A 42,042-nucleotide genomic window follows, 5' to 3' on the forward strand; every position below is an offset into this window, starting at 1 on the left:
ACCTTGCACGGTGTGCTGGCCGCGGCCGGCTGCTTCATGCGTCAGCCGAGCTTGAGCGCCAGCTGAACTCCCTGGTGGACCGGGAGCGTTATGGAGAGGTATCCGTTGGCCGGGTCGTTGATGTAGTCGCGGAACTCCTCGTAGACTCCGCGGCCGATGTCGAGGTCGACGTCATCGACAACCACCAGGGCGCCCGGCCGCAGCCGGGGTTCCACGATCTGGAGTATGGGGAGCCGGAGATCGAGCCATCCGTCGAGCAGCAACAGATCGACCGGCTCGGGCAGTTCCCGCAGTGTCTCCCGGGCGTCACCGAGCCGCAGGTCGACGAGATCGCCGAGCCCTGCGGCGGCGAAATTCTCCGTCGCCCGTCGTGCCTTGTCCTGCTGCAGCTCGGTCGTGATCACCTGACCGCCGTCGTTGTCGCGCACCGCGGCCGCCAGATAGAGCGTCGAGATCCCGAAGGAGGTGCCGAACTCGACGACGGTCCGTGCCTTGACGGCCCTGGTGAGCAGGTAGAGCAGTCGCCCGCCCTCCCTGGACACGGACATGATGATGTCCTTCGTGCGTTCCGCCATCTCGGCGGCGCTCATCCCGACGGGAAAGTCACCGCCCAGATCCACGCCGGCCGCCGCCCATTCGGCCGCCAGATCCTGCTTGTCCTCGGCTGTCAGCAGCCGGTTCAGAGTTGATGCGACAGCGTCCGATTCCAACGTCGAAGACATGGGCACAATGCTCCTTGTTCTTGTGGCTGCGGCGGTCGCCGAGCCACCGGTTCAGGGGATCAGGACGGTCTTGCCGGGCAGCTTCTGGGCGGCGAGCTCCTCGTGAACAGCGCGCAGCTCGGTCAGGGGTCGCCGCTGGGCCACATGGATCTCCAGGTCACCGGCGTCGACCCGGGCGACCAGTTCGGCGAGTTGTCCCGCGTCGCTGCGCCCGAAGACCTGCAGGTTCCGCACCCCGCGCTCGGTGTGCGCCAGGCCCGGGGGAACGGTGTTGGCGAAGGCGCCGCCGTCGACGACCAGATCCACCAGCTGCGTGAGCTCTGCCGGGGCGAGGAACACCAGGTTCAGCACCACGTCGAACTGCTCGCCGGCCACCGCCTCCTGGAGCGGAGTGGCGGTGTAGTCGATGATCCGCTCGGCCCCGTAGGACCGGACGCGGTCACGGCTGCCGGCGCCGGCGGTCGCGGTCACCGACGCGCCGGCCTGTGCCGCGAGCTGGACGGCGTACCCGCCCACCGCGCCGCCGGCGCCGTTGATGAGGACGGTCTGGCCCGCTGTCAGTCCGACGTGCTCGAAAAGCGCCTGCCAGGCGGTCAGTCCGACGGACGGCAGTGCCGCTGCGTCGGACAGGTCCCCCGTACGCGGAGCGGCCGTCAGCGTCTTTGCGGGTGCCACGGCGTACTCGGCGGCAGCGCCGGGCCCGTCGATCGGCAGCCATGCCACCACCGCGTCGCCCACACTCCAGTCGCTCACACCGTCGCCGACCTCGGTGATGACACCTGCGACGTCGTAGCACGGCACGTGCGGCAGAGCCAGTTTGAACACCTCCCTGACGAAACCCGCACGGAGCGAGGCGTCAACGGGGTTCACCCCCGCGCCGGCGACCCGCAGCACGACCTGGCCCGCACCGGCCCGGGGACGGTCCGCCTCTTCGTGGACCAGAGCGTCGGAGTCGCCATAGGAATGGAAACGCACTGCCTTCATGATCAGCCTCTCTTCATCATTGTTCGAACTCGAGCAGCTCGCCGACGGCGTCGCCCATGACGGCCCGGCCTTGTTCCGCAGCCCCCGAAAACGTCATGCGAGCCGGACGTCCCGGGGCAAGGGCGCGTTGCGGGACCGGAATGCGTGACGATTCGAACCGGGCGCTCACTGGATCGCTGAGCACCCTCCACTTATTAGCATCCGAACCACGGCGCCGACCAGATGAATCAGCGGCATCCGAGCGCATTTCGAGGAGCGCTCAAGCGACTTTTGAACCGGTGTCCGTAGCGTCGGCCAACGATCCCTGATATCCGGGGTGGCAACGGGCAACAAGACGCTTTCTGGCCTGCGTTGCTGTGCAGAACCCGGTATACGGCTATCCGGAAGGGCTCATCATGACGAACACAATGCTCGTCGGAACCTCGCAGCGTTCGGGCTCTGTACGGTGACCGAGATATCGCTCACAGGCGCACGGGCCGGTCGCCGGACCATGGCGGAATTCCATGCGCTGGGCCCGGTGGAGGCGTCGGTATCCGGCCGGATGGTGGATCTGGGGGCACCCAAGCAACGCACGCTCCTCGCCCTGCTGGTGAGCCAGGCCGGCCGGACGGTGACAACAGACGTCATTCTCGAAGCCCTCTGGGAAGGGAATCCGCCGCCGTCGGCGATGACGTCACTGCAGGCGTATGTGGCCAAATTGCGCAAGGTCCTGGAACCGGGCCGTGCGCCGAGAACACAGGCGACGGTCCTGCGTACGTGTGCCCGGGGCTACGTGCTGGACGCCGGGGCAGTCGATGTCGACGTGCACAGGTTCGTCGCGCACGCCGAGGCGGGCAGGCAGGCGCGGGACCGACAGGATCCGCGGCAGGCGTTGCACGAGTTCGATGCGGGACTGGCGTTGTGGCGAGGGCAGCCCTTCGCGGAGGTGAGCGGTGTCCCTTGTGTCGTGCCGGAGGTGGCGCGACTCGAGGAGGTGCGGCTGTCCGTCGTCGAGATGCGGTGCGCGGCGCTGCTGGCCCTGGGAGCCCACGAAGTGGCCGTGGCCGAACTGAGGGCTTTCGTCAAGTCCAACCCGTTGCGCGAGTACGGCTGCGAGCTGCTGAGTCTGGCCTTGTACCGGGCAGGTCGGCAGGCCGACGCACTGGAAGTGCTGAGGACCGTCCAAGCGAGCCTGTCCGAGGAGTTGGGCGTCGATCCCACCCTGCGGTTGCAACACATGAGGCAGCAGATCCTGAACCAGGATCCGGCTCTGGACTGGCAGCCGGCATCAGCCCTTCCAACGCGGTCGGCAGCCGTCGGGGCCGGGGGTTCGCTCTCGCCGCACGCGGCCGCCCCGTCACCGCCGACGGACGACACCGCCGAGGACGTCTTCGTCGGTCGTGAGGCAGCGGTCCGGCAACTGACCGAGGCACTGGCCGCGGCGGAGGCCTGCCGGGGGCAGGTGGTGATGGTGTCCGGGGAACCGGGGGCCGGAAAGACCAGCCTGCTGCGGCGGTTCGCCGAGCGGTCGGGCGTGCCGGTGTTCTGGGGTACCTGCGCCGAGCACATCACCGCACCGCCGCTCTCGCTGTGGGAGCAGGTGCTGCGTGCGGCCGACGCCGCCTTCCCGCACCGCCCGGCACCGGGACCGGTGGCCGAGCTGCTGAACGGGGCCGCCCAGCAGCCGACGGTCGGCATCGAGGCGGCGGATGGCAACCCGCGGCTGTTCGACGCCATCGGCCGGTACCTGACCGGTCTGTCCAGGACCGGAGCGCTGGTGGTGATGCTCGACCACGTGCACCGAGCCGACCCGGCCTCCCTGCGGATGCTGGTTCACCTGGCGGAATCCGTGCCCAGGAGCCGGCTCCTCCTGATCGCGTCCTATCGCTCGGACGAGGCGCCGATCCTGGCCGGGACCCTGGCGGCGCTGTCCGGTGCGGAACCGACGCGGATGGAGCTGCGGGGGCTGACTCCCCGGGACACCCGGGTCCTGGCCAGCGCCATCGTCGGCAGCGAAGTCAGCAGTCGCACAGTCGAAGGGCTATGCGCCAGGTCCGGGGGCAACCCGTTCTTCCTGCGCGAAATGATCAAACTGCTGGCGGGCGAGCAGCGCCTGGACGAACCCCACACGGCGCCGGTCCCGGCCCCCGTCCGTGAGCTGGTGCTGCACCGCGTCGAACGGCTCCCGGAACCCGCGGCCGAGCTGCTTGCCGTGGCCGCCGTCGCCGGCCGGCACTTCGACGTCGAGGTCGTCGCCGACGTGGCGTCGATCGAGATCGACACGGCGCTCGCGGTGCTCGACAGCGCGATCGCGGCGGGCCTGATCGATGAGGACAAGCAACGACTCGGCTGGTTCCGCTTCACCGACGCCTTGGTGGCGGAGGCACTGTACGAGACCACGGGACGGATGCGCCGGGGACGTCTGCATCTGCGGATCGAAGCGGCCGCCGGCCGTGCCTGGGCGACCGAGCGGGCGGCTGCCGGACCGGCCCCCGCCGCGACCGCCCCGAGGACATGAGTCCGCCGGGCCTGGACCAGCCGGCGGAACAACGAGGGTGATGGCCACCGGTGGCCGTCGCGGGCGGGGCGTCGAGCAACGGACGCCAAGTCGGCGACAACCCGTTGAAAAGCTCCAGCCAAGTCGCATGGCCGATGCTGAGGCAAGGCAGCCGCGACAAGGCATCGACTTTGCGCGACTTGAAGGGAATGTTCCATGACTGCAGAAGCCACGCTCGCCCGTTTCCGCGAGTACATGGTGGGACCCGCACGGTTCATGAACCTGCTGTCCTGCTTCGAACTCGGCCTCATCGACGCGCTCCGGGAGAACCCCGGCATGACCGCGGCCGAGCTCGGCGCCGCCGTCGGGGCCAAGCCGGATGCGGTGGAACAGCTCCTGAACCTTCCGGTCAAGGAGGGCTTCGTCGCACACGACGAGACGTCCGGAACGTACGCCCTGGACGCACTCGCGGACGTGGCCGACGTCGACCTCCACCGGGTGCTCGCCTTCATGGACAAGATCAAGGTCACCACGCTCAGGCAGCTCTACTACCTCACCGACAGCGTGCGGACCGGCACCATCGTCGGGCTGAAGGAACTCTACGGATTCGAGGGGGACTTGTACGCCGCGATGGGCGTGCACGCGGATCTGCGCGACTCCTGGTCGCGGTTGATGGATTCGGTCACCGAGCGTATCGACCCCTGGTTCTTCGACAACATCGACATCCCGGCCGGCTCGCAAGTGCTCGACCTGGCAGGACACACCGGTCTCGGCGCGATTCACACCCACAAGTTCAAGGGCTCGTCCGGACTGCGGGTGACCACGTTCGACCTGCCGGACAAGCGCGAGGAATGTCTACGGAATTTCCGGGAGCACGGCGTGGACGGTACGTCGTCGTTCATCGGCGGAGACGTGTTCCAGGGCGTCCCCAAGGGCTTTGACGTCGTACTGATCAAGCACTTCCTGAACATGTTCGACAAGGATGACGTGCTCAAGATCCTCAACGGCGTCCACGAGTCGCTCGAGGTGGGCGGGCAGGTCAACATCCTGGTGCCGATATATGCCGAGAACATCAAGGAATCCTGGAGCGTCGACTACTACCCGTCCTTCTTCCTCGGCTGCGCCACGGGGCAGGGCGGCCCCCAGAAGCTGTCGACGTTCCGGAGCTGGCTGGAAGAGGCGGGGTTCACGGTCACGAGGGAGATTTCCCAGGACCCGGCGGAACTGCCGCCGGACGCACTACCGCTGCAGGGCATTTTGAGCGCAACGAAGAACGGCTGACCACTCGCTTCGGGCTCCTTGTCCACACCACTTGGGAGGGCCATGTCCAGCCGCCTGTTCACCTCGGAATCCGTGACCGAGGGGCATCCTGACAAAATCGCCGACCAGATCAGCGACACCATCCTCGACGCGCTGCTGCGCCAGGATCCCGCCTCGCGCGTGGCGGTCGAAACCCTGATCACCACCGGTCAGGTGCACATCGCCGGAGAGGTGGCGACCTCCGCCTATGCGGACATCGCCGATCTGGTCCGGGCGAAGATTCTCGACATCGGCTACGACTCCTCCGCCAAGGGCTTCGACGGCAACTCCTGCGGAGTGTCGGTGTCGATCGGCGCGCAGTCCCCGGACATCGCGCAGGGCGTCGACATGGCGTACGAGTCGCGGGGCGAGGGTGCCACCGAGGACGACGAACTCGCCCGCCAGGGCGCCGGCGACCAGGGCCTGATGTTCGGGTACGCGACCGACGAGACCCCCAGTCTGATGCCGCTGCCGATCGAGCTCGCCCACCGTCTCTCGCTGCGCCTGTCGCAGGTCCGCAAGGACGGCACCGTTCCCTACCTGAGACCGGACGGCAAGACTCAGGTCACCATCGAGTACCGGGGGAGCCGGCCGGTCCGCCTGGACACGGTGGTGGTCTCCTCGCAACACGCGAGCAACATCGATCTGGACTCGCTGCTCGGCACCGACATCCGCACGCACGTCGTCGAGCACGTACTCGCCCAACTGGCCGAGGACGACATCAAGCTCGACACGAACGGCTACCGCCTGCTGGTCAACCCCACAGGGCGGTTCGAGATCGGCGGCCCGATGGGCGACGCGGGTCTCACCGGCCGGAAGATCATCATCGACACGTACGGCGGCATGGCCCGCCACGGCGGTGGCGCCTTCTCCGGCAAGGACCCGTCCAAGGTGGACCGTTCGGCCGCGTACGCCATGCGCTGGGTGGCCAAGAACGTCGTGGCGGCCGGTCTCGCCGCGCGCTGCGAGGTGCAGGTCGCGTACGCGATCGGCAAGGCCGAGCCGGTGGGTCTGTTCGTGGAGACCTTCGGCACCAGCACGGTCGAGGAGGAGAAGATCTCCCAGGCCATCACCGAGGTCTTCGACCTGCGCCCGGCCGCCATCATCCGCGACCTCGACCTGCTGCGCCCGATCTACGCCCGGACCGCGGCCTACGGCCACTTCGGCCGTGAGCTCCCGGACTTCACCTGGGAGCGGACCGACCGCGCCGATGCCCTGCGCAAGGCCGTGGAAACGGGCTGACAGCAACGTGCCGCCAGGACCTGGCGCGACAAGCCAGTGGTGCGCGGTTCCCCCGCCGCGCACCACTTCGACCGACCGGCTGGTGGCGGCCGACGACACGACCTTGGACCGCACCCGAGCCGTCCATCGCGAACGAACGGAGGATCACGATGACGTCGCAGCAGGCGGGCCGCGTGCTGATAGTGGGTGCCGGGATCGCTGGCATGTCGGCAACCATCGCCTTGCGACGCACCGGGGTGGCGGTCGATCTGATCGACATCGAGCCCGACTGGACGGTGGTCGGTGCCGGACTCACGATCACCGGGCCGACGCTGCGGGCGCTCCGGCAGCTCGGCGTGTACGACGCGGTCGCCGCGCAGGGATATGTGGGCGAGGGCATCCGGGTGTGCGGGGTCGACGGCACGTACATCCGGGACATCCCGACGCCGATGCCGCCGGAGGCCGGGGTGTGCGGCTCCGGCGGCATCGGCCGGCCGGCGCTGTACAGGATCCTCTCCTCGCAGGTGCTCGCCAGTGGTGTGCGTCCGCGCTTCGGCATGTCCGTCGTGGAGATCGCGCAGGACACGGCCGGCGTCGATGTCACCTTCAGCGACGGCACCGCGGGCCGCTACGACATGGTGATCGGAGCGGACGGGATCTACTCGCGGACCCGCCATCAGGTCTTCCCCGCCGCCCCGGAACCGGAATACACGGGCCAGAGCGTGTGGCGCATGTTCGTACCGCGACCGCCGGGAGTCGACCGCCGGCACTACTTTCTCGGCGGAGAGGTCAAGGTCGGCTGGACACCGGTCTCGGCAACGCAGATGTACATGTTCGTGGTCGAGCGGACGCCGCGGAAGATCCGTGAACCTCACGAGCTGCCGGGCGGCCTCGCCGACCTGCTGAAGCCGTACGGCGGACACGTACGGACGTTCCGGGAGTCGATCCGCGAGGACACCGTGATCGCGTACCGCCCGCTGGAGTCGTTCCGCCTGCCCGGTCCATGGCACCGCGGGCGGGTGATCCTCATCGGTGACGCCGCCCATCCCACCACCCCGCAGCTGGCCTCGGGCGCCGGCATCGCGGTCGAGGACGCGTTGGTGCTCGCCGAGGAACTCGCCCACCACGGCGCGGTCCCCGCGACGTTCGAGGCATTCTCCGTCCGGCATGAGCAGCGGTGCCGGTTCGTCGTCGAGAGCTCCATCGAAATAGGCAGGCTCGAACAGGAGCAGGCACCACCGGAGGCCCAGACAGCCGTCGTGGAACGTGCGCTGGCCAGGCTCGTCGAGCCGGTCTGAGGTCGCTCGGCCCGGCCGGACGGAGTTCACCTGGGGAGCAACACCGGACCAACCGGCGCTCGCAGCATGGATGTTCATGTCGAGACAGCCAATCGGCCAAGATCGGCGCGGGGGTAACTGCCGAGGACGAACGCGGCGTGGCGCTGGGCGAGGGCGGCGACGACGAGGCCGACGGAGGGGTCGTCCACGTGTCCCTCGCATTCCAGGAGGAAGGAATAGGTGCCGAGGCCAAAGCCGCCGGGCCGGGACAGCACGGCTGTCAGGGGTACAGAGGAGCGGGTGAACTCCTCGAGCACCGCGTGCAGTTGCTGCATCTTGTCGGCCAGCGGCACGACCAGGCTGGTGCGGTCGACGCCGGTGGGCAGTGAGCCCACCATGGGCCGGGCGACCTTCACGAAGCGGGTCACCGCGTCCTGCCTGTCTCCGATGTCGGACGCGACGATGTCCAGCCCGTAGCGCCGGAGTGTGTTCGGTGCGGCGATGGCGGCACGACCGGGCACGGCTGCGGTGCCGACCTCTCGGGCGGCCTGTGCGGTGGAGGCCGCGGTGACCACGTCGGCGCTCGGCAGGTTGTCGTTGAGCCAGGTGCGGCACTGCGCGTGCGCGACGGGATGCGTCAGCACCTGCCGGATGGAGGCGAGGGCGCCGGCCGGGGGGACGGCGAGCGCGAATTCCACCCGCAGCAGCGTCTCGCCGACGATGCACAGGTCCCTTCCGGCGGCGAGCGCGTCGACGGACTCGGTGACGGACCCTTCGACCGAGTTCTCCCACGGGATGACGCCGGCCGTTGCCTCGCCGCGGCGAACGGCGTCGAGCGTCTGTCGGACCGTCGGACACGGCACCGCAGAGTCGCGCGGTACGTCCAGCCCGCTCAGAGCTGCTTCGGTGAACGAGCCGGGCGGGCCCAGATAGGCGATGGACATCAGGGGATACCTCCGGGCTCGACCGGTCAGACGGCACTCCAGGCCCCGGCGACGGCGACGGCCTGTCGGGGGTTGAGCCGTGGGTCGCACAGCGTGGTGTAGCGCCTGCCGACGTCGGCCGACTGGACCTGGCTCCAGACGCATTCGGTCACGTCGTCGGGCGTGGTCTCGAGGTGGAGGCCGGCCGCGATCCCACCTGCTCCGGCGACCGCCTGCTGGAAGGCCACCACCTCTTCGATGATGGTCTGCACCGACCGGGTCTTCAGCCCGGTGGGCGTCTTGATCGTGTTGCCGTGCATCGGGTCACACAGCCAGGACACCGGATGCCCGGCCTCGCGCACCGCCGTGACCAGCGCCGGTAGCCGTGCGGCGACCTGGTCGACTCCCATGCGTGCGATCAGCGTGAGACGGCCGGGCTCCCTGCCCGGATCGAGCCTGGTGCACAGATCCACCAGTTCCGCGGGGGGCATGGTGGGACCGACTTTGCAGGCAACGGGGTTGGCGACCTGAGCGAGCAGCCTGACGTGGGAGCCCTCCGGATCCCGGGTGCGTTCGCCGATCCAGGGCAGGTGGGTGGAGGCCAGGTAGCTCTGACCGCCCGCCGTGCGGCGCAGCAACGGCCGCTCGTAGTCCAGGACCAGCGCCTCGTGACTGGTCCACACAGGTGCTCCGGTCGGCGGCATCCAGGCGCCAGTGCGCTGGCGCAGCAGTGTGGTGGCCCGGTCCGCTGCCGCGTAGCAGGCGAGCATGCGCTCGGGGTCGGCGCGGCGCTCCTCGGGTGTGGCGGCGGGTCCGTTGACCAGATGACCGCGGTAGACCGGCAGTTCCCGCCCGTCGACGACCTCGGTGGGGGAGCTGCGCGGCTTGGCGAACTGTCCGGCTATGCGGCCGATCCGGATGACCGGCCTGCCGGTGTTGATCTTCATGACACCCGCCAGCGCGTCGATCAGACCGATCTTGCGGTTCACCGCCTGCGGTCCGCACTCGGCAGGGTCCTCCGCGCAGTCCCCGGCCTGGATGATCTGGTAGGTGCCGCCGGCCGCCTCGGCCATCAGCATGCGGAGCATCTGCACCTCCTCCCAGCCCACCAGGCCGGGCCGGGCGGCGAGTTCGGCCCGCACGTCGGCCGCGCGCCCCGGGTCTGCCCACACGGGTTGCTGTTCCGGAGCGACGAGCCGGCCCGGGGCGACGCCGGTGGCCGCCGGCGGCCGGAGATCGCGGTCACGAACGGGTGATGCGAGAGGCATCGCGGACATGGTCATGCTCCTTGGGGCAGAGGGGAGTCAGTTCCCGGGGGCGGGGCACTCAGGTCGGGGCGCAGCGCCGCCGCGGCACCGAGATAGACGTGGTGCATGGCGTCGCGGGGCCGCGGGCTGTGCACATGCGCCAGAATCCGGATGACACGATGCAGGGAGCCCGGGACCGCGATCTCGGCGGTGCACAACAGCGGTACATCGGTCAGGCCCAGCTTCCTGGCCGCGGCCGCCGGGAAGGCGGAGCGCAGGTCGTGGGTGGTGGTGAAGACGATGCTGATCAGGTCCGCATCGCTCAGGTCGTTGCGCCGCAGGATCTCGCCGAGGAGTTCGCTGGTGGCCTGTTCGATGAGCGCGGGGTCGTCGGAGGCGACCTGCGTGGCACCGCGCACGGCACGCACGGCGAGAGCGCCTGGCTCGAACGCCTGGCTGGTCGGGGTCGTCACTGGCTGGCTCCTGTGTCTCCGGAAAGGGCCGATACGGCCAGGTGATCAGGCCGCCTGCCGGGTCAGCAGGTCGTACAAGGCGGTGATGGTGCGCGCCTGCGGCAGTTCGTCCAGGGGCAGCACCACCTGGTACTGCTTCTCCACCTGCGCGACGATCTCGATGAGGTTGAGCGAGTCGGCCTGGTATTGGTTGAAGAGGTCCGCGCTGTCGTCGATCTCGTCCGGACTCAGCGCCAGGATCTCCGCCACGATCGCGCGGACTCTTGAGATCGAGTTGTCGGTGTCGTTCATCTGCCGTCCTTCTCTTGATGCGGTGCCGGTGTGGTGGGGAGCAGGCTTGAGGAAGGGCGCGAGACGACGAGGATCGAGCCCACGGTGAGGACCGTTCGGTCGGCTGTCCGTGTCTCACCGGTGAACTCACCGACCGCGCCGGAATGGTGGCTGAGCTGTACGTGGTGTTCCAGGACATCGCCGGGCACGGCCGGCGCGGCGTAGGCCAGGTCGCGGATGCCGACCATCAGCGGGACCTCGTCCGGCGGGCCGAGCCCGGCGAGCGACCACAGGAGGGACACGGCCTGGCCGAACGATTCGAGCAGGAGCACCGACGGATAGGCGAAGCCGTCGATGCCGGTTCCGTCCGCCATGTCCCGGTAGCAGTCCTCCCCACCGGTGATCGCCTTGGTGGCGACGAGCGAGGCGGGCGGCGAGAACTCCCGCACCGTGTCGAGCAGGAGCATGGGAGGGCGCTGGCGGAGCCGACCGCGCACCTGGCTGTGGTCAAGCATCGGCCACCACCGGTTCGAGCGTGACGGACAGCTCCGCCGCCATCTGGCCATCGGCACGCGCGCCTCGAGCCCGGACTCCGACCCGGCTGTTCGTCTCGGGAGTCACCAGCAGGGAGAGTTCCAGTTCGTCGCCCGGAAGCAACGGGCGGGCGAAGCGAGCGCGGTCGATACTGCACAGCCGAAGCTCGGCACCGAGGGCGGAACCGGCTGCCTGGCGCACACAGTCGATCAAGAGAACCCCCGGCAGGATCGGGAAGCCCGGATAATGGCCGGCCATCTGCGTGGTCGCCCGCTCCACGGGCAGCCGCACCGTGACCCGGGTGCCCTCGGGGGTCTGCTCGGTCTGCGGTGGGCGGTGCAGTGCGTCGAACACCTTCGCTGTTCGGGACGAGGCGGGCACGGCGCTTCTCAGCCCAGGCCCGGCTCGACGACGAGGCGCTGCGCGAGCTCTTCCACGTAATCGGTGATCGTTATGTCGTGGTCGAGGTAGGGGACCACCTCACGCGTCTGCTCGTAGAGCCGCCGGGTCGCGGGCGACAGGCCCTCCGTGCCCCGGATGTCGACGGCCTGGCACGCGCACAGCAGCTCGAAGGCGACCACATGCGCGACGTTGTCCAGGACCTCCGCGGCGCGCCTGGCCGCGACGAAGCCGAAGGACACGATGTCCTGGAAGTCCCCGGTCGAACTCAACGACTGGATGGAGATGGGCATGGCCTTCGCCCTGGTCTCCGCGGTCAGCGAGGCGGTCATGAACTGGCCGCCCATCAGTCCCAGGCGCAGGCCCGGGTTCTCCTGGCACAGGAACGCCGGCAGCCCCTCGCTGTTGCTCTTGTCGAGATACCGGTCGATGCGGCGGTTGGACAGGTTCATCAGCGTGGTCAGCGCGATCGCCAGATGGTCCATCGCCATGGACACGTACTGCCCGTGGAAGTGCCCGTTGTGGAACACCTCGGCCTCGTCGGGGTCGATCAGCGGGTTGTCGTTGGACGAGTTGAGCTCGTCCTCGACAACCTGCTCGATCGAGGCGAGGCTGTCCACGACCGGCCCGAGGATCTGCGGTGTGCACCGGATCGAGTAGGCGTCTTCGATGGACTGCGATCCCGCCTTCGCGGTGTCCCCCATCTCGCCCGAGAGAAGGTGCTCGGTGTCGAGTTCGTCGACCGCCAGAGTGGAGTCGGCCAGCGTGTCCCACAGGAACTTGGCGACGGCCTGCTGTCCCTTGTGCGGCTTGAGCGCGTGGACCCGCGGGTCGAACGGCTTGGTCTTGCCGGCGAGGGCTTCCACGGACAGGGCCGAGACCAGCAGATACGACTGCAGCAGTCGTCGGGTCCGCGCGATGTTGATGCTGCCCAGACCCACCATGCCGGAGGTGCCGTTGATCAGCGCCAGGCCCTCCTTGAAACTGAGTTCCATCGGTTCGATGCCGACCCGTCGCAGCGCCTCGGCACCCGGGAGGACCTCACCGTCCAGCCTCGCCTTCCACTGGCCGATGCAGACCAGCGCGATCGCGGCCAGCGGCCCGAGGTCGCCGCTGGTGCCCAGCGACCCCTTCTCCGGCACGCACGGCACGACACCTGAGTTGCGTACCGCGATCAGCTTGTCCAGGTTCGTCAGGGAGATGGCCGAGTTGCCGCGGGACAGTGACACGATGCGGGACGTCATGATCGCGCGGACCGTGGTGTCGTCGAGATGGTCGCCCACGTTGGTCGCCACGGCGTTGAGCAGATTCTCCTGGAGCTCCCGGGCCATGGAGACCGGCACCAGATAGTTGACGAACCCGCCCATGCTGGTGTTGACGCCGTAGATGACCCGTTCCTCCGCGACGAACTTCTCCAGCGTTCGGCGCGAGGCCTCCACGCGTGCGCGAACCGTGTCGTCGATGGCCACGGGGTCGGCTGAGACCGCGGTCGACTCGACGTCGGTCAGCCGCACCCGCTGGCCGATGGACAAGGTGTAAGTCACGTGTAGCTCCTAAGCGTTCGTAGCGTGTCGTACATCGGATGTCCCCCGGGGGGAGGCCAGCTTCTGCGTGAGCAAGGCGCGATCGACCTTGCCGTTCTCGGTCAGGGGAAGCTCCGGCAAGGTGTGGATCGACCGAGGCACCATGTAGGTGGGCAGCTCTCGCGCGCAGAACGCGAGTGCCGCACCGACGTCGAGATGCGCTCCCGGGCGGTCGAGGACGACGGCCGCCATCAGCACGTGGTCCCCCGATCGCGGAACCAACGTGACCGCGGCCGCCGTCACGGTGGGAAGGCGGGTCAGGGTGCCCTCCACCTCGCCCAGCTCCACCCGGTTTCCGCGGATCTGCACCTGGTAGTCGGACCGGCCCACGAAGGAGAGATCGCCCCCCGTGCCCAGGCGGGCCAGGTCGCCCGTGCGGAGCACCTTCTGCCCGTGCCGCGGCTCGACCGGGTCGGGCACCAGCACCGCGGCCGTGGCCTCGGGGTCGTTCCAGTAGCCGGTGAACAGCGCCGGGCTGCGCAGGTAGATCTCCCCGATCCGGCCCGGCTGGGTGACCACCTCGCCCCGATGGTCCACGAGGGTCATCTCGGCGCCGGCGTGGGCGTGACCGATCGACAGCCGTTCCTGCTCGGCCGGCAGCGGATTCGGGACCTCGGTGAACGAGGCGGCCATCGACTCCGTCGCTCCGTAGCCGTTGACGACGCGGGCGCCGGGAAGCGTCTCCTGCAGCCGGCGAAGTTCGGGGATCGGGAACTCCTCTCCCGCGAAGACGACCGAGCGCAGACGCTCCAACTCCTTGAGCAGGTCCGGGTCGTGGCGCAGGACCGGACGCCACAGTGACGGAACGCCGTGCACCTGGCTGACCTCGGCATCGCGCAGGAAACCGATCATGCGCCGCGGCGAGCCGAGATCCTCCCGCCGCACCGGGACGAGGGTGGCGCCACTGCTGAGCGCCACACCGATCCCGAACAGCGCGAAGTCGAACTGGAGCGGTGATGTGCTGGCCACCCGGTCGTCGGGTCCGGCCAATCCGTCCTCCAGCATCGCGCGCAGGAACGTCACGATCGCCCGGTGGCTCATCACCACGCCCTTGGGACGGCCGGTCGACCCGGAGGTGAAGACGATGTACGCGGTGTCGGTGGCGAGCACGTTCCGTCGCCGGCGCACCCGGCGCGCCGGCGGGCGCTCGACCACCAGGCCGCCCGGGCCGAAGTGCGCGCTGCCGTCCGCTTCCACCAGCTCCCTGCGCGCGAGGCCGTCGGCCCGGGCATGGAGTGCGGGTTCGACCGAACGCAGGATCGACAGCAGACGGGTGTCCGGAGTCTGCGGGCTCACCGTCACGAACGGCAGGCCCAGCATGGAGCAGGCGAGCAGCATGGCCACCGCCGCCGCCGAGGTGTCCGCCTCGACCACCACACGGTCACCGACATCGAGGCCGAGGCCGTCCAGAACGGCCGCGTACTCCTGGGTCAGAAGGTCGAGGCGGCGGTAGGAGATCTCGTGGAGAACTCCGCTCTCGTCCGCCTCCACCACCGCGGGCTTGTCCGGAGTGACGGCCGCGGGCCCCATGAGCAGCCGATAGAGGTTGTCCGCCGAAGGACGCGGGCGTTCCATAGCGTCTCCCTTGTCAGTTGAGTGACGGCGGCGAGCAAAGCCGCCGGTGCCGCCGTGTCGCTTCGGGGCCTTGGCACCAACCCTGGGACACCGGGATGGGCGTGGGACTGGAGCGTGTCTTGAGCGGCGGTGTATAGGCAGGTCGGCGCCCTTGTACGGACAGCTGCCCGAAGGGAACGAGCCCCCACGCCGCCCGCCGCTCGCGCACCGGCGGTGCTCGCTCCAGCGGGGTGCGAGGGACAGGCGAGGGAAGCGTCCTAGCGTCGCCTCCGAACCGAACCAGCCGATGTCTGAAGGAGCCCGCATGTCCACCGAGGAGCACGAGTTCAAGCTGCCTGGCGCGGATCTTCCGGCGCCCGACGCCGAGCTGCGCAAGAAGCGCGAGGCGGTCGTCGCGGAACACACCATCGCCGAGTCCGCCTGGGACATCGACGGGGTGCTCGCCACGTTCCCGCGCGGCGGCGTCTACCGGGTCATGGCGTACGAGGAGAGCCCGTTCATCGGTGAACAGGCCATCAAACAGGGTTACTTCGCCGAACTGCAGAAGGCGTTCCCGAACCCCGAGCACGACCTGTTCCACGTTCACCACACGCCGACGGCGGTGATCCTGGAGGCTCAGATGCGCGCCAAGCAGGAGGCGGACTGGCGCGGCATACCCAACCGCGGCAAGACCGTCGAGGCCCCCGTGGCCGTCTTCTTCCACTTCGACGGCGATGTCCTGATCGACGAGACCCTCTACTTCGACATGGCCACCTTCGCCCGTCAGCTCGCCTGAGCCCGGAGCGCCGGGGCGCGCGGATCCGGGCACCCCGGCAGCCGGCTCAGCCCATCGCCGACCGACAAGGACCACCACCCATGAGCGTGTCCAGGACGGACCGGAAGACGTCGTCGCAGACCCACTCGGCCGGGGTGCGCCCGCTCCTCCTCGATGTCGCGGGCCTCACCCTGTCCGGCCTGCTGGCCGAGCCGCCCGACCGGCCGCCCCGGGCGACCATCGTCGCCGTGCACGGCGGCGGCATGCGGGCGGGCTACTTCGACGGGCAGGCCGACGCCGACCTGTCCCTGCTCACGCTGGGTGCCCGGCTCGGCTTCACGGTGCTGGCCCTCGACCGGCCCGGCTACGGCCGGTCCGCGGCGCAGGTGCCCGAAGGCCTCACCCTCGACGAGCAGTCCGCCGTCCTGTCCGGGGCGCTCGACGCGTTCGCCCACCGGCACACCGTCGGGCGGGGGTTCCTGCTACTGGCCCACTCCTACGGCGGCAAGCTCGCCCTCACGACCGTCGCGCGCACCCCCGGCCTGCTCGCCCTGGACGCCTCCGGTGTCGGTCACCGCTACGGCATCGAGCCGGCCGAACGGCAGCGCCTGCGCCGCCACCTGGAGTGGGAGCGCAACTGGGGCCCGTTGGGGCTCTACCCCTCGGGTACGTTCCGCGCGGCCGAGTCCCTGGTCGCCCCCATCCCCGCCCGCGAGGCCGCCGAGGTGGCCCTGTGGCCGACGATGTTCGACGAACTGGCACCGCGGGTCGACATCCCGCTGCGGCTGACGTTCGCCGAGCACGAGGCCTGGTGGCTGCACGAGGAGCCGGATGTCGCCGATCTGACCTCCCGGCTGACCACGGCACCCGTCGTCCGGGTCGAGCGCCAGCCCGGCGCGGGCCACAACATCAGCCTCGGCCGGGCCGCCCGCAGCTACCACCTGCGCGCGCTCGCCTTCTTCGAGGAGTGCCTGCAATCCGCCGAGGACGACTCGGCCGGCGTGCGTCCCCGGAGCGGGAACATGACCAACGGAGGGGCACGATGACCCAGCCGTACGAACCGATGCCGGGCGACTGGCAGCGTGCGCTGTGCGTCGTGGCGCATCCCGACGATCCGGAGTGCGGGCCCGCTTGCGCAGTCGCCGAATGGACCGCGCGGGGCAAGTTCGTCGCCTAGAGGTTGTCCCGTAGCCAGTGGGACGGTTTTGGCCGGGCATGGGTCGGGTGATCTCAGCAGATGATCCGAAGTGGATTGAGCCGTTCTCGGGCCTGACCGAGGTGCAGTTCGCCACGCTGGTGGCGTTGGTCCGACGTCGGGGCGGTGACGTGCGGCGCGGTCGGCCGTGGCGGCTGCCGCTGGAGGACCGCGTGTTGCCGGTGGCGACGTACTGGCGCACGAACCTCACGTTGCGGCAGGTGGCGCCGTTGTTCGGGGTCTCGAAGTCCGCGGCCGACCGCATCCTCGATCACCTGGCGCCCTTCCCGGCCATCTCGCCGCCCCGCCGGCCGCGCAGGGACACCGTCCACATCGTCGACGGCACTCTGGTGCCAAACCGCGATCGCAGTCCGGCGTCGACCGGGCCTGCCGCGGCGCACCGACCATCGCCGACGGCGGCCGTCCACCGCCGGGCGCGAGCACGCGTGGAACACGCCCTGTCGCGGCTGAAGAACTGGAAGGTCCTGCGGGACCGCCGGCTCAAGAACAACGGCGGCCACCCGGCCATGCTCGGCATCGCCCGGCTCCACAACCCGGCCCTCACCGGATAACTCGCACCCGTACGGGACAACCTCCAGGACGCTCCCCTCGCCTGTCCCTCGCACCCCGCTGGAGCGAGCACCGCCGGTGCGCGAGCGGCGGGCGGCATGGAGGCTCGTTCCCTTCGGGCAGCCGTCCGTACAAGGGCGCCGACCTGCCTATACACCGCCGCTCAAGACACGCTCCAGTCCCACGCCCATCCCGGTGTCCCAGGGTTGGTGCCAAGGCCCCGAAGCGACACGGCGGCACCGGCGGCTTTGCTCGCCGCCGTCACTCAACTGACAAGGGAGACGCTATGGAACGCCCGCGTCCTTCGGCGGGCAACCTCTACGCCATCGCGAGCCGCGGCGAAGCCGGGATCGCCACCACGGACCCGGACGCCACCGGTGAGTTGCCGGCGAGGCTTTGGAAGCGCGCTTGATTCGCGATCTTCGGATTCACTGCTCGGCTGTGAGGATTTCACATATCTATGGCCCAACCGAGGCGGCAGTTTATTCAGCTGCACCGCTCAATGTTGACAGCACTAACGATAGTTCCCTGAAATCCATCTGGTCATTGCGGAAGGGTTGATTGTCAGTGCCTATAGGAATCCTGCGGTTGGGTTCGTACGTGCCGCCGACTGTTGTGAACAACGCCAGCATCGCGGCCTGGAGTGACACCACCGAGCAGTGGATCGACGAGCGTACGGGCATCGCCGCGAGGCGTTATGCGGACCCTGGGGTTGCCACCTCCGACCTCGCCCTGGCGGCGTCGCTGGACCTGCTCGGCGAAGATCGCACTACTTGGCCCGACATCGACGCCGTGATCGTGGCCACCTCGACCGCCGATCAGCCTCAGCCGGCCACCGCTGCGGCGTTGCAGCACAAACTGGGATTGCCGGGCGGCGGCTTCGCCTTCGACCTGAACGCGGTCTGCAGCGGCTTCCTCTTTGGTCTGGTCGTCGCCGAAGGGCTGCTCGGGCACCGGCCGAAGGACGGGGCCGCGCTGGTAGTGGCCGCGGACATGTACTCGCGGATCATGAATCGGGAGGACCGCAAGACGGTCAGCCTGTTCGGCGACGGGGCGGGCGCGGCCCTGATCGGTCCGGTACCCGACGGATTCGGGCTGCACGCGAGTCGACTGGTGACCGATGGAGAGCTGCGCTCGATCGTCCAGGTACCCGCCGGCGGGACCGCGCGTCAGCTCGATCCGGAAGCGTACGCGGCGGGGGCGCACCTGTTCCAGATGGACGGCCGGAGAGTACGCGACTACGTCCTCACCACCTTGCCGAAAATCGTCGGGGAGGTGCTCGACGAAGCGGGGTTGGCGCTGGAGGACGTCGACCGAGTGGTATTCCACCAGGCCAACCCGCGCCTGATCGAGCAGTGCACGCGAATGCTGGGCCTGGACCCCGCCCGGGTTCCGCTCACCGCTCCCCGGTATGGCAATACCGGCGCGGCCTCGATCCCGGTGACCCTGCACGACAGTCACCTGCGGCAGCCGCTGCGACGCGGCGAGCGGATCCTGCTGGCCGGTGTGGGCGGCGGCATGACCGCCGGCGCCGCCGTGCTGACCTGGTATTAGCCCGTACCGACCTGCTGTTAGGAGAGATGGCCATGCGTTTCCAAGGGCGAGTGGCAGTGGTTACAGGGGGGACCCGGGGGCTCGGGTTCGCGATCGCTCGGGAGTTCCTGGACGAGGGAATGTCAGTGGTCTGCGCGTCCCGTACCCCCGGTGACTTCAAGTTGCTCCAGGACGATTATCCCGACCGGGTCCGGTACTGGCAGACGGACGTCACCTCACCGGAGTCGGTCGCCGAGCTCATGCGCTCCGCGGCGGACCTCTTCGGCGGGCTGGACGTGGTCGTGGCCAACGCGGGCGTCAACCGTGACGGCAAGGTAGACCGGCTCGCCCCCGCAGACTGGGACGCCATGGTCGGTACCAACCTCACCGGTGTGTATCTGTGTACCCACGCCGCCGTGCCTTATCTGCGGGATCGCGGCGGGAGCATCATCAATGTCTCCTCCAGCATGGCCACCCGGGTCACCGTCGGCGCCGCCGGCTACTGCGCCACCAAGGCCGCGGTGGAGATGTTCACCCGCGTGACAGCGATCGAGCTGGGCCGATACGGCATCCGGGTCAACGCACTCGCGCCCGGGATCCTCACTGAAGGCATGGGCAAGGAATTGACCCGAAACGACAGGCTCTGGGAGACGTACCGCAAGCGTTTCGCGCTCGGGAGGGTCGGTGACGTGGCCGAAGCCGCTCGGGCGGCCGTCTTCCTGGCTTCGGACGATGCCTCATACGTCAACGGTGACGTCCTCGAAGTGAACGGTGGATTGCAGTGGGCGTGAGCGCGACTTCGACACGGACCGGTCGGTGCGACTGGTGGTCTCCGCCGGGGTAGGCGTCATCCGGCTCGACCGGCCGCGGGTGAATGCGTTGGATCGTTCCGCTCAGCACGGAGTGGCCGCTGCGGACGGCTCCGGAGCCGAACTCATACTCAGCGAGGACCTTGCGCAGGTGGCGGGCGTTCATGATGAGGATCCGGCCCAGGAGTTCACGGCGTACGCCCACCCAGCGTTCCGTGATCGCTTTCATCCGTGGACCCTGCGGAGCGGTGAGCACGACTCGCAATATGGACGCGGCGGCCGGCGTGCTCGACGACAGCGAAGCAGTACAGCCGGGCCAGGGTGATTCGAGGAGTGCCTGCAATCCGCCGCGGAAACCACGACTCGGCCGACGCGCACCCCAGGAGAGGCAACATGACCAAGCCGTACGAACCGATGCCGGACGACTGGCAGCGTGCGCTGTGCGTCGTCGCGCATCCCGACGACCTGGAGTACGGGCCCGCTTGCGCGGTCGCCGAATGGACCGCGCGGGGCAAGTTCGTCGCCTACGCCATCGCGAGCCGCGGCGAAGCCGGGATCGCCACCATGGACCCGGACGCCACCGGTGAGCTGCGCGCCGAGGAGCAACTGCGAGCCGCGTCCGCGGTCGGGGTGCGGGACGTGGACTTCCTCGGCCACCCGGACGGCATCATCGAGTACGGCTTGCCGCTGCGCCGTGACATCGCGCGTTCGATCCGCAAGTACCGCCCGGACATACTGGTCACCATCAACTTCTACGACCGGTGGCGCAGCGGAGACTGGAACACCCCCGACCACCGCAACGTCGGCGTCGCACTGCTCGACGCGGCAAGCGACGCCGGCAACCCCTGGATCTTCCCCGAACTCGTCGACGAGGGCTTCCCGCCGTGGTCCGGCGTGCGCTGTCTTGCGGTCGGCGGTTCCCCGGAGTCCGGGCACGCCGTCGATTGCACCGATGGCATCGCCGCCGGTATTGAGGCGCTGGCCGCGCACGACGGCTATCTGGCGTCGCTGCCGCCGGACAACCCGATGTCCGACGCCGCCGGCTACCTCACCACCAAGCTCACGCGCTTCGGCGTGCGCTTCAACAACGTGCCAACCATGCCGTTCGAGATCATCGGCGTCTGACCCGAATCCGCCGGCGTGCCGCTTGCGTAACTGACAAGCGAATTCCCAGGCGCCCCGGACCGGCGAGGCCCGGGGCGTCAAGGGGAACGAAAAAATGAGTGTGCACACAGAGATGACCGGTGCGCACACCGACGACGCGGCGGCTCTGATCGCCGATGCCCGCGAGCGGATCAACGCCCTGGTGCGTGAACGGATGACCGTCTCGGCCCGCATCCGGCAGGCACGGATCACCCTGCAGTCCGTCATGGCGACTGCCGGATGACTGGGCCTCGTCGGCCAGGAAGCCGACCAGCTCCGGCGTGAAAGGGCGCGACAGCAGCACCGTCCGGATTCGCTCCGGGAAACTCTCACCAGCCATGTGATCCCGTGGCACAGATTCAGGACTCCTGTCCCATGCGTACGCCTTTTCCATTCGGCTGTTCAGGAGATGCTTATGGAGCATGCTGTCGAACAGGCCGTACGGATCATCCGGGAGCGATACGCAGAACCGCTCAGCCTCGACGCCATCGCCTGTGCGGTCCTGGTAAGCAAATTTCATCTTCTGCGTGTGTTCAGGCAGGTTACCGGAGTGACCCCGGGGCGCTTTCTCAGTGCGGTGCGCATCAGTGAAGCGAAGCGCCTGCTACAGAATTCCGATCTCGCTGTGGCCGTCATATCCTCCATGGTCGGATACGACAGTACGGGTAGCTTCACCAGTCGCTTCACCGAATCTGTGGGAATCCCGCCCACTCAATACCGACAGCTGAGCCGGGGCGAGGGTGAGTTCACCGTGCGTTCCTCGGCCGAGGGTCAGGTCGACTTGACGCACTGCCAGTTGCGCGGTGTGGTCCGGGCCGTGGCGAAGCCCGTCTCCTCGATCTACATCGGTTCCTTCGACGGCCCCATACTCCAGGGGCATCCGTCCAGTTGGACCACGGCGGAGCACCTCGGCCCCTTTGTGCTGCAGCAGGTGCCGCGTGGGATCTGCTACCTGCACGCGACGATGCTCGCGGCGCGGGAGCAGTCGCTGGAGACCATGCTGCTGACGGCCACGCTCGGGCCCATGTGTATCGACCCGTACGTCGACTCCGAGGTGGAACTGGTGCTGTGTCCGCAGGTCTGGTCCAACCCGCCCGTCCTGTTCGCGGCCCCCGGTTTCGAGATGCTCGCCGAACAGGCTCCTCAGCCCGGATTCAAGCGGTTGTCGAGCGGGTTCAAGTAATTTTTTCGCTGCTTCAATCGGATTTCAAGGAGTAGTTCTCCACGCTCCTTGGGAAGGTTAGCAATTAGGGAGAAGACAGGTCGTGACTCAGGCTGCAACGCTCCTTGATGAGCGCGGTGAGGGCCGCGTCTCGGCGGTCCGACGGATCGCCTTCTGTGAACCTCCCGAAGGGATATCACATGCGCGACGTAGAGGTAATCCGAGTGGAGTCGGCCGACGAGTCCGGCGTGTGGGACCTGGCGGTCTGGGACCGGGCGGTCTGGGACCGGGCCGGCGAGGACCTGGCGGTCTGGGACCGAGCCGGGGAGGACCTGTCCGTGTGGGACCGGGCCGGAGAGGACCTGTCCGTGTGGGACCTGTCCGTGTGGGATCGGGCCGGCGAGGACCTGGCGGTCTGGGACCGGGCTGGGGAGGACCTGTCCGTGTGGGACCGGGCCGACGGGGACCTGTCCGTGTGGGACCTGTCCGTGTGGGATCAGGCACCGGTCTGGGACCGAGTGATGGAACCGCAGGCGGCCTGACGATCGTTCGACAGCCCCTTCGGCCCGGTAGCCGCGTGCACTGCCGGGCCGGACGGGCTTCGTGCATGTCCGGAAGGGAGTTGCCGTGACGACATACCGCCCCGAACCGGCGCTGGGCACCGCCCGGTTGCTGGTGCGTACCGATATCCCCGAGAGCTGGGACGGCTGGGTCGGCAGGGCGCCGGTCACCCTGCGCCGGCGCTGGATCTCTCTCGCCGAGGGCAGGATCCCCGGCGGCGTCCGCACCTTCGGGCTGCCGGGCCCGCAGGAGGAGCAAGTGGCCCTGGTCGGCGGCGTGATGGAGGCCCCCACAGGACATGTGCGGTTCGACCCGCAGCGGGTGCTGTCGGGCGGCTCGGTCGCGGACGGCGTGGCCGCCGACGGACCGCACCCGTGGAAGGGGCGCTCCGCCGACGAACTGTTCCCGACCTGTCTCCTGATGGGCCCCAACTACGAGTCGGCGCCGGTCGGCCCGGGCGCCCGCGATCCGCGGCTGCTGGGGGAGTACCTGGACGCACTGCTCGACTGGTGCCGTGACCAGGGGCTGCGCAGTGTCTCGGCGCTGTTCCTGCGCCCCGACCACCCCGAGTTCCTGGACGTGCTGCGCAGCGCGGGCTTCGATGTGGTCCCCATGGTGGACCGCAGCGACATGGAGGTCACCTGGGACGATCTGGACGGCTACATAGCCAGGCTGCGGCGCAACCAGCGCTTCACGGTGCGGCGCGAGCTGCGCGAGATCGCGGCCCGCGGAATCGAGATCAGCGAACGCCCGATCGGCGACGAGGAGCCCGAACTGCTCCCGCTGCGGGCCCAACTGATGGCCAAATACGGCGCCGTACCCGATGCGCAGCGAGAGGCGGCCTCGTTCCGGCATCTGCGCGAGCACTTCGGTCCGGAGAACGTCTGGATCGTCGAGGCCCGGCAGCGAGGTGCTCTGCTCTCCTTCACGATGCTGGTGCGGGACGGTGACCAGTGGACCGCGCTGATGAGCGGCACCGACTACGAGCATCCCGACGCCTCGTTCACGTACTTCGCCACGATGTTCTACCGCCCTGCCGAGCTGGCCCCGGGGCAGGGGATCACCACGATCTCCTACGGGCTCGGGACCTTGCAGGCCAAGCGGCTGCGTGGCTGCACCGTCAGCACGCTGTCCGCCGCGGGCCTGGTGCTCGACTGATCCGACAGAACCCGACCGAACCGGCTCAAGGAGTATGCCCATGTCGCCCGACACAGCCACCCCGGCCCCCCGGCACGACGGGAAAGTACTCCTTGTCGCCGACCAGGGCCTGCAGTCCGGCGAGCGGATGAGTGCCGCCCAAGTCGACCGGAAGGTCTCCGACTTCTGGACCGGCATCGGCGGCGCCGCGTTCTTCCAGGCGCTCACCACCCGCTTCTACGAGCTCGTCGCGCAGGACGAGCTGCTGTCCCCCCTCTTCGCCGTCCCCGACTGGAGCCGCCACGCCGCACGGCTGAACGAACACTTCTGCCGGATCTACGGCGAGAACGACCTGACCGCGGCCTGGGACCCGAAAATGCACCAGGCGCACGCGCACTTCCTGATCTCCCGTGAGCAACGGCTGCGGTGGCTCGCTCTGATGAAGGAGGCGGGCACCCAACTCGACGCACCCGAACCGCACTTCACCGAGTTCCTCACCATCATGAAGATAGCGAGCGGTGAGATGACCGCGGTGTCCCGGGGCGCCGCGCTGGCCCGCGGTGAGCGGTTCCACTGGGATGGGACCCCGGCATGAGCGGCACTCCTGTCCGTTCGGTGGCCGTGGTGGGCGGAGGCCCCGCCGGAGCCTTCTGCGCGCTGGAGCTGGCCCGGCTGCTGCCCGATACGGCCATCGAGCTCTACGACCGCGACGACCGGGGGCCGGGGGCCGGCATCGTACTGACGGACGAGTTCGCCGAGCGCCTCCGGGCCGACCACCCAGACGCGCTGCGGCTGCCGGAGTCCGCGTACGCCTCATGGGACAAGACGGTCACGGTGATCGACGACGAACGGATCCCGTCCGGTGCCTTCGGCATGTCGGGGATCTTCCGGCAGGTCTTCCACGCGCATGTCCGCGAGCTGGCCGCGCGGAACGCCAATGTGCGACTGATCAGACGCACCGTCACCGAACTGCCGGAGCAGGCGGATCTGGTGGTGCTGGCGGACGGTGCGGGCAGCGAGCTGCGCCGGGAAAGGGCCGACCGGTTCGGCACCTCCGTCTCTGCGGGCCGCACCCGCTATCTGTGGATGAGCACGCCCTCGGTCCTCGAACCGTGTTTCCTCCTCAAGGACCTGGGACCGGGCCCTTTGGTGGTGCACGCCTATCCGCATGCGGCCGACGAGAGCACCTTCATCGTCGAGGCCGATCCGGACACCCTGTCCGCTCTCGGCCTGCTCGACCTGCCGGCGGCCGAGGCGGAGCTGAGGCTCGCCGCGCTGTTCCGCAGTGAGCTGGGCGGTGCTCCCTTGAGGGCCCGGACCGCGGGCTGGCAGCCGTTCCGTACCGTCGTCAACCGTCACTGGTCCGACGGGCGGACGGTGCTGGCCGGGGACGCCGCCCACACGGTTCACTTCTCGACCGGCTCGGGCACCGCGCTGGCCATCGACGACGCACTGTGTCTCGCCCGATGTATCGCCGGACACGACGATCCGTTCCAGGCGGTGGCCGAGTACGAGAGCGTCCGGCGGCCGGTCGCCGAGCAGGCACAGGCGGAGGCGGCGGAGAGCACCGCGTGGTTCGAGCAACTGTGCCGCGGCGGGCGGCTGGAGGGGCACCAGACGGTGTTCGCGCTGCGCAGCCGCCGGGCACTGAACACCTACAGCCGACTGCGGGACCGGGACCCGGAGTTCGTCGCCCGCACCGTGGCGCGGCTGGCCGGCCGTCCCACCGACGCGGAGCCCGTCGACGTGCCGCTGACAGTGGGCCGGGTGCGCCTGGACCACCGGCTGGTCAAGGTGGAGCGCAGGGACGGCCGGTGTGTGCTGCGCGGCGCGGACGGGACCCGGGCGGTGGGGCTGCTCGTCGACCGGGTCCCCGACGGGCCGCTGCCGGGGATCGATTTCCTCGCGGTGCAGGCCCCGCCGGAGGGCGGCCGGGTGACCAGGAGCGCTGCCGCCGCGCGGATCCGCAGCGCGGCGGCGCTCCCGATCGCGCTGCTGGTCGACGAGGAGTTGCCCCGGGACGAGGCCAACACCCTGATTGCCTCCGCGCGTACGGACCTGGTGGCCGTGCCATGAGCCGCGGCGGCCCGACGGACTCAGAAGTAGGCGCGCATCAGCTCGCTGGACCAGGCCGGACCCCGCACCTCACCGCGCGGGGCGAACTCGGGCAGGTACGGTTTGACGTCGAGTACCGGGGAGCCGTCGATGGCATCGAGGCCGTGCACGGTGAGCGTCAGCCCGTCGACGGCCGCAAGGCTGCATACGGACACCCCGAGGTGGTTGGGCCGGTTGGGGGCGCGCTGCGCCAGGATGCCGGAGAGCGGCCAGTCGGTGTTGCCCCGGGGGTGCTGGGCCGCGGTGCAGGTCCGCGTCGCCAGATGGAACGCGAAGATCACTTCGATGTGTGAGTAGTCGTCGAGACCGGAGGTCGCCGACTCGTCGAACACGGCCGGGTCCAGTTCGATCCGCGAGACCACCGCCCCCCATCCGTCCTCGTGCACCTGTCGGCGTCCGCCGCGTACCACCCCGATCGGGCTGATCGGATTCATTCCATCCCCGCTTCCCGTCCAGTGGGTCCAGGTCGTCCAAAACCCACGCAGCATGTCCGCCCGCCCGCCGTAGCGTCAACCGCCACCCACCGAGTGAGGTGCCCACCATGGCCCGTGCGATGTCCCGCCTGCTTCCCGAACCCGGTGCCGGCCGGCTACTGGTCCTGTGCACCGCCGTAGCCAGCCTCGGGAACGGCCTCTACGTCACCGGCGGTGCCGTGTACTTCGTTCATGTCGTGGGGCTGTCACCGGGGCAGGTGGGCCTGGGCATGTCGCTCGCCGGGGTCCTGGCGCTGGCTCTGGGGGTGCCGACCGGGCAGCTCGCCGACCGGTTCGGGCCGCGGGGAACCACAGCGGTGTTCGCCCTGGGGAAGGCGGCGGCGCTGTTCGCTGCGACCTTCGTGCATTCCTTCCCGTCCTACCTGGTGATGGCCGTGGCCCTGGGGCTGTCCGAGCAGAGCGGTCATGTAGCCCGGGGCGCACTGGTGTCGGGAGTGATGGGCCGGGAGGGCCGGGTCCGGCTCTCGGCGTACATGCGCAGCGTGTTCAACGGCGGATTCTCGCTGGCCTCGCTGGCGGCCGGCCTGGTCATCGCCGCTGATTCGAAGACCGCCTACCTCTCGCTGTTCTGGGGCAATGCCATTGCCATGATGCTGGTGGCCGCGCTGTACATGCGGCTGCCCAAGGTCCCGGGCACCCCGCGCGAACCCCGAGGCAAGCGACCGCGCGGCGCGGTGCGCGACGTCCCCTATCTGGTGGTCGCCCAGGTTTCCGGGATCGTCAGGATCGGGCCGACCGCACTGGCGGTGGGACTGCCGCTCTGGTTGGTGGTGCACACCGAGGCCCCTCGTGCGCTGGCGGCATGGATCATGTTGGTCAACACGCTGATGGTGGTGTTCCTGCAGGTGCGGATGGCACGAGACGCGGACACCGTGCGTGGGGCGGCACGACTTCAGCGGGTCACCGCTGTGGTCCTGGCAGTCGCTTGCGCTGTCACTGCTCTGACCGGTTGGATGCCCACCTGGGCGGCCGCCACCGTCCTCTTGGCCGTTGCGGTGCTCTTCACGTTGGGTGAGATCTGGGGGGAGGCCGCCCGATGGGGGCTGCGGTACGAGCTGGCGCCCGCGAACGCCCAGGGACAGTACGGGGGCGTCTTCGCGACCGGCGACGCCCTCGCGCTGATCGCCGGGCCGACCCTGGTCACCGCGGTGCCCGACCGGTTCGGCGGCCTCGGCTGGCTGCTGATCTCCGTCCTGTTCCTCGGCGTTCTGTGCGCCGGCGGCCCCGCCGTCCGCTGGGCGGAACGGACCCGGGTGCCGGAGCGGGAGGCCGCGGGCGTTCCGGCAGATGAGGTGAACGCCCCATGATTTCCTCACGTATTCGGTGTGACTCCTTCGCTGCCGGAGACGCTGCACGCGGATTCATACTGGGGGCGCGAGCGTGTCCGCGGGGGAGGAGCCGGCCTTTCGGCCGGTTCCCGTAGCCCGAGGAGGTCTGCTGTTCGTGATTCCACCCCCGGAAGACTCCCCCCTGCGCCTGCACCACCTGTGGTCCCTGCGCGAGGACACGGCGGTCGGGTGGGACGAGGAGGGCCAGGCGCTGGTGCTCAGCGGTCCGCAGGGCACCGAGCGGATCGAGGCCCCCACGACCGTCGTAGCCGAGGCGCTGCACCGGATGGAACTGGGTCCCATCCGGCTCGCGAACCTGTTGCAGCCGAAGGATGAAGCGGCCGCCGGGCAGGACAGCTACACGGTGGTGCTGTCAGTGCTTCGCGAGATCTCCCACTTGGTGATCAGAACGCTGTCCCTGGAAGACCTCAAGGGGCCGGTGCTGTCGGTGGTGCCGGTGGGTCGAACCGCCCGCTTCGCCCTGGCCCGGGTGCCGGCGCAGCGCAGGGTGCGGCTGCGGCCCAACGTGACGATCACGGTGCAAGGGAACGCGTTCCTGTTGGAGTGCCGCGCCCTGGAGCACCGGGTGCAGATCCACCGCCCCGAGGCGATGTGGGTGGTGTCTCTGCTGGCCTGGCCCACGACACCGGACGCGTTGGTCGAAGTGGCCCCGCTGCCCGCCGAATTGACCCTGGCGATCCTCGGTCACCTGGCGGGGGCCGGCATGACGGTGGCCGCGGGCTGACCGGTCACAGCAGCCAGCCCGACTCGCGGGCGATGCGGATGGCGTCGACCCGGTTACGTGCGTTCAGCTTGGTCACGACCGTGGTGAGGTAGTTGCGTACTGTGCCCACCGAAAGGTGGAGTTGCGCGGCCATCTCCTGTGGTTCCGAGCCCTGCGCGGCCATTTGCAGTACCTCGGTCTCACGTATGGTCAGCGGGCTCTCGCTGCCGCCCCAGGCAGCCAGGGCCAGTTGCGGGTCGATCACTCGCTGGCCGGTGACGACCCGGCGGACGGCCTGGGCGAGATCGCTGGGCGGTGCGTCCTTGAGAAGAAAACCTGAGACGTGCGCGGACATCGCCCGACGCAGCGTGCCGGGGCGGCCGAGGCTGGTGAGGATCAGGGTCTGGCACTCAGGGAGGCGCTCGTGCAGGAGTTCGGCCGCGCTGAGTCCGTCCAGACCGGGCAGGTCGATGTCGATGATGGCCACGTCCGGCCGGTGTTCGCGTGCCAGGCTCAGGATCCGGTCGCCGCGCTCGAGTTCGGCGACCACTTCCAGGTCGTCCTCCAGATTGAGCAGAGCCACCAGTGCGCCGCGGACCATGTGCATGTCTTCGGCCAGGAGGATCCGAATCATCGTCGCCGTCCACCGTTCTCTCACATACGAGAATCTTGTTGGATCCTGTCCAGCGCCTCCGCCGTTGGAGTTTCGTCAACGGGAGAGCTGGTGCCAAGGTTGCTTACGCTACGTTGTCTGTCCGGCCGTACGGCTGTTCTTCGTTCGTGATCACGCTTGTGTGGTGCGGGTTGTCGGATCGTGCTCCCGGACCGGTGTCTCGGCCGTGAGCCGGAAGAGGTCCGTGTCGGAAGCGTCGGGGAGGTGTTGTGCGATCAGCCGGCCACCGATGCCCTCCAGTCGTCGTTCAAGGTTGCCCAGGCCGCTGCCGCTGTGCGGCGACCGGAGATGAGAGCCGAGTACCAGGCCGTCGTTGACGATCGTGAGACGGACGACATCGCCCTCGATCCGGGCGGAGATCCAGCAGCGCGAGGCCTTGGAGTGCCGCAACAGGTTGGTGACGCCCTCGCGCAGCACCGTGGCCAGCACGGTGGACGTCACCAGCCCCAGACGCTCGATGGCGTCCTGGGTGTCGACGGTGACCGAGACGTCGGCGGCGGCCAGCACCGATTCGGCGGAGATGAGTTCGGAACTGAGGGACATGTCCCGGTACCCGCTCGCGACCCGGCGCACATCGGCCAGTGCCTGGCGGGAGATGATAAGTACCTCGTCGACCTCTTCGCAGGCCCGGTGCGGATTGGTCGGGATGAGGCGGCGGATCAGCTCGTTCTTCAGGGACACGGCGGAGAGGCTGTACCCGAGCAGGTCGTGCAGGTCCCTGGAGAATCGTAACTGCTCGTTACTGACGGCCAGTCGGGCCAGGTCGGCACGGGCCCTGTGCAACTGGTCGACCAGGCTGGTCAAGCGGCTCAGGCCGTACACGACGAGACCCGTGAGCGCGGTCGTCTGGGCCAAGTACACCGTGTCGACGACACCCCGGTCGTGCAGGATGCCGGGGATGATCATGCTGAGCGCCGTCAGTCCGTACAGTGTCCAGCCTGCCGCGGTCGGCAGGACAAGCAGGAGGGAGCCGGCGAAGAAGCCGGCCATGGCGCCCCAGAACACCCCGAACCAGATCAACGGCAGGTAGGAGAGCACACCTTGGGCGGCCAGGGTGAGCATCTTGGTGCGCATTCGCGCCGTGGAGATGCCGGGTGCCGAGTGCACGAGTTGCAGCAGGAACACCAACGTCAAGCAGATCGCGGCGCGGGTCAGGTCGTATGCGTCGAGCGACAAGGAAAGGATGTTGAGGAAGGTGATGCCCAGATAACAGACAAGCGCGGCCAACAGAATGCCCCGGGCGGTTCTGGTGGCCACGCTCCCGTAGTCCTGCGATTGGCTGGCACGCGATGGGGATCTGTTCGGACCGGTGCAGTCCATCTCTCGTCTCCCAGCTCCCCTCGTGTCTCGATGCCGATTCGAACAACTGGGCCTCATTCTAAGCAGGTTGGCTGATGTTCGGTGGTCATCCTTGGAACCGGATGCGTCGCTGCAGCATCGCCTCGTCGATGGCGTCGACGCTGGTCTGGAGGGGGGGCAGTCCTACGGGACGACCTGTGCGGGGCCGTCGTCAGGTGGCCTACGGGGAGGCTGTGGAAGCTGTCGGAGGGAGCCGCCTGGCTGGATCTGCCCGAGCGCCACGGCCCGTGGAAGACGGATCAGGCGCGCGACAGCAGATGCCGACTCGACCGGGCGGCCCACCGTCGGCGCGCCGTCGTCGAATGCCGCTTCAACCAGCACATGACCCAGTGCCTGACGCCGGACCGGCTCGACCCCGACCTGGGCGAGCGGAGGCGAACGCCGTCAGAGCGGCCTCCTCTTCCCGGGCGTCCTGCCGGAAGCCATCGCGACGCGGCAGTTCTCACAGCCAGTGCGCTTCGGGCAGAGCGGCCGACTGGCCCTGCCCGAAGCGGTGGACCGCCGCACGCAGTCGCGTCATACGAACAGCGGGATCGGGTTGAGCTGCTCGTACGGGGTGGGCCGGGAGAGGCGTCCGAGCGTGACAGGTATGTCGAACAGCCTGCCTGGCGCGTACCGGGCCCAGAAGTGCCGGAGCCCCGGCACCATCACCTTGACCACCGGCATTCCGACGTCCGGCCGGGTCTGGTCGAGGGCGAGCAGCTCCAGGCCCTTGGCGGCGACGAGTTCGGTGATGGCCTTGACGTCGTCGAGCAGATCGTTGCGCACGACGTAGTTCCAGTGGCCGGGAGTCCGTGGCCGGGTGGCCGGGTCCGGCGCCAGGTATGGCTGGTTGGCGAGAGTCGCCTGCCGCCACCAGCGGACCGGGAGAGCATCCGTGATGCCGTATCCGCCGCCGGGGCGGTCCCTGCTCACGGCCGGCAGCAGCTGCCCCGTCTCGGTGAGCGCACGGCGCAGCGCGATGGCCGGGTCGAAGTGTGCGCCGAAGCCGAAGACGATGTCCTCGGTGGGTCCCTCCGTACGCCGGGACACTGCCACGACCGCGGGAATCCCGAGGTCCGAGGTGAGGTCAAGCGCCCACAGATCCCGGCCCAGCTTCCGGTATCCGTCGAGCAGCCGCCCTATGTACGGCTCGTGGAACGAGTCCAGGTCAATCGCGGGCTGCCGGGTGCGGTTGTACCACCACAGGGCGACGGCGTCCCGCTCCACCAGCTCCAGGAAACCCTGCAGCAGGGCGTCCTCCGGGCTGCTGCCCGCCGCGTTGCCGTTGGAGTCGGCGTACGGCCCTCGCGAACAAGGGGTGGAGGAGAAGTAGAGCATCGAGGTGGGCAGCAGCCGCTGGCGCTGCTCGGTCAGGGACCACACGGGTGTCCACTCCACCGGCCGGTTCTCGTCGAAGGGCTCGGGCACATGGTGGAAGGGCGAGCCCGAGCGGTTCCAGCGGTCCCGATCGCGGAACTGCTGGTCCGCGTACAGCTGGCAGGCGTTGGGGTGGACACCCTGGTCGCCGAGGGCGCGCAGGGTGTCCACCACGACCGGTTCGTCGCCGTGCCGAGTGCCGCAGTAGCGCTCCACCGCCTCGCACAGGGCGCTGGTGCGGGCCTCCGTGTCGGTCAGGCCCTTGCCGCCGCTCTGCGAGCGCAATCCGGCCGGACCGCGGTCCCGCATCGCCAGGTTGCGCCCCGACACGTAGATGGTGGCGAACTCCGGTGCTCCGGGGGAGGGTTCGAGAACCGGAACGATTCCGGTGATCGGGCTCACGAGGTGCGCGTGGCGCTTGAGCAACTGGTCGGGGCTGAGTGCCCGGTGGTCGCCGCCGTGTCCGGCCTTGGTCCGCGACACCGGGACGAACGGTGCGAGCACGCGCCGGCTCGTCAGGCCGGGTTCGCCGCAGGAGGGGCACTGGGGGATCCGGGACACGGCGTGGACGCGGGTGCGGAGGTTGAGGGTGTCGACCGTGCGGACGGAGCTCTGGTCGGCGTAGCGCAGCCCGGCCAGCCACTTGGCGGCCTCCAGGACCGCGCCCTGCGCGGCCATGACGCGTCCGGCCGAAAGCGAAGCGATCGGCCGGACGAGCGGGCGGTCCAGGCCCAGGGCCTGCTGGAGCGATCCCTCGTACCCGCGGTGCTGCTCCAGCCGGTAGGCCAGGCATGACCAGCAAGGTCCCTCGTCCGGCCGGAAGAACGGGCCGATCCAGGGTTCGTAGCCGCACAGCCGGGTGAGCAGCCACGGCCTGCCCGCCGCCCGGTGCTCGGCGTCGACCCGCTCCAACTCGGGGGAGAGGTAGTCGTCGCACAGGACCAGCGTGAGGTCCGTGTCCGAGTCGGTCACACTGAGGCCGGACTCCACGCTCGCCGCGAGTACCGGTCCGGCGTCGACGCCGCCGAGCGGCAGGACCCGTAGCCGGGAGCAGGTCAGGCCCGCCGCGGCCCGGGCGCCGTCCAGGCCGGCCAGGTCCCAGTACGCCTCGGCGACCGGGTCGGTCTCCGTCGCCGCCAGGGCGGGATTGCGGAAGCGGAGGAGCCCGGCTTCGCTGAGCAGGCGGAGCCCGTCCTCGGCCTCCTCGGTGGTGAGGGCGGGCGCGGCAGCGTGCAGGATCTCGGCGAGTGACCGGGTGCCGTCGAGCAGCGGGACCAGCACATCGGCGAGGAGGCCGTGCAGGGTGGTCACGCCCTGGCGGGAGACCAGATAGGTCGCCTCGCCGGGGACGGTCGCCGGGCGCAGGTGGTGCCTGAAACCCACGAGGGTCGAGCCGTCCCGCAGGGCGGCCGGTCCGGATCTCCGGGGGACTGACGGCTCAGACGTCATACCCATGCCCCCGCGTCACCCTCGACGGCCATGGGTGCCATGGTCTCCGCCCCGTAAGGGGCGGCGGGGGCGAGGTTCGCGGGGAACGGGCCTGCGCAGAGGGTGAACGCGGCGGCGTTCGGCGTCGCGGGGGACGGGCCCGCGCAGAGGCTGAACAGCACGGTGGAGCTGACGGTGTGGTCAAGGTGTTCGACCACGAGGAGCGGACGTGCGGGAGCTGCCTCGGTGATGCGCGCCGAGCGGGTGACGTGGGTGGCACTGGCGTGGCTCATCGGAGAGGTCCTCACTGATGTGGTCGGCTGGTGCTCCAATGGCCGGAATTCTTCGCGAGTGAGGGATGTCACCGACAGTGTCGGTTTCACCGGTGGCAGGTGAAGTTCTCACTCAACCGGAGTCCCCACCTCCGCCGGACGCCGCTTTGAGCGGTTCCCACCAACTGCGGTTGTCGCGGTACCACTGGACGGTTTCGGCCAGCCCCTCCTCGAAGCTCCTGCGAGGTTTGTACCCCAGCTCCTTGCGGATCTTAGTGCAGTCGACGGCATAGCGCCGGTCGTGCCCCTTGCGGTCCTCGACGTGTTCGACGCTGTCCTCCCAGGTCGCGCCGCACGCCGCGAGCAGCATGGCGGTGAGCTCCTTGTTGGAGAGCTCGGTGCCGCCCCCGATGTTGTAGATCTCGCCCGCGCGGCCCTTGGTGCGGACCAGTTCGATGCCCTGCACGTGGTCGTCGATGTGCAGCCAGTCGCGGACGTTGCGGCCGTCGCCGTACAGCGGCACCTTCCCGCCGTCGAGGAGGTTGGTCACGAAGAGCGGGATGACCTTCTCGGGGAAGTGGTGGTGACCGTAATTGTTCGAACAACGGGTGACCCGGACGTCCAGGCCGTGGGTGCGGTGGTACGACAGCGCGATCAGGTCGCTCGAGGCCTTCGACGAGGAGTACGGCGAGTTGGGGCTCAGCGGGTGGCTCTCGGGCCAGGAGCCCTCGTCGATCGAGCCGTACACCTCGTCGGTGGAGACGTGCACGAAGACCTCGACGCCGGCCCGGTGCGCCGCGTCGACGAGCGTGTGCGTGCCGACCACGTTCGTGCGCACGAACTCGGCGCCCCCGTCGATCGATCGGTCGACGTGCGACTCCGCGGCGAAGTGCACCACCTGGGCGTGCTCGGCCATCAGCTTGTCGACCAGCTCGGGGTCGCAGATGTCGCCCTGCACGAAGGAGAAGTGCGGGTGCGCCCGGACCTCGTCGAGGTTGGCGGGATTGCCCGCGTACGTCAGCTTGTCCAGGACGGTGATCGCGACATCGCCGGGGCCGTCGGGGCCGAGCACCGTACGGACGTAGTGCGAGCCGATGAATCCGGCGCCGCCGGTCACCAGAACGCGGGTGGTCATGACGCGGTCCCGGCGGCGGTGTACCGGTTGACGGGCACCGGGTGGCCGGCGAACCGGTTCATCGGCCTGATCGTCTCGGGGAGGTCCTCGAAGCCGAGTTCGTGGTAGAGGCCGACGGCCTGGGGGGCGACGAACACGCTCATCCGCCCGCAGCCCAGCTCCATGAAGCGCTCGGTCATGTGGTGGACCAGGGAGCCGCCGATGCCACGACGGCGGTACTCGGGCAGGATGCACATGGCGATGCCGTAACCCGCGGCCGTCGCGGGGGACTCCGGGTTGGGAAAGCGGGGCCTGATCTCGCCGGTGATCCCGGCCACGACCGTGCCGTCGTCCTCCGCGACGTAGGCGTGGAAGGAGGGGTCGATGGCGAGACGGACCCTGGTCATCTCCTCGCAGGCCTGCATCCAGTCCGTGGGGTGGGGGCCGTCGATGTCGTCGTGCATCTTCCGGCGGAGTTCGGTGAGGACCTTGGCGTCGGCCGGGGTGGCAGTTCGGATCGGAAGCATGGGACGGTCTCCTTCTCAGGCTACGTGGGCGGTCGGTATCGGGCGGTGGCGGGCTGCGACCTCGGTGACGTAGGCGCCGTAAGCCGTGCCCGCCATCTCCTCGCCGAGGCGCAGGCACTGTTCGGCGGTGATGAAGCCGCGGTTGAGTGCCACCTCCTCGACGCAGGCGATCCACTCGCCCTGCCGCTGCTCGACCAGCTGGACGTACTGCGCCGCCTGAAGCAGCGAGTCGTGGGTGCCCATGTCCAGCCAGGCGAAGCCGCGGCCGAGCTCGGTGAGCCGGGCCCGGCCCTGCGCCAGGTAGGCGAGGTTGACGTCGGTGATCTCCAGCTCGCCCCGCGCCGACGGGGAGAGGTTCTTGGCGATCCCGACCACGTCGCTGTCGTAGAGGTACAGCCCGGTCACCGCGAGGTTGGAGCGCGGGTTGCGGGGCTTCTCCTCCAGCGACAGCAGCCGGCCGTCGGCGTCGATCTCCCCGATCCCGTACCGGTGCGGATCGCGCACCCGGTAGCCGAACAGCGCGGCGCCGTCGAGCCGGCGCACCGCGTCGTCCAGGAGCACCGAGAACCGCGGCCCGTGGAAGATGTTGTCGCCCAGCACCAACGCGACCTGGTCGTCCTCGATGAAGTCGGCGCCGATGACCAGGGCTTCGGCGATGCCGCGCGGCTCGTCCTGCTCGGCGTACTCGATGTTCAGGCCGAGCTGGGAGCCGTCGCCGAGGAGGGTGCGGAAGCTGTCCGAGTGGTCCTTGGACGAGATCAGCAGGATGTCCCGGACGCCGGCCAGCATCAGCACGGAGAGCGGGTAGTAGATCATGGGCTTGTCGTAGACCGGCAGGATCTGCTTGGACAGCGCGCCGGTCAGCGGGCGCAGCCGGGTGCCGCTGCCGCCGGCGAGGATGATGCCCTTCATCTCAGCCCTCCTTCCACTGCCGTTCGAGTCGGGTGCTCAGCTCGTACTGCGGAAGCAGCCCCCGCTCCGCGGCCTCGGCCAGCGTGGGCGCCACGGTGTCCCGCTCGGAGTAGACCGGCGTGATGCCCTCGGGGATCGGCAGACCGAGCGCCGGGTCGGTGACCGAGATCGCCAGCTCGTGCTCGGGCACATAGCTGCTGGTGACCATGTAGGACATCACCGTGTCGTCCTCCAGCGCGACGAACGCGTGGCCCAGACCGACCGGGAAGTACATGGCCCGGAAGTCGTTCTGGTCCATCAGCACCACGTCCCACTTCCCGAAGGTGGGCGAGCCGACCCTGATGTCCACCACGATGTCCAGGGCCGAACCCTTCGGGCAGTAGACGTACTTGGCGCAGCCGGGCGGGGTCAGCGTGTAGTGCACCCCGCGCACCACCCCGCGCTTGGACCGGCTGTGGTTGGTCTGGGAGACCGGGAAGCGCGTGTTCCCGGTGGCCTCGGTGTAGGCCGGCCCCTGGAACGGGGAGAGGAACAGCCCGCGCCCGTCGGGGAAGACGGTGGGGGTGAACTCCAGGGCGCCGGCGACGGCCAGTTCGCGGACCTTCATCACAGCACCTCCTTCAGGGCGCTGATGATCTTGTCCTGCAGGCCGGACGGCAGCGACGGGTACATCGGCAGCGAGAAGATCTCGCCCGCCAGCTTCTCCGTCACCGGCAACGAGCCCTTGGCGTAACCGAGATGGGCGAAGCCGGTCATGGTGTGCACCGGCCACGGGTAGCTGATGTTCAGGCTGATGTCGTACGCCTTGAGCGCCTCGATGATCCGGTCGCGCTCCGGGTGGCGGACCACGTAGACGTAGTAGACGTGGGTGTTGCCCTCGTTGACCTTGGGCAGCAGCAACTCGGTGTCGCCCAGCGCCTCCTGGTAGCGGCGGGCGACCTCCTGGCGGCCGGCCACGTAGGCGTCGAGCCGGGTCAGCTTGCGGCGCAGGATCTCCGCCTGCACCTCGTCCAGGCGGCTGTTGTGGGCCGGGGTCTGGACCGTGTAATACACCTTCTCCATGCCGTAGTAGCGCAGCTTGCGCAGCTCGGCGTCGACGTCGGCGCGCGAGGTGACCACGGCGCCGCCGTCGCCGTACCCGCCGAGCACCTTCGTCGGGTAGAAGGAGAAGGCGGCGGCGTCGCCGGTGGTCCCCGCGAGCCTGCCCCGTTGGGTGGCGCCGTGCGCCTGCGCGCAGTCCTCCAGGATCGCCAGGCCGTGCCGGTCGGCCAGGGCCTTCAGCGGGGCCAGGTCCACGCACTGGCCGTAGAGGTGGACCGGCAGCAGGACCTTGGTGCGCTCGGTGATCGCCGCCTCGACCTGGCCGACGTCCATCAAGAAGTCGTCCTCGTTGACATCGACGAAGACCGGCGTCGCCCCGGTGCCGTCGATCGCGACGACGGTGGGCGCCGCAGTGTTGGACACCGTGATGACCTCGTCGCCCGGGCCGACACCCAGGGCCTGGAGGGCGAGCTTGAGGGCGTTGGTGCCGTTGTCGACACCGACGCAGTGGGCGGCACCGTGGTACGCGGCGAACTCCTCCTCGAATCCCTTGACGCTGTCGCCGAGCACCAGCGTGCCGGAGGAGAAGACCTTCTCGACGGCGTCGAGTATGTCCTCGCGCTCGCTGTGATACTCGGGCAGGTAGTCCCATACGTAGGTGGTCATGCGCGTTCCTTCTCGTGTCGTCGTCCTGGCCCTGCGGGCGCGGGTGCGGGGGTTCAGCGGTCCTGCGGTACGTGGCTGAGGGCGGCCACCGTGCGTTCCAGGCCCTCGTCGAGCGAGACCCGGGGGCGCCAGCCGGTCACCGAGCGGAACGGGGTGGAGTCGATCGTCACGCTCAGGAAGTCGGTCTTCGGGGCGTGCGCCGGCGGCCGCACCGAGACGACCGGGACGGCGGGGGCGCCGGTACGGGCCGCCGCGTGCCGGGCCACCGTGCGAAAGACGTCGCCCAGCGCGTCACCGCGGCCGGCGCCGAGCAGCCAGGCGCGGCCGGCCAGCTCGCCGGGGTGGTCCAGGGCGGCGGCGAACGCGGCGGCGATGTCGGTGATGTGGACCAGGTCACGGCGGACCGTGCCGTCGTGCCACAGGGTGATCTCCTGGCCGGCCAGCGCCCGGCGGGCCATCGCGGCGACCACACCGTGGTCGGCGGTGCCCGGCACGGTGCCCTCGCCGTACACCGTGGGCAGCCTGAGGCAGACGCCGCGGACCAGGCCGGCCCCGCTCGCCTCGAGCAGCAGCCGTTCCGCGGCCAGCTTCTGCTCGTCGTACACCGTGCCCGGCCGGTCCGCTTCGCTGCCGTCCAGCGGCTCCCGCGGCGGGGCGCCGACCTGTGAGGCGGCGCCCGCGTAAACCACCAGCGGCGGCCGGCCGGGGTCGGCGACCACGTCCAGCAGGCCGCGCATCACCCCGACGTTGACCCGCTCGCCGCCCGGCTCGGCTGCGGCCCGCCAGCCGCCCTCGCACAGCAGCGTGTGGATCACCACGTCCGCATCCTTGACGGCGGAGGCCAGCGCGTCCTGGTCGGTGAGGTCGGCGGTGACCACCTCGACCTCCGCGCGGGCGCCGTCCGGCACGGCGGCGGGGCGCCGGGCCACCGCGCGCAGCCGCAGCTCGCGGGCGGCCAGCGCGGACAGCACGGCCGAGCCCACGAAGCCGGTGGCGCCGAGCACGGCCACCAGTGGCCGGCCGGTCGGTTCCGTTGTCATGCGGGTGCCTCCCAGGGCGGTCAGGTGGATGCGATGCGTCGGGACACGGGGGTACCTGTGGCGGAGCGGGCCCCAGGGCCTGCCCGCGTCCGGCTCGCCAGATGGTGGTGCGGTCCGATCGGGTGCGGGCGGAGAAGCGCTGGAGGCGACCGGGGCCCGGACGGCGTGGACCGCGACTCGACCGGTACTTGAGCCCGGCTGCCTAGCCTCGGCGCGACGCCCTGCGCGGTCCGCACCGGACCGGCGCTTCGTCACCGAACCACGCGACGGAAACCGTTGCCCCCCATGGTGAAGTCGGAAGGAACCCTGAATGAGTACTGACAAACTCGCCGCTGGCGGCGGTGCGGCCGCGGCGGGGAAGTCCCCGGGCGCAGCCACGCTGATCACGGGCCTGATCGCCTTCATGGCGGGGCTCGACAATCTGGTGGTCGTCACCGCGCTGCCCACCATCAGGGAGAAGCTCGGTGGCAGCCTGGAGCAGCTGGAATGGACGGTGAACGCCTACACGCTGACGTTCGCCGTGCTGATGTTGACCGGTGCCGCTCTCGGCGACCGGTTCGGCCGCCGCCGGGTGTTCGTCGCAGGTCTGCTGCTGTTCACAGCGGCATCGGCCGCGGCCGCCGTGGCACCGGGCATCGGTGAGCTGATCGCCGCCCGCGCGGTCCAGGGCGCCGGCGCCGCCATCATCATGCCGCTCTCCCTCACCCTGCTCACCAGCGCCGTACCCGCCGCGAAACGGGGTGCCGCCCTCGGGATCTACGGTGCGCTCAACGGACTGGCCATCGCGGGCGGCCCGCTGCTGGGCGGCGTCGTGACGCAACATGTGTCCTGGCAGTGGATCTTCTGGATCAACGTGCCGGTGGGCCTGCTGCTCGCCCCGGCGGCCTGGCGCGGTCTGGCCGAGAGCCGCGGACCGAACAACCGCCTGGACGTGCCGGGCACGATCCTGGTCAGCCTCGGCATCCTCGGCCTCGTCTACGGCCTGATCCGGGCCAACGGCCACGACGGCTGGGGCTCCCCGCAGGTCGTGGGTCCCCTGGTGGGCGGCGTCCTGTTGGTCGTCCTGTTCGTCCTGTGGGAGCGGCGCAGCAGCGCGCCGATGCTGCCCATGGGCATGTTCCGCAACCGGGCCTTCAGCGCTGTCAACGCCGGCGGTCTGCTGATGTCCGTCGGCATGTACGGCGTGGTCTTCCTCATCACGCAGTTCATGCAGACCATCCAGCACATGTCGCCGACGGAGGCGGGCGTACGGATGCTGGCGTGGACGGCGATGCCGCTCCTGGTGGCGCCCGTCGCGGGCATCATGTCGGACCGGATCGGCGGACGGCCCGTGGTCGCCTTCGGACTCACGCTGATGGCCGCCGGGTTCGCGTACTGGGCGCTGGTGATGACCCCGGACGTGTCCTATGTCGAGCAACTGCCCGGCTATCTTCTGGGCGGCGTGGGCATCGCCTGCTTCTTCGCCCCACTCCTCAACCTGACGATGAGCTCCGTCGACGTCTCCGAGCAGGGCATCGCGTCCGGCTCGACATCGGCCACCCGCGAACTCGGCGCGGCGCTCGGCGTGGCCGCCCTCGCCAGCGTCTTCACCCACAACGGCGGCTACGCCTCGGGCCAGAACTTCGTCGACGGCTTCGTGCCCGCCCTGTGGGTCGGTGCGGCGGCCGTGGCGCTCGCCGCGGTCGTGATGATCTTCGCCACCCGGCCTGCCGGGCTGGGGGAGCAGCACAGCGCCGAACCGGACAGCACGGTACCGGTCCGGGACGTGGTCGAACCGACCCAGTCGGCCACCCGCTGACACCTCGTAGCCAGACCCGCGGCCCCACACGACGCCGTCGCGTCGGGCCGCGGGAATTAGTCATCACCTCATCCGACATCACGCCACCGGCAGAAGGGCCGTGCGAGACATGAGAGTTCTCTTCGCAAGCCTCGGAAACTACGGACACATGTTCCCCATGGTGCCGCTCGCCCAGGCAGCACAGGCGGCCGGGCACGAGGTCTGGTTCGCCACCAGCGATCAGTTCCACCCGATCCTCGAGAAGGCGGGCCTGCGGCCGGTCACCGGGGGGCTCAGCGTCCCCGAGGCGTACATCGAGGCGGCCGGCGGCCAGGCCTTCCTGGAGGCCAACGGCGGTGCCGCACAGGCCAGTGACATACCGCCCGACGTGCTGGCGGGCCTGGGTGTCAAGGCGTTCTCCTCGGTGCTGCCGCGCAGCGTGTCCGCGGACCTCGCTCGTGCCTTCGACTCTGTCCGGCCCGATCTGGTCGTCCACGAGATCTACAACCCGGGCGCTTCCTTCGCGGCCGTGGCGGCGGGGGTGCCCGCCGTGTGCCACGGCATCGGCCGGGTCTCGTACGACGCCACCATGGACCCGCTGTTCCAGCAGGAGCTGTTCGCCACGGCGAGCGACCTGGGGGTGGCCGACAAGATCGGTCAGAGCCGCACTCTGGGCAACCCGTTCATCGACATCTGCCCTCCCGCTATACAGAACGAGGAATTTCTGGCCTCGGGTGTCCAGCAGATCCCGCAGCGGCCCGTCTTCTTCGCCGAACCGGGCGAACTGCCCGCGAGTGTCACCCAGGGCGAGGGCCCACTGGTCTATCTCAGCCTCGGAACCGTGCTCGGCTCCGCGGAGCTGCTGCGTACCGCGATCGACGGTCTGCTGCCGCTGGACGTGCGGGTCCTCGTCGCGACTGGCCCTGTCGTGGACCCGGCCGCGCTGGGCGAGCTGCCGGACCGGGTCGTCGCACTTCCCTGGTTGCCGCAGCCCGAGGCGCTGCGGCACGCCACCGCCGTCGTCCACCACGGCGGCCAGGGCACCACGCTGGCCTCGCTGGCCGCCGGGCTGCCCCAGCTGATCCTGGCGCAGCCCGGGGACGGCATCGGCAACGCGGCCGGGATGCGCGCCGCCGGGGCGGGCAACTATCTGCTCCCCGAGAACGTGTCCGCCGAGGCTGTGGAGGCCGAGGTGCGCACCCTGCTGGCCGACGGTCCCCACCGGGAGGCCGCCCGCGGCATCGCCCGCGAGATCGAGGCCATGCCCGAGCCGGCCGAGACGGTCGCGAGGTTCCCCGAGTTCGTCCGCTGACCGGCCCCGGTACGCACCGCGCCCCGAGCTCACCGGCGAGCACGGGGCGCGGTG

Annotated in this window: 44 protein-coding genes and 1 pseudogene; 24 read left to right on the forward strand and 21 right to left on the reverse strand. The window is 69.5% G+C overall.

The genetic code is table 11. From position 1 onward, the window contains the following. Nucleotides 1-41 precede the first annotated feature (41 nt). The gene (locus ACFU8Q_RS09000) at nt 42-722 is read right to left on the reverse strand and encodes an O-methyltransferase (protein WP_384449955.1); all 681 of its coding nucleotides are present in this window, start codon (nt 720-722) and stop codon (nt 42-44) included. Between the two features lie 51 nt (nt 723-773). Then, nucleotides 774-1,706, reverse strand: coding sequence for an NADP-dependent oxidoreductase (locus ACFU8Q_RS09005; protein WP_384449958.1), 933 nt, complete (start codon nt 1,704-1,706; stop codon nt 774-776). On the opposite strand from ACFU8Q_RS09005, the gene ACFU8Q_RS09010 reads away from it, so the two are divergent. The 5 genes from ACFU8Q_RS09010 to ACFU8Q_RS09030 all read left to right on the forward strand — a co-directional run bounded on the left by ACFU8Q_RS09010 (nt 1,705) and on the right by ACFU8Q_RS09030 (nt 8,000). Then, nucleotides 1,705-1,854: a hypothetical protein gene (locus ACFU8Q_RS09010; RefSeq protein WP_384449961.1), complete on the forward strand. Its 150-nt coding sequence runs from the start codon at nt 1,705-1,707 to the stop codon at nt 1,852-1,854. The two genes, ACFU8Q_RS09005 and ACFU8Q_RS09010, sit on opposite strands and share 2 nt — an antisense overlap. A gap of 342 nt (nt 1,855-2,196) precedes the next feature. Next, a complete protein-coding gene (locus tag ACFU8Q_RS09015) occupies nt 2,197-4,203 on the forward strand; it encodes a BTAD domain-containing putative transcriptional regulator (RefSeq protein ID WP_384449964.1) in 2,007 nt (668 codons plus the stop codon). Between the two features lie 195 nt (nt 4,204-4,398). Continuing rightward, nucleotides 4,399-5,463: a methyltransferase gene (locus ACFU8Q_RS09020; RefSeq protein ID WP_384449967.1), complete on the forward strand. Its 1,065-nt coding sequence runs from the start codon at nt 4,399-4,401 to the stop codon at nt 5,461-5,463. A gap of 42 nt (nt 5,464-5,505) precedes the next feature. Then, nucleotides 5,506-6,723: a methionine adenosyltransferase gene (gene metK, locus ACFU8Q_RS09025; protein WP_384449970.1), complete on the forward strand. Its 1,218-nt coding sequence runs from the start codon at nt 5,506-5,508 to the stop codon at nt 6,721-6,723. A gap of 149 nt (nt 6,724-6,872) precedes the next feature. Further along, nucleotides 6,873-8,000: an FAD-dependent oxidoreductase gene (locus tag ACFU8Q_RS09030; protein WP_384449972.1), complete on the forward strand. Its 1,128-nt coding sequence runs from the start codon at nt 6,873-6,875 to the stop codon at nt 7,998-8,000. A gap of 74 nt (nt 8,001-8,074) precedes the next feature. Here the strand turns inward: ACFU8Q_RS09030 and pheA are convergent, their stop codons facing one another. From pheA to ACFU8Q_RS09070, 8 genes are read right to left on the reverse strand one after another with little or no spacing between them, the layout of a single operon-like run. Then, a complete protein-coding gene (pheA, locus tag ACFU8Q_RS09035) occupies nt 8,075-8,923 on the reverse strand; it encodes a prephenate dehydratase (protein ID WP_384449975.1) in 849 nt (282 codons plus the stop codon). Between the two features lie 26 nt (nt 8,924-8,949). Continuing rightward, entirely contained in the window at nt 8,950-10,170 is a 1,221-nt protein-coding gene (locus ACFU8Q_RS09040) for a 3-deoxy-7-phosphoheptulonate synthase (RefSeq protein ID WP_384450072.1), read from the reverse strand. An 11-nt stretch (nt 10,171-10,181) separates the two neighbouring features. Further along, entirely contained in the window at nt 10,182-10,622 is a 441-nt protein-coding gene (gene aroH / locus ACFU8Q_RS09045) for a chorismate mutase (RefSeq protein WP_384449978.1), read from the reverse strand. A 45-nt stretch (nt 10,623-10,667) separates the two neighbouring features. Continuing rightward, a complete protein-coding gene (locus ACFU8Q_RS09050; RefSeq protein WP_384449981.1) occupies nt 10,668-10,913 on the reverse strand; it encodes an acyl carrier protein in 246 nt (81 codons plus the stop codon). Then, the gene (locus ACFU8Q_RS09055) at nt 10,910-11,407 is read right to left on the reverse strand and encodes a 3-hydroxyacyl-ACP dehydratase FabZ family protein (RefSeq protein WP_384449984.1); all 498 of its coding nucleotides are present in this window, start codon (nt 11,405-11,407) and stop codon (nt 10,910-10,912) included. The genes ACFU8Q_RS09050 and ACFU8Q_RS09055 overlap by 4 nt, the downstream gene beginning before the upstream one ends. Continuing rightward, entirely contained in the window at nt 11,400-11,807 is a 408-nt protein-coding gene (locus tag ACFU8Q_RS09060) for a 3-hydroxyacyl-ACP dehydratase FabZ family protein (RefSeq protein WP_384449987.1), read from the reverse strand. Before ACFU8Q_RS09060 ends, ACFU8Q_RS09055 begins: the two co-directional genes overlap by 8 nt. A gap of 8 nt (nt 11,808-11,815) precedes the next feature. Further along, complete coding sequence (locus ACFU8Q_RS09065) at nt 11,816-13,369, reverse strand: phenylalanine aminomutase (D-beta-phenylalanine forming) (protein WP_384449989.1); 1,554 nt, start codon at nt 13,367-13,369, stop codon at nt 11,816-11,818. A 9-nt stretch (nt 13,370-13,378) separates the two neighbouring features. Further along, nucleotides 13,379-14,983: an AMP-binding protein gene (locus tag ACFU8Q_RS09070; protein WP_384449992.1), complete on the reverse strand. Its 1,605-nt coding sequence runs from the start codon at nt 14,981-14,983 to the stop codon at nt 13,379-13,381. A 304-nt stretch (nt 14,984-15,287) separates the two neighbouring features. Here ACFU8Q_RS09070 and ACFU8Q_RS09075 point away from each other — a divergent pair, with 304 nt between their 5' ends. From ACFU8Q_RS09075 to ACFU8Q_RS09140, 14 genes are all read left to right on the forward strand, one after another. After that, nucleotides 15,288-15,758 (forward strand): ester cyclase, encoded by a 471-nt coding sequence (locus ACFU8Q_RS09075; protein WP_384449995.1) that lies wholly within the window; start codon nt 15,288-15,290, stop codon nt 15,756-15,758. A gap of 80 nt (nt 15,759-15,838) precedes the next feature. After that, nucleotides 15,839-16,783 carry an alpha/beta hydrolase gene (locus ACFU8Q_RS09080; protein WP_384449997.1) on the forward strand — a complete coding sequence of 315 codons (945 nt, stop codon included), beginning with the start codon at nt 15,839-15,841 and terminating at the stop codon, nt 16,781-16,783. After that, nucleotides 16,780-16,914, forward strand: a complete 135-nt coding sequence (locus ACFU8Q_RS09085) for a hypothetical protein (RefSeq protein ID WP_384450000.1) — start codon at nt 16,780-16,782, stop codon at nt 16,912-16,914. The genes ACFU8Q_RS09080 and ACFU8Q_RS09085 overlap by 4 nt, the downstream gene beginning before the upstream one ends. 38 nt (nt 16,915-16,952) lie before the next feature. Continuing rightward, nucleotides 16,953-17,504: a transposase family protein gene (locus ACFU8Q_RS09090; protein WP_384450003.1), complete on the forward strand. Its 552-nt coding sequence runs from the start codon at nt 16,953-16,955 to the stop codon at nt 17,502-17,504. A gap of 284 nt (nt 17,505-17,788) precedes the next feature. Then, on the forward strand, nt 17,789-17,914 hold the full coding sequence (locus tag ACFU8Q_RS09095; protein WP_384450006.1) for a hypothetical protein: 126 nt from the start codon (nt 17,789-17,791) through the stop codon (nt 17,912-17,914). A gap of 155 nt (nt 17,915-18,069) precedes the next feature. Next, a complete protein-coding gene (locus tag ACFU8Q_RS09100; protein ID WP_384450008.1) occupies nt 18,070-19,056 on the forward strand; it encodes a 3-oxoacyl-ACP synthase III family protein in 987 nt (328 codons plus the stop codon). Nucleotides 19,057-19,112: 56 nt separating this feature from the next. Beyond that, nucleotides 19,113-19,826, forward strand: coding sequence for an SDR family NAD(P)-dependent oxidoreductase (locus ACFU8Q_RS09105; RefSeq protein WP_384450011.1), 714 nt, complete (start codon nt 19,113-19,115; stop codon nt 19,824-19,826). Nucleotides 19,827-20,237: 411 nt separating this feature from the next. Further along, on the forward strand, nt 20,238-20,969 hold the full coding sequence (locus tag ACFU8Q_RS09110) for a PIG-L deacetylase family protein (protein ID WP_384450014.1): 732 nt from the start codon (nt 20,238-20,240) through the stop codon (nt 20,967-20,969). Nucleotides 20,970-21,063: 94 nt separating this feature from the next. Further along, a complete protein-coding gene (locus ACFU8Q_RS09115) occupies nt 21,064-21,231 on the forward strand; it encodes a hypothetical protein (protein WP_384450017.1) in 168 nt (55 codons plus the stop codon). Nucleotides 21,232-21,402: 171 nt separating this feature from the next. Then, nucleotides 21,403-22,170 (forward strand): helix-turn-helix domain-containing protein, encoded by a 768-nt coding sequence (locus ACFU8Q_RS09120; protein ID WP_384450020.1) that lies wholly within the window; start codon nt 21,403-21,405, stop codon nt 22,168-22,170. A 179-nt stretch (nt 22,171-22,349) separates the two neighbouring features. After that, nucleotides 22,350-22,691, forward strand: a complete 342-nt coding sequence (locus tag ACFU8Q_RS09125) for a hypothetical protein (protein WP_384450023.1) — start codon at nt 22,350-22,352, stop codon at nt 22,689-22,691. Nucleotides 22,692-22,776: 85 nt separating this feature from the next. After that, complete coding sequence (locus tag ACFU8Q_RS09130) at nt 22,777-23,868, forward strand: GNAT family N-acetyltransferase (RefSeq protein WP_384450026.1); 1,092 nt, start codon at nt 22,777-22,779, stop codon at nt 23,866-23,868. 40 nt (nt 23,869-23,908) lie between these two features. Further along, nucleotides 23,909-24,442, forward strand: a complete 534-nt coding sequence (locus ACFU8Q_RS09135) for a truncated hemoglobin (RefSeq protein WP_384450029.1) — start codon at nt 23,909-23,911, stop codon at nt 24,440-24,442. Then, a complete protein-coding gene (locus tag ACFU8Q_RS09140; protein WP_384450032.1) occupies nt 24,439-25,923 on the forward strand; it encodes an FAD-dependent monooxygenase in 1,485 nt (494 codons plus the stop codon). Before ACFU8Q_RS09135 ends, ACFU8Q_RS09140 begins: the two co-directional genes overlap by 4 nt. Before the next feature lie 20 nt (nt 25,924-25,943). Here ACFU8Q_RS09140 and ACFU8Q_RS09145 read toward each other — a convergent pair whose 3' ends face one another. Beyond that, entirely contained in the window at nt 25,944-26,396 is a 453-nt protein-coding gene (locus tag ACFU8Q_RS09145) for an SAM-dependent methyltransferase (protein WP_384450034.1), read from the reverse strand. 107 nt (nt 26,397-26,503) lie between these two features. Here ACFU8Q_RS09145 and ACFU8Q_RS09150 point away from each other — a divergent pair, with 107 nt between their 5' ends. Then, nucleotides 26,504-27,763: an MFS transporter gene (locus tag ACFU8Q_RS09150; protein ID WP_384450037.1), complete on the forward strand. Its 1,260-nt coding sequence runs from the start codon at nt 26,504-26,506 to the stop codon at nt 27,761-27,763. Between the two features lie 136 nt (nt 27,764-27,899). Continuing rightward, nucleotides 27,900-28,529 carry a hypothetical protein gene (locus ACFU8Q_RS09155; protein WP_384450040.1) on the forward strand — a complete coding sequence of 210 codons (630 nt, stop codon included), beginning with the start codon at nt 27,900-27,902 and terminating at the stop codon, nt 28,527-28,529. Between the two features lie 4 nt (nt 28,530-28,533). Here the strand turns inward: ACFU8Q_RS09155 and ACFU8Q_RS09160 are convergent, their stop codons facing one another. Continuing rightward, entirely contained in the window at nt 28,534-29,142 is a 609-nt protein-coding gene (locus ACFU8Q_RS09160) for a DNA-binding response regulator (protein ID WP_384450042.1), read from the reverse strand. 150 nt (nt 29,143-29,292) lie between these two features. Further along, nucleotides 29,293-30,438 (reverse strand): sensor histidine kinase, encoded by a 1,146-nt coding sequence (locus tag ACFU8Q_RS09165; RefSeq protein ID WP_384450045.1) that lies wholly within the window; start codon nt 30,436-30,438, stop codon nt 29,293-29,295. A gap of 230 nt (nt 30,439-30,668) precedes the next feature. Between ACFU8Q_RS09165 and ACFU8Q_RS09170 the strand changes: the two are divergent. Continuing rightward, nucleotides 30,669-30,843, forward strand: a pseudogene (locus ACFU8Q_RS09170) (transposase); the annotation flags it as partial. Between the two features lie 213 nt (nt 30,844-31,056). Here the strand turns inward: ACFU8Q_RS09170 and ACFU8Q_RS09175 are convergent. The 8 genes from ACFU8Q_RS09175 to ACFU8Q_RS09210 all read right to left on the reverse strand — a co-directional run bounded on the left by ACFU8Q_RS09175 (nt 31,057) and on the right by ACFU8Q_RS09210 (nt 38,899). Beyond that, nucleotides 31,057-33,348, reverse strand: coding sequence for a TOMM precursor leader peptide-binding protein (locus tag ACFU8Q_RS09175; RefSeq protein WP_384450074.1), 2,292 nt, complete (start codon nt 33,346-33,348; stop codon nt 31,057-31,059). Next, nucleotides 33,345-33,620, reverse strand: coding sequence for a hypothetical protein (locus ACFU8Q_RS09180; RefSeq protein ID WP_384450048.1), 276 nt, complete (start codon nt 33,618-33,620; stop codon nt 33,345-33,347). The genes ACFU8Q_RS09175 and ACFU8Q_RS09180 overlap by 4 nt, the downstream gene beginning before the upstream one ends. Before the next feature lie 112 nt (nt 33,621-33,732). Further along, nucleotides 33,733-34,734 carry a dTDP-glucose 4,6-dehydratase gene (gene rfbB / locus ACFU8Q_RS09185; protein WP_384450051.1) on the reverse strand — a complete coding sequence of 334 codons (1,002 nt, stop codon included), beginning with the start codon at nt 34,732-34,734 and terminating at the stop codon, nt 33,733-33,735. Then, nucleotides 34,731-35,240: a GNAT family N-acetyltransferase gene (locus tag ACFU8Q_RS09190; protein ID WP_384450053.1), complete on the reverse strand. Its 510-nt coding sequence runs from the start codon at nt 35,238-35,240 to the stop codon at nt 34,731-34,733. The genes rfbB and ACFU8Q_RS09190 overlap by 4 nt, the downstream gene beginning before the upstream one ends. 15 nt (nt 35,241-35,255) lie before the next feature. Continuing rightward, a complete protein-coding gene (gene rfbA, locus ACFU8Q_RS09195; protein WP_384450056.1) occupies nt 35,256-36,152 on the reverse strand; it encodes a glucose-1-phosphate thymidylyltransferase RfbA in 897 nt (298 codons plus the stop codon). A 1-nt stretch (nt 36,153) separates the two neighbouring features. Beyond that, a complete protein-coding gene (locus tag ACFU8Q_RS09200) occupies nt 36,154-36,759 on the reverse strand; it encodes a dTDP-4-dehydrorhamnose 3,5-epimerase family protein (protein WP_384450059.1) in 606 nt (201 codons plus the stop codon). Continuing rightward, nucleotides 36,759-37,859 (reverse strand): DegT/DnrJ/EryC1/StrS family aminotransferase, encoded by a 1,101-nt coding sequence (locus tag ACFU8Q_RS09205; protein WP_384450062.1) that lies wholly within the window; start codon nt 37,857-37,859, stop codon nt 36,759-36,761. The genes ACFU8Q_RS09200 and ACFU8Q_RS09205 overlap by 1 nt, the downstream gene beginning before the upstream one ends. A gap of 53 nt (nt 37,860-37,912) precedes the next feature. Continuing rightward, entirely contained in the window at nt 37,913-38,899 is a 987-nt protein-coding gene (locus tag ACFU8Q_RS09210) for an NAD-dependent epimerase/dehydratase family protein (protein WP_384450065.1), read from the reverse strand. 403 nt (nt 38,900-39,302) lie between these two features. Here ACFU8Q_RS09210 and ACFU8Q_RS09215 point away from each other — a divergent pair, with 403 nt between their 5' ends. Further along, nucleotides 39,303-40,697, forward strand: a complete 1,395-nt coding sequence (locus ACFU8Q_RS09215; RefSeq protein WP_384450077.1) for an MFS transporter — start codon at nt 39,303-39,305, stop codon at nt 40,695-40,697. Nucleotides 40,698-40,806: 109 nt separating this feature from the next. Further along, nucleotides 40,807-41,988 carry a glycosyltransferase gene (locus ACFU8Q_RS09220; RefSeq protein WP_384450068.1) on the forward strand — a complete coding sequence of 394 codons (1,182 nt, stop codon included), beginning with the start codon at nt 40,807-40,809 and terminating at the stop codon, nt 41,986-41,988. Nucleotides 41,989-42,042: the final 54 nt, after the last annotated feature.

Origin of the sequence: Streptomyces sp. NPDC057543 (assembly GCF_042801895.1) — a bacterium.
Classification (GTDB): domain Bacteria; phylum Actinomycetota; class Actinomycetes; order Streptomycetales; family Streptomycetaceae; genus Streptomyces.

Bases quoted from the DNA above. Each gene is read 5' to 3' on its own strand.
- ACFU8Q_RS09000 (WP_384449955.1), bottom strand. From the start codon at position 722: ATGTCTTCGACGTTGGAATCGGACGCTGTCGCATCAACTCTGAACCGG.
- ACFU8Q_RS09010 (WP_384449961.1), top strand. From the start codon at position 1,705: ATGATCAGCCTCTCTTCATCATTGTTCGAACTCGAGCAGCTCGCCGAC.
- ACFU8Q_RS09005 (WP_384449958.1), bottom strand. From the start codon at position 1,706: ATGAAGGCAGTGCGTTTCCATTCCTATGGCGACTCCGACGCTCTGGTC.
- ACFU8Q_RS09015 (WP_384449964.1), top strand. From the start codon at position 2,197: ATGGCGGAATTCCATGCGCTGGGCCCGGTGGAGGCGTCGGTATCCGGC.
- ACFU8Q_RS09020 (WP_384449967.1), top strand. From the start codon at position 4,399: ATGACTGCAGAAGCCACGCTCGCCCGTTTCCGCGAGTACATGGTGGGA.
- metK (WP_384449970.1), top strand. From the start codon at position 5,506: ATGTCCAGCCGCCTGTTCACCTCGGAATCCGTGACCGAGGGGCATCCT.
- ACFU8Q_RS09030 (WP_384449972.1), top strand. From the start codon at position 6,873: ATGACGTCGCAGCAGGCGGGCCGCGTGCTGATAGTGGGTGCCGGGATC.
- pheA (WP_384449975.1), bottom strand. From the start codon at position 8,923: ATGTCCATCGCCTATCTGGGCCCGCCCGGCTCGTTCACCGAAGCAGCT.
- ACFU8Q_RS09040 (WP_384450072.1), bottom strand. From the start codon at position 10,170: ATGCCTCTCGCATCACCCGTTCGTGACCGCGATCTCCGGCCGCCGGCG.
- ACFU8Q_RS09050 (WP_384449981.1), bottom strand. From the start codon at position 10,913: ATGAACGACACCGACAACTCGATCTCAAGAGTCCGCGCGATCGTGGCG.
- ACFU8Q_RS09055 (WP_384449984.1), bottom strand. From the start codon at position 11,407: ATGCTTGACCACAGCCAGGTGCGCGGTCGGCTCCGCCAGCGCCCTCCC.
- ACFU8Q_RS09070 (WP_384449992.1), bottom strand. From the start codon at position 14,983: ATGGAACGCCCGCGTCCTTCGGCGGACAACCTCTATCGGCTGCTCATG.
- ACFU8Q_RS09075 (WP_384449995.1), top strand. From the start codon at position 15,288: ATGTCCACCGAGGAGCACGAGTTCAAGCTGCCTGGCGCGGATCTTCCG.
- ACFU8Q_RS09080 (WP_384449997.1), top strand. From the start codon at position 15,839: ATGAGCGTGTCCAGGACGGACCGGAAGACGTCGTCGCAGACCCACTCG.
- ACFU8Q_RS09085 (WP_384450000.1), top strand. From the start codon at position 16,780: ATGACCCAGCCGTACGAACCGATGCCGGGCGACTGGCAGCGTGCGCTG.
- ACFU8Q_RS09090 (WP_384450003.1), top strand. From the start codon at position 16,953: ATGGGTCGGGTGATCTCAGCAGATGATCCGAAGTGGATTGAGCCGTTC.
- ACFU8Q_RS09095 (WP_384450006.1), top strand. From the start codon at position 17,789: ATGGAACGCCCGCGTCCTTCGGCGGGCAACCTCTACGCCATCGCGAGC.
- ACFU8Q_RS09110 (WP_384450014.1), top strand. From the start codon at position 20,238: ATGACCAAGCCGTACGAACCGATGCCGGACGACTGGCAGCGTGCGCTG.
- ACFU8Q_RS09115 (WP_384450017.1), top strand. From the start codon at position 21,064: ATGAGTGTGCACACAGAGATGACCGGTGCGCACACCGACGACGCGGCG.
- ACFU8Q_RS09120 (WP_384450020.1), top strand. From the start codon at position 21,403: ATGGAGCATGCTGTCGAACAGGCCGTACGGATCATCCGGGAGCGATAC.
- ACFU8Q_RS09125 (WP_384450023.1), top strand. From the start codon at position 22,350: ATGCGCGACGTAGAGGTAATCCGAGTGGAGTCGGCCGACGAGTCCGGC.
- ACFU8Q_RS09135 (WP_384450029.1), top strand. From the start codon at position 23,909: ATGTCGCCCGACACAGCCACCCCGGCCCCCCGGCACGACGGGAAAGTA.
- ACFU8Q_RS09140 (WP_384450032.1), top strand. From the start codon at position 24,439: ATGAGCGGCACTCCTGTCCGTTCGGTGGCCGTGGTGGGCGGAGGCCCC.
- ACFU8Q_RS09145 (WP_384450034.1), bottom strand. From the start codon at position 26,396: ATGAATCCGATCAGCCCGATCGGGGTGGTACGCGGCGGACGCCGACAG.
- ACFU8Q_RS09150 (WP_384450037.1), top strand. From the start codon at position 26,504: ATGGCCCGTGCGATGTCCCGCCTGCTTCCCGAACCCGGTGCCGGCCGG.
- ACFU8Q_RS09160 (WP_384450042.1), bottom strand. From the start codon at position 29,142: ATGATTCGGATCCTCCTGGCCGAAGACATGCACATGGTCCGCGGCGCA.
- ACFU8Q_RS09175 (WP_384450074.1), bottom strand. From the start codon at position 33,348: ATGACGTCTGAGCCGTCAGTCCCCCGGAGATCCGGACCGGCCGCCCTG.
- ACFU8Q_RS09180 (WP_384450048.1), bottom strand. From the start codon at position 33,620: ATGAGCCACGCCAGTGCCACCCACGTCACCCGCTCGGCGCGCATCACC.
- rfbB (WP_384450051.1), bottom strand. From the start codon at position 34,734: ATGACCACCCGCGTTCTGGTGACCGGCGGCGCCGGATTCATCGGCTCG.
- ACFU8Q_RS09190 (WP_384450053.1), bottom strand. From the start codon at position 35,240: ATGCTTCCGATCCGAACTGCCACCCCGGCCGACGCCAAGGTCCTCACC.
- rfbA (WP_384450056.1), bottom strand. From the start codon at position 36,152: ATGAAGGGCATCATCCTCGCCGGCGGCAGCGGCACCCGGCTGCGCCCG.
- ACFU8Q_RS09200 (WP_384450059.1), bottom strand. From the start codon at position 36,759: ATGAAGGTCCGCGAACTGGCCGTCGCCGGCGCCCTGGAGTTCACCCCC.
- ACFU8Q_RS09205 (WP_384450062.1), bottom strand. From the start codon at position 37,859: ATGACCACCTACGTATGGGACTACCTGCCCGAGTATCACAGCGAGCGC.
- ACFU8Q_RS09210 (WP_384450065.1), bottom strand. From the start codon at position 38,899: ATGACAACGGAACCGACCGGCCGGCCACTGGTGGCCGTGCTCGGCGCC.
- ACFU8Q_RS09215 (WP_384450077.1), top strand. From the start codon at position 39,303: ATGGCGGGGCTCGACAATCTGGTGGTCGTCACCGCGCTGCCCACCATC.
- ACFU8Q_RS09220 (WP_384450068.1), top strand. From the start codon at position 40,807: ATGAGAGTTCTCTTCGCAAGCCTCGGAAACTACGGACACATGTTCCCC.